This window comes from Flavobacterium aquidurense (genome assembly GCF_031458035.1).
Lineage (GTDB): Bacteria > Bacteroidota > Bacteroidia > Flavobacteriales > Flavobacteriaceae > Flavobacterium > Flavobacterium aquidurense_C.
In genome coordinates, this window is sequence record NZ_JAVDXR010000003.1 from 57,672 (window position 1) to 115,342 (window position 57,671).

Here is a 57,671-nt window from a genome sequence, read left to right on the forward strand (position 1 = left end):
CGGACTTTGGGTTGATTATGAATTGATGACCACAATTCCGGGATTATTTGCCCTTGGAGAAGCTAATTTTGCAGATCATGGAGCCAACAGACTCGGAGCAAATTCACTGCTTCAGGCTTGCGTTGACGGTTATTTTATTGCACCATATACGATTCCGAATTATCTTTCCGGAGAATTAAATGCTCCAAAAACAGATACTTCGCACCCTGCATTTGAAGAAGCTGAAAAATCGGTACAATCTCAACTAGATAAATTCTTAAATAGTAAAGGAACCCTTTCAACAGATTATTTTCATAAAAAAATAGGACGATTATTATATGAAAAATGCGGTCTTTCACGCAGTAAAGAAAAACTCGAGCAAGCACTTGTAGAAATCAAAGCTTTAAAAGATTCTTTTGAAAAAGACTTATTAATTACCGGAGATGATAAACTCAACAGCGAACTGGAAAAAGCAGGACGCATCGCCGATTATATTGAATTAGCCGAATTAATGTGTCATGATGCCCTGCAGAGAGAAGAATCCTGTGGTGCTCATTTTAGAGAAGAATATCAGACTCCTGATGGCGAAGCAGTTCGCAATGATGCCGATTTCTGTTATGTTTCTGCCTGGGAATGGAAAGGGAAAGAAGAACTTCCTGAACTTCATAAAGAACCTCTTGTATTTGAATCAGTACAACTTGCAGTTAGAAGCTATAAATAATGGTTAATTGTTAATTTTAAATTAATTAATTTACAATCCATAAAACTCACTTTTATAACATATAAGTAATTCATAATTAACAATTTATAATTAATAATTAATAATTAGCTATGAAACTATATTTAAAAATATGGCGTCAATTGGATGCTTCTTCTAAAGGAGAAATGGTAGATTATGAAGTTGATGAGGTTTCTGAACATATGTCTTTCCTTGAAATGCTCGATCTTTTGAATGAATCTCTAATTCATAAAAAGGAACGCGTTATTGAATTTGATCATGACTGCAGAGAGGGAATTTGCGGGCAATGTGGCGTTATGATTAACGGACGAGCGCATGGACCTTTGAAAAATACCACAACTTGTCAGCTTCATATGAGAAGTTTTAAAGATGGGGATACTATTTATATTGAACCCTTTCGTGCAAAAGCTTTTCCGGTGCTGCGAGACTTAAAAATTGACAGAGGTGCATTTGATACCATTATTACTGCAGGAGGTTTTATTGGTGCTTCAACAGGTCAGGCACCGGAAGCCAATAGTATTCCGATTTCTTATGAAACTGCCGAAGCCTCTTTTGACGCCGCTGCCTGCATTGGATGCGGAGCCTGTGTTGCGACTTGTATAAATGCGAGTGCAGCTTTGTTTGTCGGGGCTAAAATCACACATTTGGCTTTGCTTCCACAAGGGAAAATTGAAGCTTCAAAAAGAGTATTAACCATGGTACAGCAAATGGATGCTGAGGGTTTTGGCAATTGCTCTGACACCAGAGCCTGCGAAGTAGAATGTCCGCAGAGTATTTCGGTGCTTTCAATTGCAAAAATGAATGCAGAATATACTAAAGCAGTAATTTTTAAGAAATAAAAGAAACTTTGCTTTGAAAGATTAATTCTTAGTATTTATTCTTCTCCGAAAATCGCACGCAATCCCGAAGCTTCGGGATTGCGATATTATTTCTTCAACTCAACGCATCATTTTCTTAAAGACTGTTGTTTTTATACTATGTTACAGTTGGTCATAATAAATTAAAACTTCATTTTCTGAATTCTGACCGCATTCAAAATCGCCAACAAAGCCACACCAACATCAGCAAAAACGGCTTCCCACATGGTTGCGAGTCCGCCAGCACCAAGAATCAGCACAAAAGCTTTCACAACAAAAGCCAGCGTAATATTTTGCCAGACGATTTTTTTGGTTTGCTTTCCGATGTTAATTGCCATCGGAATTTTGCTTGGCTTATCATCCTGAATAACAATATCGGCGGTTTCAATTGTGGCATCGCTTCCTAAACCTCCCATCGCAATCCCGACCGTACTCAAAGCAATTACAGGAGCGTCATTGACACCATCGCCAACAAAAGCTACGGTTTCATTTTTAGCTTTGATTTCATTCAGCTTATTGACTTTATCTTCCGGAAGCAAATCTCCAAAAGCATTTTTTATTCCGAGTTTATCCGCAACAAATTGTACTACATTCGTTTTATCTCCACTCAGCATTGTTGCTTTAACGCCCAATGCTTTAAGTTTATTAACTGCTTCCTGTGCGTCTTCTTTAATTTCATCTGCAATAGTCAAATAACCTGCAAATTTGCTATCATAAGCAATTGCAATTATTGTGTAAACAACTGAATTTGGGTCAATATTATACGAAATATTGAATTTATCCATCAATTTGAAATTCCCAACGTGAAGTTCTTTTCCGTTTATTTCTGCCTTTAAACCATGACCTGAGATTTCTTCTACGTTTTTCAATTCAACTGAAGTATCAATCATGCCCACATGATTATGAATCGCCGTCGCTACCGGGTGCGTACTCTGACTTTCCAAAACATTGACCAGTTTTAGAATTTCTTCTTTATCAAAACCATCCTGAATAATGACTTCCTGTACTTTAAAAACACCTTTGGTCATTGTGCCGGTTTTATCCATAACAACATTTTGAATCGTTGCAATACTATCCAGAAAATTGCTACCTTTAAATAGGATTCCGTTTTTACTTGCAGCGCCAATTCCACCAAAATAACCTAGCGGAATACTAATCACTAAAGCACATGGACAGGAAATCACCAGAAAAACCAAAGCGCGATAAAGCCAATCCCTGAAAACATAATCTTCTACAAAAAGCATTGGCAGTAAACAAATTGCAATTGCCAGGTACACCACAATTGGTGTATAGATTTTAGCAAACTTTCGAATAAATAATTCTGCGGGCGCTTTTTTGGTTACCGCATCCTGAACCATTTCCAGAATTTTAGAAAGTTTACTATCTTTATAAGCCGCAGTTACTTTTACTAGCGCAACAGTATTGCCATTAATCATTCCCGCCAAAACAGTTTCTCCCTTATTTTTTGTTGCAGGCTTGCTTTCGCCCGTTAGCGCAGCTGTATTGAATGATGCAGTATCAGACAATAATTCACCATCCAATCCTAATTTTTCCCCTGCTTTAAGTTGAATAATTGCACCTATTTTTGCTTCGGAAGCTTTGATTTTTGTGGCAACATTATCTTCTAAAATAGTTACTTCATCTGGTCTTTGGTCTAATAAACTTTTAATATTTGATTTTGCTTTACTGACCGCCAATCCCTGAAAATTTTCTCCAATGGTATAAAACAACATCACCGCAACACCTTCAGGAAATTCACCAATGGCAAACGCCCCGATTGTTGCAATACACATCAGGAAGAACTCCGAAAAAATATCACCTTTCATAATACTTTCGTAGGCTTCCTTCAAAACCGGCAAACCCACTGGCAAATAAGCAATTACATACCACGCAATTCTAACATAACCCGAAAACCAGCTTTGCGGAAAATAATTGTCAAACGCAATTCCAATCAACAATAAAATAAATGAAATTATTGCCGGAAGAAACATCTGAAACAAACTTCCATCTGCTGCATGTTCGTGGTCATGATCGTGTCCGTCATGATCGTCGTGTTTATGTTCTTCATGCGCCGAACAGCATCCGGATTGGTTGACTTTCTTTTTTATTATTTTTTTTTCTATATGTTGATGTTCCATAATTTTTATGTTTCAGGTTTTCCTTTTTCAAGTTTTTATTTTTGGAAAAACACTTTCTAAAGTTACATATTTTATAACAATTGTTTTTATTTTAATCTCGCAGACTCGATCCCGAAGCTTCGGGAGCAAAGTTTTTGTTTGAATTGTCTCCAGCTTTAGCTGGAGGTGATTCAAAGTCAATTAAAGGGCTTTAGCCAAAATATCTGTTTCGGCTAAAGCCTTTTCTATTCTTACTAATTACCTCCAGCTAAAGCTGGAGGTAATTCAATGAAATTATCAATATAACAAGTAAAACCTTGATTATGAGAGACGCACTGCTGTGCGCCTCTACGGTAAAACCTCCAAACCTTTAAATACCTAAGACGCACTGCTGTGCGACTCTACCGTAAAACCTTTGCCCCTTTGCTCCTCTGAACCTCTGCACCTCTACCTAATGTTCATGTTCTCCTCCGCCCTTCATCGCCGAAAGCAAATAAAAAGCACCTGTTGTAACCACTTTAGCATTCGCCAAAATTTCATCTACAAATTTCACTTCAGTAAACCCTAAATCTGTGGTCCCCGGAATTACTTCTATGGCTTTAAAATGAACTTCTTTTTCAGGAGTTTCTTTATTTTCAGATTGATCCTGATGTTTATCTTCTTCCACAAACACAAAATATTTGTCGGCATTACGTACGACAGCATCTTTTGGCAACGCCGGAACTGTGGCATTTGTAATGTTGATATTTGCCGAAACATACATTCCGGGAATCAGTCCTTTCGCATCAGCCGATTCGATTTTGGCATGAACAGCAACCGTTTTACTTTCATTTGAAAATGATTTATTGATTCCGAAAATCTTTCCTTTAATGGATTTATTCGACTGATTTGTCAGCACAAAATCAATTACCTGACCCACCGAAATCGATCCTAAATCCTTCTCATAAACATTCAGGTCCAAATGCATCTGGCTGTTGTCAACCACTTCAAAAAGTGAAACTCCGGTTTGGGCGTATGCTCCTTTTGCAATACTGATTTTTCCAACATATCCGCTGATTGGTGCCAAAATTGGAACTTCCGAAGTACTTCCTTTTGTACTGATATGTAAAGCTTCCAGTTTATTCTTCGCTGCCTGAGCACGTGCTCTTTCGGCGGCTAATTTTGCTTTTACTTCCTGGAAAGTTTTCCTCGGATTTACGTTTTCTTCACTTAAAGTCTTTTGACGATTATATTCTAATTGCAAGTATTCGATATTGGCCGTAGCCGAATGATAATCTTCCTGCATTTCAATTACTTCCAGATTCTGAATTGTCGCCAAAACTTTTCCTTTAGTAACAAAAGTGCCTTCGAGAACAAAAATATCCTTTACAGTTCCGCCAATTAAAGTCGAAACTTCTGCAGAATTTTGAGGTGGCACCGTCGTATATCCATTGGCTTTAATGACTTTGTTGAGGTTACGGTTTTCAACAAGTCCGGTTTCTATTCCCACAGTTTTATATTGAGATTCTGTTAAAGCAACTTCTGTCTGCGATTTTTCTTCTTCCGGCTTTTCTTCGGTTTTTTTCTCGCCGCAGCTAATTAAAATGCTATAGGCAATAAGCAATAAGCAATAGGCTGCTATCCTTTGCGGACTTTGCGTCAAAATCCTTGCGAGCTTTGCGGTTAAATCTGTGGTTAAATATATTTTCATTTTTAATTATTTTTGATGGATGGAAATTGAAATTCTATAGCACTTTGATTAAAGCTGTGCACGGCCTCTGTGTATTGCTTTTTGATGTCAATCGCCTGGTTTAAAAAACTGATATACGACCAGTAACTCATATCGCCGTTGGCATAACTTTTCTGTGCTGTATTGATAATCTGATCAGCGTATTGCATTCCTTCATTCTGAAAATAATCGAGTGCTTTTTGCTGTTTTTGAAAGTTATTCTGCAATTCCTGCTTTTGCAGATTCAATGTTAATTTGCTTTTATCCAAAGCCAGTTGCGATTGCAAAATACTAATTGCCGAAGCTTGTGCTTTTGCAGTATTCACGCCTCCAAACAACGGAATTTGCAATCCTGCAGTAAAACCCTGAAATAACGATTCGGTGTTGATGGTTTGAGCAAAATAGCCCAAGCCTAATTTTGGAGTTCGCATTGCTTTATACGTATTGCTTTCTTTCTCGTAAACTGAAATCTGCTGTTGATAATACGCCGTCACTAAATCTTCAACTTTAAAATTCTGCTCGTCTTTTATGGTTTTATATTGCAAATCTGTTTTTTCGTCCGGAACTATATTTTCATCTGTCTGAATAAAAAATTGCAGTTGTTTTTGATACATCGCTAAATCGTAATCTAATTGTTCCTTTTGCGTTTCAATCTCTTTCACTTTCGCTTTAGCGCTAATCACTTCGATGTTTCCGCTTTCACCCGTCTGAAAACGCAATTCCGCATTCTTTAAAAATTTGGTGTAAATCTCATTTAATTCCGAGTTTAATTTCAGAATCGAAACGCCGTATAAATACTGATAATACGACAGTGTTACGGCCTTTTCGATTTCATAAGACGATAAGGCTTTTCGTTTTTCAGCCAATTTCACCAATTCTTCCTGCAACTGTCGATTCGCTTTAGTAATCTTCCCGATTGGGAAATATTGCTGAATCGAAACATTATGGTCAAAATCGGCACTATTAAACTGCCCGCCCTGATATTGCACCTGAAGCGGTTCTGCCTGAAAAGCGGTCTTTTTGAGAACGGTTTGTTTTTCAATTTCTTTATCGGCAATTTTTAAGTCGATGTTATTTGTTTTGGCAAGTTCTATGGCTTTTTCTAAAGAAATTTTGGCTTGCGCCGAACATAAACTGCTTACAAATAAGAGCACAATTAACCACAGCGAATTTAACCACAAAGAACTCAATGGAGCTTCCACAGAGCTCACAGAGGGATTTGGGTTTATTTTATATAGTGTTTTCATATATTATATTTTTATTTCACGCAGATTTAAAAAGATTTAGGCAGATATACGCAGATTATTATTTTAGTATTTCAAAAATTAAATCCGCAAAATCTGCTATAATCTGCAAAATCTGCGTGAAAAATCATTTTTTACTTTTCATTTAAGCATTAGTCAATTTGATATTTTCCATAAAGTGGTAATTTTCTAATTATCACATTTTCTAATTTTCTAATTAACTTCTTTTCGGTTAAATCGTTCTAATAATAAATACAAAATCGGCAAAACGATCAATGTCAGTAACGTTGCTGAAACTAATCCGCCAATCACCACGGTTGCTAACGGTTTTTGAACTTCTGCCCCTCCGCTTGTCGACAACGCCATTGGCAAAAATCCTAAAGAAGCCACTGCTGCGGTCATTAAAACCGGACGCAATCTTGTTTTTGTTCCGATTAAAACGCGTTGCAGCGGATCTAAAATGCCTTCTGATTTTAATTGGTTGAAATACGAAATCAGAACTATTCCGTTTAAAACTGCAATTCCGAACAAAGCAATAAAACCGATTCCGGCTGAAATACTAAAAGGCATTCCGCGCAGCGATAACGCAAAGACACCTCCGATTGCAGAAAGCGGAATTGCGGTAAAAATCAGTCCTGCCTGTTTAAAACTGTTGAAAGTCAAGTACAGCAAAACCAAGATTAATCCTAAAGCGATTGGAAGCGCCACCGAAAGTCGTTTTGTGGCTTCGATTAAATTCTCAAACTGTCCGCCATACGTGACATAGTAGCCTGCAGGAAGTTTAAAATCTTTGTCTAATTTTTGCTGAATTTCCTCCACCACACTTTTTATATCACGACCACGGACATTTAAACCTACAGAAATTCTGCGTTTTCCATCTTCGCGCGTTACCTGCACCGGGCCTTGTTCGTAATCAACCGAGGCTACCTGAGAAAGTGGCACCTGCTGCCCGTTTGGAAGCGGAATAAACAAATTGCTGACATCCGTAATATCGGCACGATTGTCCTGATTCATTCGGACTACGACGTCAAATCGTTTGCTTTCTTCGTAGATTTTTCCGGCGCTTTCTCCAGCAAATGACGAACGTATAATTTGGTTGATATCTGAAATATTCAGTCCGTACAACGCTATTTTATTGTAATCGTATTTGATGGTAATTTGAGGTAAACCGGTTACTTTATCGGCTTTTAAATCACCAATTCCTTCGATACTTTTAATTTTTGAAATTAATTCTGCAGCCTTTGAATCCAGAATTTCTAAATCATCACCAAAAATCTTGATAGCGATATCGCTTCGGCTTCCGGTCATCAATTCGTTAAAACGCATCTGAATAGGCTGTGAAATCTCAATATTCGCACCCGGAATTATTTCCATTTCTTCCTTCATGGCGTTGGCTAAATCTTCCCAATTATGGTATTTTCCTTTCCATTCTTTCTTGTCTTTCAAAACAATAATCAAATCGCCACTTTCAATCGGCATTGGGTCTGTCGGAATTTCACCACTGCCAATTTTGGTAACAATTGTTTTAATTTCGGGAAATTTAGCTTTCAGAATTTGTTCAAATTTTGTGGTCGTTTCCACCATCTGCGTAAGCGAACTTCCGGTCATAATTGTAGCGTTTATAGCCAAATCACCTTCTTCAATCGTCGGGATAAATTCTCCTCCCATATTATTAAAAATAATCAGCGCAAAGGCAAATAAACCTAAAGCAACTCCTAAAACTATCTTTTTGAATTGTAAGGCTTTTTCTAAAAATGATGTGTACAAATTCTCCAGCCAAACCATCATTCGATCACTGAAATTTTCTCTGTGTTCTGTGTTTTTTGATAAGAATAAAGCGCTCATCATTGGCACATACGTCAGCGAAAGCACAAATGCGCCGATAACGGCAAAACCAACGGTCATCGCCATGGGTTTGAACATTTTTCCTTCAGTTCCGATCAAGGCTAAAATGGGTAAATAGACAATCAAAATAATGATTTCTCCAAAGGCTGCACTATTTCTGATTTTTGAAGCTGAGTTGTAAACTTCAATATCCATTTCGCTTTGCGTTAATTCTTTTTTTCTTTTGAGTTTTTGCAGATGATGCATCGTGGCTTCGACAATAATAACGGCTCCATCGACTATAATTCCGAAGTCAATTGCGCCTAAACTCATTAAATTGCCGCTTACGCCGAAGGCATTCATCAAAATCACAGCGAAAAGCATCGCGAGCGGAATTACAGATGCGACAATTAATCCGGCACGTAAGTTCCCAAGAAATAAAATCAGTACAAAAATTACAATCAGTGCACCTTCGAGTAAGTTTTTTGTCACTGTTCCGATGGCGTTATCGACTAATTTTCCGCGGTCAATAAAAGCTTCGGCAACGACACCTTCAGGCAAACTTTTGTTAATCTGAATCATTTTTTCATGAATTCTGTTGACAACTGCGCTGGAATTTTCGCCTTTTAGCATCAAAACTAAACCCGAAACGATTTCGCCTTTTCCGTCTTTGGTTGAAGCTCCGTAACGCAGGGCAACGCCTTCGCGGACTTCGGCTACATCCCGAACTAAAACGGGCGAACCATTGCGGTTTTTCACCACCACATTTCCTAAATCGTTCACCCCTTTCGCCATTCCGACACCACGAATAAAATACGCATATTGATCTTTTTCAATATAAGCACCGCCGGTATTTTGATTGTTTTTTTCTAAGGCATCAAAAATCTCTGTAATCGTAACTCCCAGACTGTTTAGTGTATTTGGGTTAACGGCAATTTCGTATTGTTTTAACTTCCCGCCCCATGCACTGACATCTGCAACACCTTTAATTCCTTGTAGTTGCGGAATAATAATCCAATCCTGAATGGTTCTAAGTTGTACGGCATCGTATTTATTTTCATAGCCTTTTTTGGCGTAAACATCATATTGATAAATTTCTCCCAAACCCGTTGTAATGGGCGCTAATTCGGGTGAGCCGGCATACGACGGAATGTTTTCTTCGGCTTGCTTTAAACGCTGAAAAATTTGTTCCCGAGCCCAATAAATATCAACATTGTCTTCGAAAACTACGGTTACAACAGATAATCCGAAGCGGGAAATACTGCGGAGTTCGATAATATCCGGAACCGTTTTTACAGCCTGTTCCAGCGGATACGTAATTAATTGTTCGACTTCCTGACTGGCTAAAGTGGGCGCTGTGGTAATAATCTGAACCTGATTATTGGTGACATCCGGCAAGGCATCTAACGGTAAATTTTTAAGCGAATAACTTCCCCAAGCTATTAATACAAGGGTAAATAACAGTATAAAGAACTTATTCTTTATACTGAACTGTATAATTTTATCTAACATTTGAATATATAATGACGTGAGAAATCAGACAAGGTTTTGTCTATTTTATGGTGTGGAAAATCCACAATTCTCTAACCCATCACGATAACTATCGGGCAATGTCATTAAGTTAAGAGATTTTAGATTGAGGATTAACAATTAACAATTTTTGATTTATTGTTACTAAATATTTGATTGTCTATTTTACAAGGACTGGTAAATCTGAAATCAAAAATCGTTAGTCAAAAATCAGCAATCAGCATATCATTTAATCCTTAACTTAATGACATTGAGCTATCGGGAGGGAATCATTACGATATTTGAGGGGGCTGCCAAATACTTCCGTAGAAATTAGAAGCAAAAACTGAGGTGTAATTTGGTAATTGTTTTGTGATAACGGAGTAATCTGCAGGAAAATCAAAAAGCGGAACAGATTCATAACTCAAAACCTGAGCTCCACAACAATTACAAGCGCAAAATGGCGAGCATAAATCGTTGCTTTTGTCATGTGAATGATTGGCTTCCGATGAAAATTGAGCAGTTTTATGCGCAGCACTACCTACTTCCATATCTGCGCAAGGCATATTTGAAAGTGCAATTAAGTAAATTGACAATATGATAGCTAACCATTTCATACTTGTAAAAATAATATTTAATTTTTGAAAAATCTAATCATTTAAGAAATGGCTTTCAGAAAGATTTTTTCAAAACAATAAAGGGTTTAAAAATTAAGCATTAGATTCTTAAAAAAAATTATACGCGGTAAGAAAATTTATTTAACTTTAACAATAATTAACATATTATTCAAATTCACATTTTACAAACGTTTAAAGTTCATCCTATTATAAAACATAAATAAAACCTTTTCAGAATACAATTTAGTACCTATTTATTTTTCGCAGTTCAATTAATTAACATTTAATACTTAAATCAATGAAATTTAATACGCTAATATCCGCCTCCTTGTTATTCTTTAGCATCCAAATGTTTGGACAAGTTTACACCGACAAAATAGTTGGTAAAAAAAATGAGCAGCTTAAAGACAGTTTAGCCACTGAAAAATACCCCTATATTTTACCTATCTGGGGAGAAAAAGTTGCTCAAAAAGGATATAAACTACCCTATTCTGCTGGTGTTTCGGTTAATTATTTTTGGCAGGAATCTGAAATTGTAATTAGTAATCTGGAAGTTGGTTTTAACCATGGCCCCCTACATAATTTAGATGAGATTATACGTTTTGATAAATCTACAGTAGAAGCCGGTGCCTTAACAATCAGACCTGATATTTGGCTGCTTCCTTTCTTAAACATTTATGGGATTTTTGGAAAAGCTAAAACAGCCACTAAAATTAATGCCGGAGTCTGGATTCCGGATGCCGATAATAACTGGTCACAAATTACGAGTTTTAGCACCAAAGCTAATTTTGATGCAACTACTTTTGGTATTGGTATGACGCCAACAATTGGTATTGGAGGAGGTTGGTTAGCCCTTGATATGAATATGGCCTGGACTGATATTAGTTCTCTTGACAAACCCGCTTTCTCTTATGTTTTTGGACCAAGATTAGGAAAAACCTTTAAATTACCTAAACCCGACACAAATGTTGCTGTATGGGTGGGTGCTTTTAGAGTGCATATAAATGGTGATACTAATGGAGATTTGCCTCTGTCTGATTTTATAGATTTAACAAATGCTCAGGCAAAAGTAGACAGTGGTTTTGCCAAAATCCAAGAAAACCAAACTAAAGTTGATAATTGGTGGAATAGCTTACCGCCGGCTCAACAAGCCAATCCGGTAAATATTGCCAAACATAATACTGCTGACAGAGCACTTACAAAAGCAAGTGAAATTTTGACTTCTTTGGATGGGGCACTTAGTACAGCCGAATCTTCATCTGTGCAATATTCACTGCAAAAAAGACCAAAAGACATGTGGAATTTTATTATTGGATCTCAATATCAATTTAGCAGACACGTAATGTTTCGCGCTGAAGTTGGTTTCCTGGGCACTCGTACTCAAGCCTTAGGCAGTCTTCAGTATCGTTTTGGACTTTAATTCGTCAATTATGAAAAAAGGGTTATTATTACTTATCACTTTCTTTTGTATTACATCAGCACAATCACAAGTTTTAATTTCCTTGCTTTTTGGTGACAAATTAAATTCTCCATTTTTAGAATTTGGTTTAGATGGCGGTATCAATTTTTCGACGATTTCTAATATGGAAACCTCTGCTCCGGAAGTAGGTTTTAACCTTGGTTTTTATTTCGATATAAGATCTAAAAAAAATCCGGCATGGATGATCAATACCGGTGTTATCGTAAAATCGCCAATGGGTGCGCACGGCATGCCTGTATATTCTTTAGGTGATGCCAATCTGGACAATACTTTTGCCGGAGGACGTGTCGATCGCGAAATACGCTATTTTAATGTCCCGATTTTAATTAAATACCAATTCAAAAATAATATATATCTAAAGACTGGCCCGCAATTTGGTTTGCTGGCCAAGGCTTTTGATAAATTTCGAAAAGACTATGGTGGAGATGAAGTTGAATATAAACATAATATCAGGGATCAGATTCATGTGATTGATGCCGGAATTGCTCTTGGTGCCGGATATCATATGAATGTTGGAAATGGTTTGAATATGACCGTGCAATATTATTACGGATTAGTAACCGTAATGAAAGGAGACGGTCCGGAGCAATACAACAGAGTTTTGTATGTTACGGCAGGACTGCCAATTGGTCGTGGAAAAGCAGCCAAAAAGAAAGCAGAAAAAGAAGCAGAATTAAATAAGGTAATTCTTCCTGCAGACGAAATGCCGAAACCAGAAAAGTAAATCCTTAGCTATTTATGAAAACGATTAACTGCAAAATTTGCTGCATATCTAAAATAAAATCAGGGTCTGCATATAAAATTGCATTATTGGGCATAAAAGGCATGTCTGCTGAAAGCGGATTTTGAACAACAATTGTTCCGCCAGCATTGCGAATGGCTTTTAAACCTTGCGTTCCGTCAGAATTTGAGCCAGATAATAAAATTCCGACTAAGGAAGATCCGTAAATTTCTGCCGCCGATTCAAAAGAAACATCAATACTTGGCCGGCTGTAGTTTATTTTTTCAGAAGTGTCTAAAGCCAAATGATCGTCTTTTTCAAACAATAAATGATAATTAGACGGTGCAACATAAATAAAACCGGGCAAAAGTGCTGTTTTATCTTCTACAGACCTTACTTCAATACGAGATTTTAATCGGATTAACTCTTCTAAAGTCTGATCGTCTGTTCTTTTGCGATGCAATACAATCACAATTGCAAAATCATTTAATTTTGGAAGTTCCGGCAAAACCTGCATTAAGGCATTTAAGCTCCCTGCAGATCCTCCAATAATAACGACTTTACAGTTTGATATTATTTTACTTTCCTCCATATTTTTTCTTTATCCAACTGTTTGTATTTGTTTGGACCTATAGAATATTTTATAGTTTCTTTAGTTCCTAAGGCTAAAAAACCTAATGTTGCCAAACTTTCATCAAATAAATTAATGACGCGCTTCTGCAAATTATTATCAAAATAAATCAAAACGTTTCGGCATAAAATAAAATCAAATTCATTAAATGAAGTATCTGAAACTAAATTATGCTGTGAAAAAACCATCTTCTCAGCTAATTCCTCATTAAACTTGGCGATTCCATAATTCGCTATATAATAATTTGAAAAATCTTCCTGACCACCGGCATCCCGATAATTCTCTGAATATTCTTTCATCATGCGTAAAGGAAAAATTCCTTTTTTCGCAGTTTCCAAAACGGTCGCATTGATGTCTGTTGCATAAATTAAGGATTTATGCAGCAAACCGGCTTCTTTCAGCATTATCGCCATCGAATATACTTCTTCGCCAGTCGAACAGCCGGCGTGCCATAATCGTATAAAAGGTTTGGTTCCCAATAATGGCAAAATCTCATTTCTGACCACACGGTAAAACGCGGGGTCACGAAACATCTCTGTAACATTTACCGTAATTTCGTCGACCATTCTTTTATAATATTCCGGATCGTATCGAACTTTTGAAAGAAATTCATGAAAATGGGTAAACCCATCTAAATGATATATTCTGTTAACACGCCTTTTTAACGAAGCCCTGGAATAGCTCCCAAAGTCAAAACCGTAATATTCATAAACATCATTAATAAGCGTTTCTAATTCGATATCCTCAATCATATTCCATTTAAATTTTGCTCAAGACAAGCAGTAATTTATCCACATCAATCGGTTTTGAGATGTAATCATCTGCACCAGCCTCCAAACATTTTTCCTTATCCCCTGTCATAGCCTGCGCCGTGACGGCAATAATATACGTTGATTCTCTTGACGGAATCTTTTTTATTAACGGAATGGCATCATAACCATCCATTTCAGGCATCATCATGTCGATTAAAACGGCATCGATGCGCTCATCTGATTCTAATAACTTCAAAGCTTCTTCTGCACTCAGGCAAGACAAACAATCGAATGATCTGGCACGTAAAGTATTTTCTAAAGCAAAAATATTTCTAGAATCATCATCAATAATTAAGAGTCTTTTTTTAGCCATATTGGTCCACTTTTTAAATTAAGTTTATTTGTTTTTTGCCACAGATTTCACAGATTCAAAAGAATTTTCAATGTATTAACCTGTGAAATCTGTGGCTTATATTTTTTTAGTATTTATATTTTATCATAAAGCCAAACTCGCAATAACGAAAGCAGCTGGTCAATATCTACTGGTTTTGTAATATAATCTGATGCTCCGGCTTTGATACATTTTTCCCTGTCACCTGTCATGGCTTTTGCCGTCACGGCAATCAATGGTAAATTCAGGAATTTAGGATTTGCACGTATTTTTTCAGCCGTTTCATAACCATCCATATTCGGCATCATCATATCTAATAAAACAATATCAGTATCTGTATGCTCATTTAAAATTTTGATAGCCTCCTTACCATCAAAAGCAGTGATTACATTCATTTTAAAAACTTCTAAAGCCTTCGTCAGCGAATAGATATTTCGAACGTCATCATCTACAATCAATACCTTTTTTTCGAAAAGGATATTGTTCAGTAAATTTAGCTTTTTATGGCTTTCTTTTTTATCTTTTCCTTCTTTTTTATCTTCCACCAAATGAAGAAATAATGATACTTCATCAAGCATTCTTTGATAGGAATGTGCTGTTTTCACAATAATAGAATCGGCGTATTTTTTAATTTTAACTTCTTCTTTGATCGATAAACTTTTTCCTGTAAAAACAATTACCGGCAGATTTTCCAATCCTGGATTTTTCTTGACACCATCCAAAATCTGATAGGCATGTTTGTCCGGAATTCCCATATCTAAAATAACACAGTCTATTTCTGATTTTGTAAGCACTTGCAACCCTTCAGAAACGTCACTTTTTATTTCAGAATTGATATTATAAGTCTCCAGGAAAAATGCCAATGCTTTTGCGTGCTTCGGATTGTCTTCAATAATTAAAACTTTTTGAGCTTCTTTATTAATGATATGTTCGATTCGTAAAAACACATCCGGAATTTTATCGAAAGCAACTGGTTTATCCAGGAAATCTACCGCTCCTTTTAATAAACTTTCCTGTTTCAATTTATGAGAAGACATAATATGAACCGGAATATGTTTAGTGGCCGAATGATTTTTTAGTTCTTCTAAAACTTCCCAACCGCTTTTAATTGGAAGTTCGATATCCAATAAAACACCAACCGGATTATAAAGCAAGGCAAAGTTCAAGGCGTAATCCCCTCTTACAGAAACAATTCCCTTATATCCTTTATTTCTGGTAAACGCCAAAAGTGATTTTGCAAAATTAATATCGTCTTCTACGATCAAAATCACTTTGTCTCCTTCATTAATTAAATCTCTGTCATCATCAATTTCATCAGGAATAATCGTGCTCAGGTATTTATTTTTCACCGGAAGCTTTTCATCTTCAATCACTTCTGTAAATTCGGTAGGTGGTATTTTTTCTACATTAGCTTTCTGGATTCCAGATCCAAAAACCGGAAGGCATAAAGTAAACGTACTTCCCTCCTTTTCTTTACTGTTCAGAATAATTTCTCCGCGAAGCAATTTTGCCAATTCTCTACTGATTGACAATCCTAAACCTGTTCCTCCGTATTTTCGTTTTGTTGAGCCATCGGCTTGCTGGAAAGCTTCAAAAATAAGCGGTTGTTTTTCTAACGGAATTCCGATTCCGGTATCTTTTACAATAAAGCAAATGATTTTATCGTCGTCAGTATTGATTTTAATTTCAAGGGTAACTTTTCCTTTTTCTGTGAATTTAATAGCGTTCGAAATAAGGTTTTTCAGAATTTGTTCCAAACGCATTTTGTCTGTTTTGATGACAATTGGCGCCTCTTTAGAAAGGATTTCAAAAGTGATTCCTTTTTCTTTCGCTACCATATTGAAGAGATTCCACAAATTATCCGTGATTTCTTTGGTCGAAACATCTAAAAACTCCAATTCCATTTTTCCGGCTTCGATTTTAGATAAATCCAAAATTTCATCAATCAAACCTAATAAACTATTACCAGAACTCTGAATTACTTTTGCAAATTCTATTTCCTCGGCAACCATACTATTATTATTGTTTTCAGATAATAATCGGCTTAAAAGCAAAATAGAGTTCAGCGGCGTTCTTAATTCGTGCGACATATTAGCCAGAAATTCAGACTTATAGCGCGTGGTTAATTCTAAAGCCTCTGATTTTTTCTGGATTTCATTGTTTTTTTCTTCCAATAAAACACTTCTTTCAGAAAGCTCCTCATTGGTTTGTTCCAATTCTTCCTGTTGTACACGCAATTCTTCTTCTGATGCCTGTAATTTTTCTGTTTGCGCTTCTAATTCGGCATTTATAGCTTCTAATTCACTGTGCTGTACCTGTAGTTCTTCTGATTGTGATTTGGTTTCTTCCAGCAATTCCATCACTCTTTTTCTGTTTTGAGTCGACTTAATTGCAATACCAATATTATTTGCCACGGTTCTCAAAAATTCTAAATGAAGGTCCGAGAATCCGTACGTACTTGCTAATTCTACAGCACCTTCAGTTCGGGTGTCCATCAAAGGAACAGCCACAATATGAGTAGGTTTGATTTGCCCCAACGCATAATTAATATGAATATCATCCGGCGATAGGGTTTTTAATTCTAATAATTTTCCAGAAACAATAGCCTGGCCAATTAATCCTTCTCCTTTTTGAATACGCTCTCTATTTTTACTTGGAATGTAGCTGTATCCTCCTGCAACATAAAGTTCACTATCTTCGAGAACATACAAAACTCCCGCGCTGCTGTTGGTATAATTGCATAAGAATTCTATAACATCTTTTGCTAATTTCTGCAGTGTTTTATCACCTAACATAACGTTATTAAGACTGGCAACACCTGTTTGCATCCATTCTTTTTGAGATAACAATTCGAAAGAATTTTTCAGGGCAACTCCCATATTATTTAATGATTCACCTACATTTCCAAGAGCATCAGACTTAATATTATCTACACGAATGTCATAGTTTCCGCTTGAAATATTACTTGCAATCATACTGATCGCCTCGATTCTCTCCGCCGTTTCCCTATCTTTCTTTTCTAATTCTTTTTGAAGCTCTAAACGCTCACTATAATCTTTTAGAATTCTCAATAAAAAGACAATTGAAATAACAAATGCAATTATGAAAGCTACAATAATTAGAATAGTACTGTAATTACCATATTGCTCAGAATTTTCTCTGCGCTCTTTTAAAAGATATTGTTCTGCATTTTCAATTTTTTTAACACGCACACGTAGTTCATTCATCATTAATCGGCCTTCATTCAGGTCGAAAACCACTATATTTTTTCCTAGTCGTTTTTTTACAATCTGATTGTTCAGATATTTAAAAAAATTCGCTCTAAGAACTTTTAACTGCTTCAATTGCTTTTGCTGCAGTGGATTATCAACAGTAAGATCTTCTAATTTTTCAAAATATTCATTAGACTTTTTTTCAGAATCGCTATATCGTTCAACAAATTGTTCATCTCCGGTAATCAAATAACCACGCATGCTGGTTTGTGCTTCGGTAAGTAAAGCTGAACCTTCATTCAGATTATAAATTACTTCCTGCGTATGATTTACCCAAAAATTACTATTTAGCAGACTTTTTATACTAAAAAAAGACGCGATCGAACTGATCATTAATACCAACAAGGAAACTAATGAACTGATTAATAAATTCCGTTTAAAGTTGTTCTTCATTTTTAAAATTTAAAATTATATTATACTTCATTAAGCGAATATTTTTTTCTGCCACAGATTAAAAGATTTAAAATGATTATTAATCTTTAATCAGTGAAAATCTTTTAATCTGTGGCATATCTTTTTTTATCAAGTTTCTTATTCATATTGTAGAGGAAGGATTATGATAAAACTCGCGCCCTCTCCTACTTTACTTCTGGCTGTTATCAAGCCGTTGTGTTTTTCGATAATTTTTTTGGCAATTGCGAGTCCGATTCCGGTTCCTTCATATTTCTGTCGGTCATTTAAACTCTGGAAAATGATAAATATTCGGTCCAGATAAATTTCGTCAAAACCAATTCCGTTATCTTTTACGATGATTCTGCAGAATTTGCCCTCGGGAGCAGCCGGGCTGTCAAAGGATTTGTCGGCAATAATTTCAGAAGTAATTTCAATTACCGGATTATCAGTGTTTTGAGAGAATTTAAGTGCGTTTCCGATCAAATTCTGAAAAACCTGACGTAACTGACTCGGTATACTATCAATTGTTGGAAGTTCGGTAGTTTTAATGGTAGCATTTTTTCTTTCGATTAAATAATCAAAATCCGAAAGCACTTCTTGTAAAACCACATTTAAGTCAGTAGTTTCAGGCTTTACCTGGGAGGACAATCTTGAATAGGCCAGCAAATCTGTAATTAACGTCTGCATTCTTTCTGCCGATTTAATCGTACGATCTACATAATCGATAGCTTTTTCATCAGATGTCAAATAAAGCTCTTTGATAATTTTTATAAAGATTTGGATTTTTCGGATGGGTTCATTCAAATCATGAGAAACTACCCATGAAAATTGCTGCAATTCGTGGTTTCTAAGTTCCAGTTCTTCATTTTTTAAAACCAATTCTTTGGTTCTTTCTGCAATTTTAATTTCAAGGTTATCCTGAGCCTCTTTCCTGATTTTTATTTCTTTGGAAAGAAGATCTTTCATTCCCTTCAATTCATTTTGCTGTTCGTAAATTTTAATGAATGTCTTTACTTTCAGAATCAGTAAATCAGAATCAACAGGTTTTGTAATATATTCGACAGCACCAGTTTCGTAACCTTTAAAAATGTATTTCTTTTCGATATTTAAAGCTGAAAGAAATATAACCGGAATGTCTTTAGTGCGCTTGTTTCCTGAAAGAATTTTGACAACTTCAAAACCGTCGAGTCCGGGCATCTGAACATCCATAATAATAAGACAATAGTTGGTCTTGAGGATTTTTTTCAGGGCTTCCTCACCGGATTCAGCAGTGTCAACATCGATATCGTGCAACTCTAATGTCTTTTTTAAGGCAATTATGTTTGCTCTTATATCGTCTACAATTAATACCATGCTGTTTTGGGTAAAGCGTTATGAATTGGAATGTTAGTTTAAAATTCGATTCAGATAAATATTTGTTGTTTTTGAAAGCACCAAACGTTGATTGACTCGTTTCAGTGCAACTCCCAAATTTATAAAAAATTGAAAGGAAGCCATTTTATTGAAGAGGAAATTAGTTACATAATTCCCATGTTGAATTTGTGAACTGAAATGAAAATTTTATAAAATATTTTTTTTGAGATAATCTTAAATTCTATTCAGTCAATACCTTATCATTAAAACTGATACTTTAGAGTCAGAATAATGGCTCAAAATTACAAGTTATGAAAAAGATAAAAACCTTTCCCGAACAAAAACAAAACCTTCCAGGTAACGAACATTTAATGCATCCGGAACCGGAAATTATTAGGGAAAATTACGTTGGAAGCGGTAAATTACTTGGTAAAGTTGCTTTTATAACCGGCGGCGACAGCGGTATTGGCCGAAGTGTAGCCGTACATTTTGCCCGAGAAGGCGCCAATATTGCAATTGTTTATCTTAAAGAAGATAAAGATGCGCTTGAAACAAAAGCACTAATCGAAAAAGAAGGTCAGCAATGTTTGCTGATTAGCGGGGATTTAAAAGAGGAGAAGTTTTGCAAAAGTGCTGTAAAAAAATGCCATGCGACATTTAAGAAAATCAATATTGTAGTGAATAATGCCGCTACACAATTTCCTCAAAATGAATTAGAAAAAATAACCGCAACACAGTTGCATAAAACTTTCGAAACTAATATTTATCCGTACTTCTACATTACTAAAGAGGCAATACCTTTTTTAAAAGAAGGCGATACGATTATCAATACCAGCTCGGTTACAGCCTATCGTGGCAGCGAACATCTGGCTGATTATGCGAGTACTAAAGGTGCGATAGTAAGTTTTACGAGGTCGTTATCGACGATGCTGGCGAAAAAGAAAATACGCGTCAACGGAGTTGCTCCCGGACCGATCTGGACACCTTTAATCGTAGCGAGCTTCGATAAATTATCCGATTTTGGAAAAGACAATCCAATGGAAAGAGCCGGACAACCCTCAGAAGTGGCGCCTGCTTATGTGTTCCTGGCCTGTGAAGACAGCAGTTACATTACCGGGCAATTTATACATATTAATGGAGGGGAACAGGTTGGTTCTTAGTAAAAGGTGCAAAGGTTCAAAGGCTTTTAAATTACTGGGGAGCCTCACGCTAAGTCGCAAAGTCGCAAAATTTTAGAACCTATAGTCCTTTATTTGTTATTCTTATTAGAAAAAACTTTACGCTTCTGCTCCCGAGGCTTTGGGATTGCGTGATTAAAAAAATTAAGCCATGGATTTTACAAACCTTATCGGTCTTTTCGCAGGAACTTGTGTTACTATTTCTGTAATTCCGCAGATTCTGAAAGTTTACAAAACCAAGAAAGTTAAGGCGATCTCGCTTAAAACTTTCAGTATTCTAACCTTCGGTATTTTGGTGTGGATTATCTACGGCATTCTCAAAAATGATTTACCCATTATCATAACCAATAGCATCTCTTTATGCCTGAATCTGGTGATGGTTTATTTTATCATTTATTATGAGAAAGAGTCTTAAAAAATAGGTACTGAGGTACTGAGGTTCTAAGGCACTAAGGTTCTAAGTTTTTTTTACCATTTTGCAAACCCGGCAATCCTGAGACTTCGGGATAAAACCTATCGGGATTTCTAAGCTGTCCTCTACATAAAATCTCAGTGCCTTAGCACCTTAGTACCGCAGCACCTTAGATAGTACCTCAAAATAAAAAAACAGCTTTTACAAAAGCTGTTTTTTTCGTAAGATCGAATGTATCGACAATATATAATGCTTATCAGCTAGCTAATTTTTGATTGTATGGCTTGTATGTTAAGTGGTATTTCTCTTTGAAAATACGTGGCAGATAGTTTCGGCTTGCTAATCCTGCAGCAATAATGACATCTGCGATATTGATATTCGAAATTCTCTTTATTTCTGTGGCCAAATTTAATATTGGCTCAAAAGTTTTCATATAATTGTAACTATGTTGAGCTACCTCCATCTCTATAATACTGTTTAAAATACTTTTTTGAAGCAAACTTTTAACGATTCCTTTTTGCGGGATTCTTTTAAGTTCAGTCAACTTTTCAGTTATTTTTTGATTCTTAGATCCGATGTATAAATACTGCCCGGACTCTGTTGTGAACCTTTTTTTAATTTGAGAAACCAATTCCAGATTATCTTCATTAACAGAAACAGCTGTTGGCATTCCGATTAATGAAAACTGAATTTGTTTATGACTCTCAAAAAACAATACCGTATTAATTACAGAAGTATTATGAAGAATAGCTGTCTGCTGTTCTTTAACGTGTTTTCTTTCTCCATTTGCTCCAAAACTATGCGTTAGCGTTCCTCTTTCGCAATAAGCAAAGAACACAGGCGAAGTTTGAAGCGATTCTATACTTAAAGTGACCTCAGAATTAAATACAAGATTAAAATTTAAATAGGACATTTCTTTTTCAAAACGTACAGCAGTAATGGTACCCTTTGCCCATTTTGATTTTACATGTAATCTGTATTCGTTATTATTTATTTCTAATTCACCATCAAAACTATCTTTAAGGTCATTAAAAATAGCATTAAATCCTCCTGTATTTAAGTATAGTTTTTTCATTTTTGGTTTTCGTTAAATAAACTGGTTAGTACTTATTTACGTACAAATTCCATTTAAGGTTTTTATCCCGTATTTTGATATTTCAAATTTCGTACATATTGCCAATCAATTTATTATACAATTTCGGAGAGAATTTTCATAATTACTAGAAGAGAGGTGCAAAGGCTCAGAGGTGCAAAGGTGCAAAGGTTTATTTGCTTTGGAAAAAAGGTTTAAAAAGTCAAAGTGCAAAGCTCAGAGTTTTTTCTAGTTGTCTATAGATGCAGAATAAGAGTTTTTAAAGTCTATAAAAAACAAACGGCAAATTCAACACAATCCTATAAAACCTTTGCACCTTTGTGCCTCTGCCCCTTTGAACCTATAAAAAAAACAGCTGCCAACGGAAAAAATCCGAAGACAGCTGCTTCTCAGCAAAATAAAAATACCTACTAAAATTATCTTACGTAAGTTTATGAATGTCTGCATTAGTAGAATAATTCTCTTCCGGAATGTCCTTGAAGAATTCGGCCTCTTCTAAATCCGCTGTGGGGCCATATCCTAACAAATGAGTTCCTTTCTTTTTATCAGCAGTTTCTATTATGTATAAAATAGACATATCATCAGGATCGCTCATTCCTTCGTAACGATGATGTGCCACAATAAATATTTCCTCTGGTGTATAAGCATATTTTGTCTCTGAATCTAACAGGGCACCTCCGTCAAACAAAAAATTTGCGGTATAACCTTCTTCCTGATATTTTCTGATATAATCGGTTTCGTGTTTTTGTTCTTTTTTCATGGCTTGAATTTTAAGCAGATTGATTGTAATCTATATTTAATCAAATTTCATAATTGATATCAAATAAAATTAACTCAATAGATTTTAATCTTACCTCAATTAATAAAAGGGAATCAAATCAATAATTATTTTCTTAATTTTAGCTGTTCTATAAATTATTTTAGAGAACGTTTATCTAAATTATATAATTCTTTACAAGTTAAACCAACATTTTAATGACCAAGGCAACTCAGGATTTTCTGGCGAACGGTGGCGAAATGGGCGCGCTTACACGCGCCAAAGACTGGAGTAAAACTTCAGTTGGTGCCGTAGAATCGTGGCCACAGAGCCTACGTACCACTTTAGGAATTCTTTTAAACTCAAAATTCCCAATGTTTTTATTTTGGGGACCGGAACATATTTGCTTTTATAATGATGCATATCGTCCAAGCCTCGGAATGAACGGAAAACATCCTTTCATCTTAGGCGAAAAAGCTGCCGATTACTGGCCGGAAATCTGGGATTTTATAAAACCTTTAATCGATCAGGTACTTACCGAAGGCGAAGCAACCTGGCACGAAGACCAATTTCTCCCAATATACCGCAACGGAAAGATGGAAGATGTTTACTGGACATTTAGTTATAGTCCGGTAAACGATGAAACCGGAAATACTGCAGGCGTTTTAGTTATTTGTAATGAAACGACCGAGAAAGTAAAAATGGTAAAAAAATTGGAAGAAAGCAATACCCGTTATCTTAACAACATTTTACAGACACCTAGTGCTATGTGTGTTTTCAGAGGACCGGAATTTGTGGTTGAAATTGCCAATGACCTAATGCTCGAACTATGGGGGCGAAAAAATATTGAAGTTCATAATAAGCCCATTTTTGAAGCCTTGCCAGAGATTAAAGGTCAAGGCTTAGAAATTGTTCTTGACAATGTTTATCAAACTGGCGAAAAATTTGAAGCGCATGAAAGACTTGTAAAATTACCACGTGATGGTAAGATTGAAGATGTTTATGTGAATTTCTTTTACGAAGCTTTAAAAGAACCTGACGGTACAATTTCTGGTATCGTAGCTGTTGCCAATAATGTTACGGCACAGGTAATTGCAAGAAATACCATTGAAGAAAGTGAAAAACGATTCCGAAATATAGTAAAACAGGCTCCCGTGGGCATCGCAATTTTAAAAGGTGAAGATCTGATTATAGAAATGGCGAACCCCACTTATTTGCAAATAACGGATAAACAGGAAAATGACATTTTAGGACATCCTATGTTTAAGTCATTGCCGGAAGCCAAAGACACTATGTACCCTTTACTTTCAAAAGTTTATGAAACCGGAAAGCCTTATTATACAGATGAACTTTCGGTAACACTGAACCGTTACGGAAAGGAAGAGTTATGTTATTTTAATTTTGTTTTTCATCCGCTGCGAGATGAAAACAATACGTTATCGGGAATTATTATCGTTTCTTATGAGGTTACAGAGGCTGTAACAGCCAGACATCTTCTTGCTGAAAGTGAGAAAGCTTTCCGTCAGATTGTAGTTGAATCTCCTATTGCCATGGCTATTTTTAGAGGAAAAAATCAAACTATCGAAATGTCAAATAATGCCATGAAAAATATATGGCAAAAAACAGATCAGGAAACTATTGGAAAACCTATTATTGAAGTTTTTCCTGAATTACGAGAACAAAAATATCCTGAACTACTTGATGATGTTGTGACAAATGGCAAAATTATTCGTGAAAATGAAGCAGTAGCTTATGTTGATATTGAAGGTGAACTTAAAAAGTTTTATTTGGACTATCAATATACACCTCTTTTTGAAAAAGATGGAAAAGCCGCCGGTGTCATGGTTACCGTAAATGATGTTACCTCTAAAGTTGCCGCTCGTAAAAAACTGGAAGATGCCGAACAAAGAGCTCGTTTGGCTGCTGAAATTGCCGAAATTGTGACATGGGAATTAGACGTTGCAACTCAGGATTTAATTTATTCTGAGAATCTTCCGGAGCTTTTTGGTCATAAAAAAAATAAAAAACTAAAAAGAACAGATATTGTACAGCAGATTCATCCTGATGATTTATCTATCTTAGAAAAAGCTTATAAAACTGCTCTGAAAACAAGTATTTATAAATATGAAGCCCGAATCATTAAACCCGATACTTCTATTGCATGGATAAAGGCACACGGGAAAATTTTTTTTGATGAAAACGATGATCCAATACAAATGATTGGTACGATCATGGATATTACAGACGAAAAAAACAGCCAGCAGATCCTGATGAAAAGCGAGGAAAAATTCAGACTCCTCGCCGACTCTATGCCGCAACACATCTGGACGGGTGATGCATTAGGAAATCTTAATTATTTCAATAAATCTGTCTACACCTATTCGGGGATAAACAAAGAAAACCTTAACAAAGAAGGCTGGTTACAAATCGTGCATCCTGACGATCGCGAGGCAAATATAAAATCCTGGACGGAAGCTGTTAAAAGCGGTAATGACTTTTTGCTCGAACACCGTTTTCGTCGTTACGATGGTGAATACAGATGGCAGTTAAGCCGTGCAATTGCCCAAAAAGATGAAGAAGGAAATATACAAATGTGGGTAGGAACCAGCACTGATATTCACGATCAGAAAAATTTTACTGACAAACTTGAAAAAGAAGTTTATGAGCGAACAGCACAACTTGAACTCAAAAACAAGGATTTAATAAATATGAATATTGAGCTTCAGTCCTTTGCTTATATTTCAAGCCATGACTTGCAGGAACCACTTAGAAAAATTCAGACTTTTGCGAGCCGTTTGGCCGATTTGGATGAGCAAAATATTTCGGCGAAAGCCAAAACCTATTTAAACAGAATTGAAGTTTCAGCAAAAAGAATGCAGACTTTGATTCAGGATTTACTTACCTACTCCAGAACCAATTCTGCTGACCGAGTATTTGTAAAATCAAATCTCGATGAAATTGCCGAAGAAGTAAAAAGCGATTTTTCTGAACGAATTGAGGAAACAAATGCGGTTATAGACTTTGAACCACTGGGAGAAGCAACTATTATTCCGTTTCAGTTTAGGCAGTTACTTCATAATTTAATTGGAAATTCACTGAAGTTCTACAAAAAAGATGAAGCTCCGTACATTAAAGTACAAGCTAACAGAATCAAAGGAAAAGATATGAAAAATCCGGTAGATTTTCCGGAGAAAATATACTATCACATGACCATTTCGGACAACGGAATTGGTTTTGAAGATGAATATAAAGAACGAATTTTTGAAGTTTTTCAACGCTTAAATACTGAAAGTGAATTTTCAGGCACCGGAATAGGACTGGCAATCGTAAAGAAAATTGTAGAAAACCATAAAGGTATGATTACGGCACACAGCGAAAAAGGAAAAGGTGCAACATTTGAAGTTTATTTACCTGAACTATAATAAACCGCTGGGTGCAATTATTTAACACATAGAAACATAGCTTCTGTAAGCGATAAAGGAGGCGTTTCACTTATTTAAAAACAGATAGCTATGTGGAAGAAATATTTCTTTTTTAGCATTCTTTTTTTGATAAAATCTATGTCTCTATGTGTTAATTTTTTTATTTCCTATCAGCAAATAACGCATTCATAAAGCAAAAAAAAACAGATAAGCCTTACGCGACTTATCTGTTTTTATATGATTATTTAAATCCTCTATATTCAGTACTTGTACACAAAATTTTTAGTATCAGGAACAAATTTTTTCCAATCGATACTTAACGCGTGTTCAATAGATTTAACAATATCACTCATCAAAACTGGTTTGGTGATGAAATAATTAGCTCCCAACGTACGGCATCTTTCAATTATTCCCGGCTCATTTGAAGTTGAAAAAATGACAATTGGAATGTCTTTTTTTTCTGAACTTCTAAGTTCTGCCAAAACATCAAAACCATTTTTACCCGGCATGTTCAAATCTAAAAAAATCAGATGTGGTATTGGTGGCGGGTTATAAATTGCCGTTAGCAATTTATCTCCACCATTATAAGTTTTAAGTTGTATTTTTTCTGGTAATGATTCTACAGCATCGGCAAAAATGCTCAAATCGTCATCATCATCATCCGTATAAAATATCGTTAAATCTGTCATGGTATTTGGTGCAATAAAATAATTTTCATCAAAGATAATTAAATTTACTGATTTAACTATTTGATTACAAATTCTGATTAATTTTTACCCGGATTGAAATATCATAATTTTAAGATTGAATTGTGTAAGCTAATGTTGCTGTAAAAAAACCAACTTTATGCAGATAAACAATTACATCAAAAACAATCATATAATTTTCTTCTAATGAGAATATTATGTCTTGTTTTTCAATTATAAACTTAAAAATATAAAGTCATGGGAGATCATAAAGACCTTACAGATAATCTGGCAGCCGATAAAATAAAATCGCTTGCTGAGGAGATAAAAACATGTATGTTTTGCACATATAAAGAAGACAGACTGCAATCGCGCCCAATGTCTGTTCAAAAAATTGATGAATTAGGACAGCTTTGGTTCTTATCTGATACCAATAGCAGTCAGAACGCAGAAATTATCCTGAACCCAACGGTTGAAATTTTCTTTGCGACACCACACGATAAATTCCTGACCTTACACGGAAAAGCTCGTGTTTTATACGATCAGGAAATCATTAAAGAATTATATGATCCGATTGTAAAAGTATGGATGCCGGGCGGTGTAGATGATCCGAATTTGAGTGTGATCCAAGTAATACCTGAAGAAGGTTATTATTGGAACAACAAACACGGAAAAATGATTGCTATTGCAAAAATGGCGACTGCCTTCGTAACCGGCAAAACTATGGACGATGGAATTGAAGGAACTTTGACGTTGTAGAATCTAACCGCAAAGCTCGCAAAGATTTTCCGCCAGGTTCGCAAAGATTAATTTTTCTTTGTGTTCTTTGCGTAAAATCTTTGCGAGCTTTGCGGTTAAACTAATTTAGCCTATTAAACTCAAGAGCATTCAAAATTCCCGCTTCGCTTGCGGTATTATTAAAATACACAAATCCTGATTTTGAATTAATTGCAGCTTTTATATCAAGTAATTGTTCAGTACTGTAACCTGAATAAAACAACTTCGGAATTCCGTGAAATCTAATATAAACAAATGGGGAATTTGTCAAAATTGTTTGTGGTAATTGCGGATGACTCACACTGCAAAAAGTTATATTATTTGCTGAAAGGGCATTCCAAACTTCCGGAATCCACCAGCTTTCATGTCTGAACTCAATTACATTTTTGAAATCCGGATTTAAACTTTGAATAATCAAATCCAGGTTTTCAGGGCTATACTTATAACTCGGTGGAAACTGGAATAGAATTGCTCCCAGCTTATCTTTAAAGCCCAATTTGCAAATCTCATAAAAGGCTGAAATTAAATCTTCGCAATTTAAAAATTTCCTGATATGTGTAATTTCTTTTGGTGCTTTTACCGAAAAAATAAAATCTTCAGGCGATTTATTATACCAATTTTCAAATACTTTAACGGTCGGAAACCTATAAAAGCTTCCATTGAACTCATACGTGCTAAAGTGCTGGCAATAAAACTCAAACCACTTACTAGCAGACAAATTGTCAGGGTAGAAAATTCCATTCCAAAACCTGTTATTAAAACTTGAGCATCCTATTTGAATATCATTTTTCATAAATGTAATTTTTGACAATTAGTACAAAAAAAACTTCTTCGATTTCTGCGTCCTGTGTGCTTTCTTATCATCGGTAAATTGCAACGCAGACATTCTTTTTTGGTATATGCTTCCCAATGTTTTTTTAATTCATACTTTTTCTTCCAGTATAAAAATTCGAAACTATAAATCGAACATTCCGTTATAATTGCATTTAAATCTTCAAACGGAATTTTACCTACCAGAGATTCAGGGTGAATCCGGCATCGATACAAAACTTCATTTTTAATAATATTCCCTACTCCGGCGAATATATTTTGATCTAAAATGGCATCGCAAATCATTTCATTCGGAATTTCATTTAGGCTTCGATTGGCGTTTAAAGGATTCCAATTTACGTTCATAACATCCTGACTCCAATTGTAATATGTATTGATATCACCTTCTAAAATTTTTATAGAGCAAGTATAAAAATTAATTTCCCCGTCAGAAAAAACCATACTTAGTCTGGGCTTAGTTTCCTTTCGCTCATTAACGCGATAGGTTCCGAACATCAGCATGTGAATCTTTACAGTAAAGTCATCAAAACATATTAAAAAGTGTTTCCCCCAGGTTTTAAATTCCCGAATCGTTTTATCTTTAAGTCGTTGAATATCAATAGAGCTATTTCCAGAAACTTCCACTATTTTTTTTCCGGTAAATTGCTGCACTTCTTCTTTTAATATCACTATAGAGGGACCTTCAGGCATAATATGGCTTTTAAATTATAAACTAAAAAGTGCAGTTTTACAACTGCACTTTAGATCTTATTTTTCAGTTCTCTTTAGTCTGCCTCGGCAGCTTCAAGATTTACGGCGTTTACAGCAACAATGGTCAATGCTACATCAGCACCTTTTTCTTCTTCCAGTGTTTGTTCCAATAGACTGGCTGCTTCAGACATACCTAATGTTTCGGCAAATTGTCTTAGGGTTCCGTAAGTGGCGATTTCATAGTGCTCAATTTTCTGGCATGCCGCGATAATTCCGGCATCACGAACAACGCCAATTTCAGTTTCTTCCAGAATGCCGTCTCCTTCTTCAATTAAGCCCGCCATTGCATCGCATTTTTTTGCTGTTGCTTTTTGTCCTGCAAGCTCAAAAACTTGCTCTAAACGGCTTATTTGACCCTCTGTTTCAGTCAAATGCTTGTTTAACGCCTCTACAAGTTCTTTAGAGGTCGCATTTATAGCCATTTTAGGTAGTGCTTTTGTCAGCGCTTTTTCAGCCCAATAAATGTCTTTAAGTCCGTCTTCGAACAATTCAGTTAATCCTGATGCTGCATCAGACTTTGGCTTTGTAACTCCTGCTTTTACTCCCGTTTTAGAAGTAGTTTCTTTTTTACTATCTGTAGTTTTCATGGTACTATTTTTTAGTGATTAATATTTTTTAAAATTACTCAGCATACCGACCGCTTTAGTTATATGATTGTTGGTTTAATTTCTATTCTAAACACCTGCTAATTATACAATTAGACATTATAATCATATAAGAATTTCTTTGGTGTTCATGGCTAGATTTGTCTTATACTAATCTTATAAAATTATACATCATGAATACTACAGCACAAAAAAACAGCATATTTAATGATAGCGATCTTAGAAATCAGCATCAAGGTCTTGCCGATAGAAAAGATGATCTTATGAATGAAGATTTATATGATATCGACGACATGAAAGAGTCTGATAATGACAATAGAGAGATTGCGGAACGCGGTTATACCATCAGAAATGGTTACGATCCAAATAAAGTCAACCCGGATGACAATCAAATTGTTGACGAAGACGATAGTGAGCTTGACGATTTAGATGATGATTTCCACTCAGAAAAAGACTTGAAACATAACAGCGATGATTTATATGATGACGCTGTAGATGCAGATCTTGAAGTTCCGAACGACGAACTTGATAATCCATCAGATGTTTTAGCAATCGAAGACGACTTTAATGAAGTTGACGATTTAGAAGATATTGATCCGGATGACGAGGAAGAAATTGATGAAGACGAAGACGAAGACGAAGACGAGGATGACTTTAATGAAGATGAAGTTGAAGAAGAAGATTCTGAAGAAGATTATCCTGCAACAGATCCCAGAAAATTTTAAAACTGATTGATTTTAGAATAAAAAAACCGTTAAGCAACTTAACGGTTTTTTTGTGTTTGATATTGATGTAAGTTACTACAAACAGGGCGATGAGCATTCAGTCGAAATTGACAAAAAAAATTAATCCCCAATTTTTTCTAAAGGCGGAATATCATCCATTTTTTCAAGACGTTGCGCTAGTCCGGCTCTTGCTTCTTGTAATTCAAGTTCGGCTTTGCCTAATTCTTTATACCATTCTTCTTTTCCTTGGGATGATGATTCAATTTTTCGCAGAATCTCATAAATTTCACCTTCCGCTTCCATCACTTTTAGTCTTTTATAGTAGGTTAGACTTTCGGTCATGTGTGCTAAGGCGATCATCGCAGTCAAAAATGGATGATTATTAGTTACATTCACATCTTTTATTTTTCCGTGTTCGAGTTCGACTTTCAAAGCAAAAGCAAATTCTTCCATATTGAATGACTCGTGTTTACTTGCAGGATTCAAATACGCTTTAATTGCTTCTACATTATTCATTGTCGAAAGATCAACATCTGTTTCTTTATTCATTAAATCATTATAAACCACATTGCCAATGGCTCTCGCCTCTTCTGTTGTCGGATCATTTTCAGGATTTTCGAAATCACGAACCGACCAGTCCCAATTTTCAGGATGAACAGGTTTTATATATTTTTCACAAAAATCTGTTACATCATTTTTCAAACTTACCATTTCATTGTCTCTTTTGATATAAACATCCTGATAAGCACCGCTTTGTGTTCCCATACTATTTATTTTATTTTTAAAGTATAAACGACACACTTACCTAAATAAATGTGTCGTTTTAAATTCGTTATTTAATTTACTGAGCTATAAAAACATAGACTAAATACTTCTACGTCCGCTAATAAGCGAAAGGATAAATAGTACTATGAATATAAAGAATAAGACTTTAGCTATTCCTGCTGCTCCGGCGGCTATACCACCAAAACCAAATATTCCGGCCACTATGGCTAGAATAATAAAAATGACTGTCCAACGTAACATAAGCTTGATTTTTTAGTTAATTATATATTGTTTGTTACTCAAATTTCATGCTTTTAAAAGAGATGCATTAACTCAAAACATTTTATTTATAATGCTATCAAATCTGATTTACAATAAATTGATTTGATAATTCTGAATTAATTCTGAAAAAGCAATTTCGCTTCGTGAAAAATACTGCTGATTGCTTCGGCTTTTCTTAACTCTGTCAAAATAGTGCTGAATCGAACCGTCTTCATACGTAGAAACCAATAAGGGATGCACATAATAATTCTTGCAAACATTTCTGGTATTTCCTAATGCTTCGGCGGTTATATCATAGGCGGATAAAATATTTTTCTTGATTTCTTTTTCGTCAGATGTAATTCCGAATTCCATTAAACTTTCAAAAAATATAATCGAGGCTGCCCATGTTCTGAAATCTTTGGCACTAAAATATTCGCCAGAAATAGTATGTAAATATTCGTTGACCATATGACTGTCTAAAACCTTTCTCTCACCGTTTTTATCATAATATTTAAAAACTTCCCAGCCCGGAATTTCTTCACAGCGGCTGACTAATTTTACCAATTGTTTATTTCTGGTTGTTATGGTATGCTGTTTTCCTTTTTTTCCGATGAATTCAAATCGGAGGGAATTTTTATTGATGTTGATGTGGCGTTTTCGCAAAGTTGAAAGTCCGTACGATTTATTGTCTTTCGCGTATTTTTCGTTTCCAATTCTAATATGAGTTTCTTCCATTAATCGAATAACCAATGCCACGACTTTTTCTCTTCCCCATTCTTTTCTTTCCAAATCCTTATCAACCTGTTTTCTAATTGCCGGTAATTTTGTACCGAATTCGGCTATTTTATAAAATTTAGTCTGATTTCTAATCAGATTCCATTTTGGATGATAGCGGTATTGTTTTCTGTTTTTATCATCTAAACCCACCGCCTGTAAATGTCCGTTTGGCAAATCTGAAATTTGAACATTTTGCCAGGCTGGCGGTAAAACCAAACTGCTAAAACGTTTCAATTCGCTTTTTTGTTTAATACAGCGTCCGTTCTTTTTATAAATAAAACCTTCTTCGCATTTACATCTTTCTATGGGCAGTTTCTGATTGTTTATGTAAACTAAATCTAATTTATCAATCACCAAATGAGGCGCTTTGATCAGCTGATTCATTAGTTTTTCGGTTTTGGCTGCTGCATTCATGGTTAATTAGGTTTATTGGCGTTTTATTCTTAGATAACAATTCAAATTTCTTAATAAACCTAATTTTTTATGTTATACAATTACTGGATATATTTTCATAATTAACTCTAAGTCTGGAGCATAAAAAAATCCCAGCTCTTTTTGGAGTTGGGATTTTAAATTTTTACAAGTAAATTATATTACTCTAAATGGCTTTTTATTTCGAACATTATTTCTTATAATTTTCAAAATCATCTGGCGAAATCACTAATTCTTTGCCATTTTGTAGTTTTAATATGGTTACCGTATAACCATCTGTTAAAGCTCCTGACTTTCTTCGCATCCTAATTTTTTGTTTTTTTAACCCAGTAATAATTCCAAATGGTATAAATTCTTTTTTTCCAGAAAGTAATACTGTTTTTTCAATTCCTTTGTCTGTAACATTTATTCTAAAGATTGAAAATAAGCCAATTGTCATATAAATTAGAAAGAAAAAAAACACTAAAGAAAAAATCAATACAGGATTTTTAATAATTGATGAACTATGCAAGATATACCTTATACACAAAAATAATCCGAGGATAAAAACAAAAAAACAAATGCCTATTCTAACCCAAAATAATTTTCTAAACTTTGAATTCACTTCCATTTTGAACCCTTATTTGTTTTCATTACTATCGTACTTTCCAATATCATCAATTGAATCAACTGGTAAAGGTTTTGGTTTTAGTAATTGAAATCCTTTTTTTCCGGTATAATAGACTAAAAACAATGCACCGACAAATACAATCATAGAACCAAAAAGATAGGCACCGCCTGCTGATGTCGATTTTGCAAGTTCATTACTGATTTGTGGTAATGATTTAATAAAACCCGCTATGGTTGCCAGGAATAATACAAAGGCAAAAATCAGTAAAGCAATGCCTGCGACTATTTTTAATATTTTCATAAAGTTGAATTAAAGTCCGCCCAAGATAGTAACTATAGTTGATATCAACCATATAACAACATTAATCATTTCGATTTAAATTAAGTTAAATTATGTTTTTCAAAGTTCACTCTATAAATTATAATTTCCTTACGGAAAACCGCAATTTGGTAAGATTTTAAAAAACAGTTTTTCTTCGGAATAACAAGAATAAAACACGTATTAGTACTCGCTGTTTAATTGTAAAAAACCAGCATCTTTAAATCCTGTAACATTATTTAAAAATGCTGTAATATACTCTGCAGTCATCTAAATAATTTTACATCATAACATTTAAAACTAAACAAATCATGAAAAAGTTACTATTAGCAGGAAAGGTTATTTTAGGTGCGGGACTAATTATTATATTTTTGAATTCTTGCAAAAATGAACCAAAACAAGAAGATCCAAAAGAAGTAGCAGAGGATGCTAATGAAGCAAAATTTGACTCTATAGACGATAAAAAAGATGATTCTGAATTCTTAGTTGATCAAGCCGAAATCAATTTGGCAGAAATCGAAATCGGAAAATTGGCACAAACAAAAAGTACCAATCCAGAAGTGAAAAAATTTGGTAAAATGCTTGTTGATGAGCATACTAAAGCAGCTTCTGAAGTAAGTGCTTTAGCGAAAGCAAAAAACTTTACATTACCAACTTCTCTTACTGAAGACGGACAAGAAGAATACAATAAACTAAACGAAAAATCAGGACTTGATTTTGATAAAAAATTCGCAGATTTAATGATCGACGGTCACGAAAAAGCCATCGATAAATTAAAAAAAGCTGCTGATGACGCGAAGGATGAAGACGTTAGACTTTGGGCTTCTAATAATATTGCCGGATTGACCGCGCATTTAGAACACGCCAAATTACTAAAGCATAATCTGGACAAAAAATAAATAAATTTAATTGGTTATTATTTATTTTAAAAACCCCTCAAGAGTTGAATTGCTTGAGGGGTTTCTTTTTGAGGTACAAAGTTGCAAAGGTGCAAAGGTTCAGAGGTTTTATTCTTTTGTAAACTCTTTTTAAAGTTCAAAAAACCTTTGTCCCTTTGAACCTCTGAGCCTGTGGACCTATTTCAAAGACTCCATATCAATCACAAAACGATACTTGATATCTCCTTTTAGTAATCTTTCGTAGGCGTCATTTACTTCGTTTACGCCAATTACTTCAATATCTGCAGTGATATTATGTTCTGCGCAAAAATCAAGCATTTCCTGAGTTTCTGCAATTCCACCGATGGCAGATCCTGCAAAACTTCTTCTTCCTAAAATCAAACTGAAAGACGTTACCGGAAGCGGATCCATTGGAGCGCCAACCAACACAAGATTTCCGTCTACTTTAAGTAAATTTAAATACGAATCAATGCTGTGTTCTGCCGATACGCAATCTAAAATAAAATGCAGACTTCTGGCATGTTTTGCCATTTGATTCGGATCTGTAGATAAAACAACTTCATCGGCACCTAAACGTTTTGCATCTTCGGTTTTAGATAATGAAGTAGTAAAAACAACTACATGAGCGCCCATTGCTTTTGCCAATTTGATTCCCATATGTCCTAAACCTCCAATGCCGACAATACCAACTCTTTGACCAGGTCCCACTTTCCAATGTCTTAACGGAGAATATGTTGTAATACCAGCACAAAGTAAAGGTGCTACTCCGGCAAGGTCTAATTTGTCCGAAATATGCAGCACATAATTCTCATCTACAACAATACTTTGAGAATAACCTCCAAAAGTATGTCCGCCTAAATGCTTATCCGGCGAATTGAAAGTCAAGATACTTCCGTCATCGCAGAATTGCTCTAAATCGCTTTTGCAATGTTCACATTCGCGACAAGAATCAACCATACAGCCTACTCCTGCCAACTCGCCTACTTTAAAATTCTTAACATGATCGCCCACTTTGACCACGCGCCCAACAATTTCATGTCCCGGAACGATAGGATACATTGTTCCGTGCCATTCATTTCTGGCCGAATGCAAATCGGAGTGACAGATTCCACAATACAAAATCTCAATTTCGACATCGTGCGCCTGAACGGCTCTACGTTTGATGTCTAGCGGTTTTAACGGCGCTTCGGCAGCTTCTGTACCAAATGCTTTTACGTTTTTTGTTTCCATAATATTTTATCGTTTTTTTTAGTTTTGTTTTTGTTTCAGGTTTTCCTTGTTTCAGGTTTCAAGTTTGCCAGGATCGGTATAACAAGATTGTAGTCATGTAAGTTCAGAATTATCTAATTATCTAATTATCTAATTATCTAATTATCTAATTATCTAATTATCTAATTATCTTATTATCTTATTGACAAATTATCTAATTCCTTTAACTCCCAAAACTGTGATATTCCTCATCCGTAACACTGTCAAGCCATACGCCATGACCCTTGTCAATCTCAGTAATAATAGCTACATAGGAAAATTTTCTAAAAGGCGTTGCGCCATACCAATGTTCAATTCCAGGTAAAATTGTAATCACTTCGTCTTTATGAATCAGACGAACTGCGCTTCCTTTTTCCTGATAATAACCTACGCCTTCTTTTGCAATAAGCAACTGAAGGCTTGCGTTAATGTGCCAATTGCTTCTTGCATAAGGCTCAAAAACAACTTCTTTAATAACAGTATTTTCGGGATGAATATTACTGGTTTGTTTTTTATAAGAAACGTCGCCTGTCATATATGTACTAGGGACTTTTCCTTCTTCGATAACTGTTGCATAATTTGTCGACATAATTACTTATTTTTTGAGTTTGGTTTATTTAAAGCTATTGTATTGCTCATCGGTTACAGGTTCAAGCCAATCAACTATACCTTTGTTTGTATTGGTACTGATGGCAATATGAGTGAATTCGCTGTTGGGAGAAGCTCCGTGCCAATGTTTAAGGTCAGGCGGAATATTAACAACATCTCCAACTTGAAGCAGCTGAATTGGTTTTCCAATTTCCTGATAATAACCAGTTCCATGAGTTACAATTAAAATTTGTCCGCCGGGATGTGTGTGCCAATTATTTCTAGCGCCGGGTTCGAAAATCACATTACCAACCGCAGTATTAAGAACCGGATCATTCGGAACGAGCATTTTAACCCACGCTTTTCCAGTAAAGTAATCGGTTGAAGCCAAATCACCTTTCGGAAAAATTTTGTTGAATTGATTTTCTGAAGTTTCCATAATTATTTGTTTTAGATCGGCTTTAAAACTAAATCAGGAAGCTAGAATGCGCTTTTAGAAGTGATATTTAGTTTGTAAAAAACCAATAAATGATTAATACTAATTATTTTCAGTGCAAATTTACTTTGTAAAAACGAACACAGATAACGATAATCAAACAAAAAATTAAGAAAATGAAACAATTTACATTCTTAACGATTTCGGAATTGTTCCGGTGAGTCTTTTAAAGTAATTATTAAAATAGCTTGGATATTCAAATCCGAGCGAATATCCAATATCGGCAATACTCCAATCTGTATGTTGCAATAACGCTTTGGCTTCGCTGATAATTCTCTCTGTTATATGTGCTGTGGTAGATTTTCCTGTAACTTCTTTTACAGAACGATTGAGGTGATTGACGTGTACGGCAAGGGTTTGCGCGTAATCTTGCGGGGTTTTCAAGGCGAGAGGCTGATCTTTTGTTTCTACCGGAAATTGTCTTTCCAGAAGTTCCAAAAACAAAGAGGTAATTCTCGATGAAGCATTTTTATGTTTAAAGAAATTTTCTGAAGGCTGCATTTTCATCGATTCATGCAAAATCAGGTTGATGTAATTGCGCATCAAATCATCTTTAAACACATAATCTGTTTCCTGCTCTTCAATCATTTTTTTGAAAAGCGAATCTATAAATACTTTTTGTTCAGGTGATAACGAAAAAATTGGGGTTCCGCCTATTTTAAATAAAGGAGATTCATGAAGACTTTCAGAACGGTCATTTACTTTCAGAAAATCTTCGGTAAAAACACAGGCATAACCTTCATAAGAAGGCGAAATAATATCCCATGAATATGGAATATGTGGATTTCCAAAAAACAAAATGGTTCCGTCGACTTCAATACCGCGATCTGCGTAGTGTATGAGACTTTGGCTTGTATTGATGCAAATCTTGTAAAAATCCCTGCGATTATACGTCGGAATTTTACTTACGTCACCATTTACTTCGTAAACTTTAAAGCCTTTTAACTTTAAATCGTTTATACCAAGTTCTGAAGCCTGAAAATCTAATTGCTCTTTCATTTTGCAAAGTTATGAAATTCAAACAGAAAATATTTGTTTCAGGTTTTTTTGTTTCAAGTTTCAGGTTTCACTTTTTTTACCACAAAGAACAGTAAGTTATTGTTTATTGAGTGTATTTAGAAAACACAAAGTTCACAAAGCTTTGAGTTAATCCAGCTTTGCGAACTTTGTGTTTTTTAAACCTTCAAAATATAAAAATCTTTGTGTCCTTTGTGGTTAAATTTTTCTTATTCCAACCTGCAAACCTGAAAACCAAAACTATTTTACAACTAGTGTTCCCGTGCGTAATCCTTTCGCTGAAGCGGATAAAACAATTTCTTTTACACCTTCTTCCTTTTGGATAATGATTTGAGCATAGCCATTAAAAAGCTGTCTCTTCCATGATTCTGCTGGGGTAACAAACTGAATAACACCTGGATTAGTATTCATTACGTCCCAGTCTTTTTCTTTTTGCAATGGTGTTGCAATAATGTGAATTGTGTTTTTTCCCTGCTTCAAAATAGTTGAATTCAGAACGTATTTTAAAGGATCTTCGGTACTTGGAGTAACTTTATTTCCATTGATAAAAACCACAGCATCAATACCTATTTTTTTATAAAAGAAATTAACCGAATTGCTTGCATTATTACTTTTCAAATCAAATTCGCCACGATAAACGTACGACGGTGCCTGATTTTTATAATCTCTGTCTTTAAAAGCTTCTTTCCACTCTGTGTCAGAAAACATTGGCAATTCCTGAGGCAAATTGGCTGTAATTAACTTTTGTTCTTCAAATTTATTGATAGCAACAAGATCAATTACGTCAATAAATTTGTCATTTTCCAATGAAGTCGGATTTCCGTTTCCAACTCCAAGGATTTTTCCCCCTTTAATGGTGAACATTATTTCGTTGTCAGCGGTTGGGATGTGCAAACCGTTTTTATCCATTACTTCAGCTGTTACCACCACTACATTTGCATTCGAAGGATTTTCTTTGTCAAGTGAAAGTTTTACTGATTCGGGTTTTCCGGTTGTTTTTTGAACCTCGGTCAGCATCTTTTTTCCGTTTTTATAGCCAATCGCTTCCAAAGTGCCTGGTTCGTATTTTACTTTCCATTCCAAATGACCGTTTTGCGCCATTTTCTTTTTTCCGAGACTCTTTTTATTCAGAAATAGTTCGACTTCATCGCAATTCGAATACGCCCAAACATCAATTTCCTTATCTTCCATCCCACTCCAGTTCCAATGCGGCAATAGATGTAAAACGGGCTCAGTTCCCCACCACGATTTTAAATAAAATACATTGTCTTTCGGGAAACCGCAAACATCCATCATTCCAAAATAAGACGTCACCGATGGCCAGCCGTACGGTGTTGGTTCTCCGCGATAATCAAAACCTGTCCAGAAAAATACTCCCGCCAAATACGGTCTATCAGCATAAAATTTCCAGCCTTCTTCGATACTATAAAAAGTCGGACGCGGTTTTTTGTCGTAAGCACTTTGATAATGTTTGACATCATCTGTAAAATAAACACCTCGCGTTGCAAAAGTTGAACCTTCCTCCGTTCCCATTCCGGGCTGTTGTTTGAACTGATTTCTATGCGCGTCGATATCACCGTTTCCTAAATAATTATACCCCATAATTTCGACAACGGACGAGATTCCGCTTCTAAAACCACTGCTAATTCCCACCGTTACAGGTCTTGTAGCGTCAATGCTTTTTGTAAAGTCCTGCATGACATTGGTAACACGTTCACCCACAATATTGCCTTCAATATTCCATTCTTCATTTCCAACCGACCAGCAAAAAATACTCGGATGATTGCGATCGCGTTCGATCATTTGTTTTAAATCATTCAAATGATAATTGTTAATTCCCATCAATCGGGTTTCATCAATGACTAACATTCCCAACTCATCACAAGCTTTCAATAATTCTGGAGTTGGCGGATGGTGTGAGCAACGATACGCATTCGAGCCCATTTCCTTCAATTTTCTGATTCTATAATACTGCAATTCATCCGGCAAAGCGGTTCCGATTCCCGCGTGATCCTGATGATTATTGGTTCCTTTGAGTTTTACTGATTTTCCATTCAGAAAAAAGCCTTTCTCAGCATCAAACTTAATAGTTCTGATTCCGAAAGCAGTTTCATAACTATCTATTACTTTTCCTTCCTGCTTAATTTGAGTCACTAAACGATATAAATTAGGTGATTCAATATCCCATAATAATGGATTTTTCACATTTAATTTTAAAGTATGAACAGCAGTCTTATAAAATTCCGGCGCTGTTGTGTTTTCGGAAATAGTCGCGACTTGTTTTCCGCTGGTATCAATAATAGTCTGAATAATTTCAACTGAACCTTTATAATTTCCTTTGTTTTCGATAGTAATTTCGGCTTTTATTTCAGCATTATTATCTTTAATTTCAGATGTTACATAAGTTCCGTTTTCGGCAACATGAATCGGACTTGTTTTCTGCAAATAAACGTGTCTATAAATTCCGGCACCTTCGTAAAACCAACCTTCTTCCATTGACGCATCAACACGAACGACAATCGTATTTTCTCCACCATAATTCACATAAGCCGAAACATCATATTCAAAACCATTATAACCGCTTTCTTCTGTTCCAAGGAAATAGCCGTTGAAAAATACTTTAGAATTTCTAAAAACTCCATCAAATTTTAAGGAAATAATTCGGCCTTTATCACTTTCAGGAATGTTGATTTTTTTTCGATACCAGCCAATACTTTTTTCAGGAAAACCTTTTCCGGCAGTTTTAAATCCGTGACTATAACTTGCTTTTTCGCTAAACGATTGTTCAACAGCCCAATCATGCGGGAGATCTAATTTTCTCCAGGCGCGGTCATCAAAACCTGCGGCCGCCGGACCATCTCCAAAACCAGTTTTTGTTAAATACGAAAAATACCCTTCAGCATGACCAAAATCTTTTTGAGTATCATAAAGATGTCCGAATGAAAATCGCCATTCTTTATCAATTAAAGTCAAATCTCTTTCTGATTTATTTTGTGCCGAAGTACAAATTGATGTCAGAAGAATAAAATAAAACAGAATCTTTTTCGGAAAAATAGTTTTCATATCTAAAGCGGTTAACAAAAATTGTTTGCAAATAGCGATAAAATTATTGCTTTTAAACCGATTAAAATAATAGTATTTTATCAAAATCTGATCTTTATCTAAGACAATAATACCTGAAAATTAGACGTTAAAAATTTAGAATCATTCTATCAGTGGTTCTTAGCCAATTCTTATTGTTTTGGTGTAATTTTATCTTAAAATGAACAATAAACTAAATATAATTATGAGTGTTATTAAAGATGAAAATACGCTTCTTAACACCCTCAAGCGTATAGATAATGAAATGGACAAGTTAAATGATCAAAAAATAATTGCCTTTTTTGATCATCTTGGATTAACAGAAAGACCCGATATACCAAAAGATTTCCTGAAATGGGAAACCATATTGGTTGTCGTGCCAAACCGACATGTATCTCACGAACTAAAATCATATAAATATTCTATTTCAAGACTTTCTTTTGTTACGAATCCGTATGCGCAAAATGTGCATATTTATGATTTTAAAGAATGGAATGCAATCACACGTAATAAAACGCAATTTCAGGTTAGGGAATTATTAAAAACAAGCTTTGGAGGTGTTAGAAACATCATTGAGGGAATGAATTAATATAATTATCGGAACTAATACCAAACTCAAAAAAAGCCACAGATTCCACAGATTTCTTTAATAGTTGGAGCGATTGTGGTAATCTGTGGAATCTGTGAAATCTGTGGCCAAAAAAAATATAAGGCTTTTTGCAGACTGTCATGTAAATTAATTTAAAAAAACGACCCATAAATGAAGTGGATTACACGGGAAAGACCAAAAATTGACAGAATTGCATGCCCATGGCTGATCAGGAAATTTGTCGATCCCGAAGCCGAATTTATTTATGTTCCTTTTAATGAAGTTCTGGCTAAAGCCGAGGAATTAAAAGCGATCCCGTTTGATATTCCGAATGTAGAATATACACATTATAATGAGGAATGTACTTTTGACTTCATCGTAAAAAAGCACAAAATTACTGATCCTGCTATTTTAATTCTTGCAAAAATCGTTCGTGGCGCCGATACCGACCAGCATGAACTTGCAAAAGAATCGGCCGGACTTTGGGCTATTTCTGCGGGACTTTCGCATAATATCACCAATGATGTAGAACTTTTGGCAAGTGGAATGATAATTTATGATGCGCTATACAGTTGGGCTACCCATTTGTACAAACAAAATCATTTGCAAAACAGTCCTTTTGAAAGCTTGCTTCATGAAGTTTACAACAAGTTTTTATCCGATAAAAAATCAAATAAAAAAACGCCTGCCTGGGTAACGGATTTAAAAGAAATGATTCAGGATCAGATTGATACTCAGTTTGCTTTCGATCTGAAGAAAATTTCAAATGATTTGGAAATCAATCCTTCCTATTTATCGCGAGAATTTTCAAAATATTTTGAAGATCTTAATTTTGGTGACTATGTTCGGAAATTACGAATCGAAAAAGCGATTAATCTTATTCAGACTTCCACCTATACCCTTACCGAAATTGCATACATGACGGGTTTTTCAGACCAAAGTCATTTTACCAGAATCTTCAAATCGCATACCGGGAAAAATCCTTCATCATATCGAAAAAATGCAATAAAAAGTAAACCAGATACAAAAGGTAAATAGCGTTCTATTTATTTCTACCAAGTCTATATAGTTTTGTATGACTAACAAAAACTATTATGATTCCTTTTAGACACATTATTTTAACTACTGTATTTTTTACCAGCATTGCAGCATTTTCACAAACGACAACTTATCCTAAAATAACAGGGTATTTTGGTATTCTTCACCCAATTGTAACGGTAAGCAATGAGCAAACCAATTTGAACTTCAGAGATTATTATGCAATTGGCTTTCCTACCGGAATTAACATCTGGAAAAGCGCCAAAATAGGTTTTTCTTTCGAAATCGTTCCCAATATAAAAGCAGAAGACGGACACGATAAAGTCACCAATTTATTATTTCATCCCGGCGTTTTAGTCGCCTTAGGAAAAGGCTACACTTTTGCCGGAAGAGCCGCTTTTGAAAGCAGCGGGCGTTATGGCTTTACTCCTGTTCTTAATAAAACCATCATAAAAAGTGAGAACTGCAGTTATTTTGTTGCGGTGCCGCTTCCCGTCAGATTTGGCAATGATCATCCTGCAACATTTACGGTAGGATTTCAATTTGGAATCGCTTTTTAAAACTTTCTGCTATGGCAACTCCAAAATATTCATTAAAAGACATAACACTCTATTTTTTAAAATTAGGCACTATTGGTTTTGGCGGTCCCGTTGCACTTGTCGGTTATATGCATAAAGATCTGGTCGAAAATCGAAATTGGATAACCGAAGAAGAGTACAGACAAGGTCTCGCTTTAGCCCAATTAGCTCCTGGACCATTGGCAGCTCAACTCGGAATTTATTTTGGTTTCGTCCATTACCGAATTTTAGGGGCAACATTAGCAGGCTTTGCCTTTGTATTACCCTCTTTTATAATGGTTGTCATTTTAGGAATCATCTATAAATTGTATGGCGGTTTATCTTGGATTCAGGCTGTCTTTTATGGCGTGGGTGCTGCCGTTATTGGCATTATTGTCATAAGTTCTTATAAACTTACAGTAAAATCTATTGGTAAATTCAATTTGCAATCTTTCACAGCAAATTGGTTATTATGGTTATTTTTCATTCTTACCCTGAGCATCACTTTTGTAACACAGCAAGAGCCGGTTTTACTATTTATTGCCATTGGATTTTTGTATATGTTTATAAAAGCCCCGCCTAAATGGTGGAATGCAAAAGCCGTTAATTCAATATTGCTTTTACAAATTCCGTTTTGGAGTTACGAAAGTACAACCCTGACAAAAATTGCTATTTTCTTTGCCGAAGCCGGAACTTTTGTATTTGGCAGCGGACTTGCAATTGTACCTTTTTTACATTCAGGAGTTGTAATAGAAAATCAATGGCTAACCGAACAGCAATTTCTGGATTCTGTTGCTGTAGCTATGATTACACCCGGGCCTGTTGTCATTACCGTGGGTTTTATTGGTTATTTGGTGAGTGGCTTTTTAGGTGCTCTTGTTGCTGCTCTGGCTACTTTTTTGCCTTGCTATTTATTTACAATTGCACTCGCACCATCTTTTCACAAAATCGCCGAAAACAAATCGGTTAAAGCATTTGTTGACGGTATTACAGCTGCTGTAATTGGCGCTTTAGTGGGTTCCGTTTTTGTAATTGCTTCCCGAACAATCATAGACCTTCCGACGGTATTTATAGCTATCGCCACCATTTTTGCTTTAATCTATTTAAAAAAAATTCAGGAGCCCTATATTATACTTATTGGTGCCGTTTTAGGGATAATTATAAAACTGATTTAATTTATAAGAAGCTATTCCTGCTATCCGCTTGTATCTTTTCCTGGCTAAAGAAGCCAGAAAAAGGATACCGCTTCTATCAGGGCTAGGGTACTCGTTTTCAAAAGAAGATTATTCAACAATCTCAAAAATTTCAATAAACTTTTTCTCTATATTTTTTCTTTTATGATTGGTATGCCACCTTGAATAAAAAATCATAAATACAATAAATACATTAACCACTATAAATACTCCCATCGGTGCATTCTCAGAAAAAATCAATAATAAATTCATTACAATTCCACCAAAAATAGGAACCGATTTTATCCATGCCAAAAAAAACTTTGGACTCGGTTCAATATTATAATTGATAATAAGTCTTCTATTTGTGATTTTGTATTTTCCTTTGATGATGAAAAATGTGGGCGACATAGTGGAATTCATTGTCAAACGAAAACTTTTGTCATCAAAAAGTCCATAAAAAAGTTTTGAAGTGCCATCAAAAATGCTAAAAAAAGCACCAAATGGACTCAATCTTAGTTTTGGTGAACCTATTTGAGTGTTATTATTTAATCTGGTTCTAAATTCAGATAAACTGAGTTTTGACTCCATAAAAATTATTTTGTTTTTTATTGAACCAGCAAACTCTTCAGCATATCCTCCAGAGCACTTCCATGAATATTTTTAGCAAGGATAACTCCATTTTTATCTATCAAAAAATTTAAAGGAACAGATTGAAGCATATAATCGCCTACCACAGGAGAATTCCAATATTTCAAATCACTTACCTGCGTCCATGGTAATTTTTGCTTTGCGATTGCGGCTAACCAAAGTGTTTTTTTCGTATCCATCGAAACACTATAAATTGAGAATTTCCCAGTATAAGTGCTATATAATTTTAGCAATCCCGGCTGTTCTTTAATGCAAGGGCCGCACCACGAAGCCCAAAAATCAACTAACACTAAATCTCCTCTTAAAGAAGAAAGTGCAACATTATTTCCTTTTGTATCCGGAAGATCGATTTCGGGAGCAATGTCTCCCACTTCTACTCCAACAACTTGGGCATTTGAGTTTAAAGCACAGCAAAAGAATGCTACAATGAGTAAAGTTTTTTTCATAATGGTTAAGATTTAGTGGCTTTTGTAATCTCTCGCAAAGTCGCAGAGTCGCAAAGTTTAACTTTTTAAGTTTTATATTATTCCTTTGCGTCTTCGCGACTTTGCGAGATTATAAGATAAGCAAATATAAATACTTCTGTCTATGTTTTCATATTCAATTGCAATTTTTCAAAATGAAACACCATCCTCCCCATCATAAAATTATCCTAAATATTTTTCTTCAAATTGATATATCGGGAAAAGTCGATATATTTGCACCATGGAACATATAGAAATTTTTAAGGCCTTGTCTAACAAATCCAGACTGCAAATGCTGGAATGGTTAAAAGAACCCGAAATCAATTTCCCGGAACAACTTCAGCACGCAGGATTTGAACACGGAGTTTGTGTTGGGCAAATTCAAGCCAAGGCAGGCTTAACACAATCGACAGTTTCGGAATACCTGTCGATTTTACAACGTGCCGGTTTTATAGAATCCAAACGCGTTGGACAATGGACATACTACAAACGCAATGAAGGTGCCTTTGAAGCACTCAGTAAATTAATTCAAACTAATTTGTAATTACTATGAGTACAAACAACCTGTTTTCGCCATTTAACGTAAAATCGTTAAATCTTAAAAACCGAATCGTAATGGCGCCCATGACGCGCTCATTCTCTCCAAACGGAATTCCGACTAACGAAGTAGCATCTTACTATCAAAAAAGAGCTGAAGGTGAAGTTGGTCTAATATTATCTGAAGGAACTGTAATCGACAGACCTTCATCATCAAACGATGCTAATGTTCCTCATTTTTATGGAGATACAGCACTAAAAGGTTGGAAAAATGTTATCGATGAAGTTCACGCTGCCGGCGGTCAAATGGGACCACAAATCTGGCATATGGGAATTATGGATAATCATCATTCAGGATGGGTACCACCAGTTCCTTTTGAGGGTCCGTCCGGATTAAACCGACCTGATTTTAATAACGGAAATACAATGTCTGAAAAAGATATTGAAGCTACGATTCTTGCTTTTGGAAAGGCTGCCGCCGATGCTAAAAGGTTAGGCTTTGATACTATCGAAATTCACGGAGCGCACGGTTATTTAATCGACCAGTTCTTTAGAGCTGAAACTAATTTACGTACTGATATTTATGGCGGAAAAACATTGCCGGAACGTAATCGTTTTGCCATTGAAGTCGTAAAAGAAGTTCGAAAACAAGTGGGTAATGATTTTGCTGTCATCATGCGTTTTTCTCAATTTAAACCTTCAGATTACAATTATAAACTGGCAAAAAATCCGCAAGAACTAGAAGCCTGGCTTTCCCCGCTAGTTGATGCCGGAGTTGATATTTTACATTGTTCACAACGTCGTTTCTGGGAACCTGAATTCGAAGATTCTGATTTGAATTTCGCCGGTTGGGCTAAAAAAGTAACCGGAGCACCAACAATTACTGTAGGTTCTGTGGGACTTTCCGGAGATTTCTTCGGGGCTTTTGCTGGAGAAAGTTCAGAACCTACTTCTTTGGAAGAATTAAACAGACGTTTCGACAGAGGTGATTTTGATTTGGTTGCCGTTGGAAGACCTCTTCTTTCTGATCCAAATTGGGTTGCCAAAATCAAAGCAGGAAAAACAGATCAATTGAAAGGTTTCAGTAAAGAAGCTTTGGGACAATTGATTTTGGAATAAATTTTTTCAAGGTTCAGAGGTACAGAGGTTCATAGGTGCAAAGGTTTTTCGGCCTTTGAACCTTTAAATCTATGAACCTTTGATCCTGTTTTATATTGTAGAGGCGCACAGCAGTGCGTCTCTTTTTTTTGCCACAGATTTGAATGATTAAAAATGATTTTGTATTGCTTTTAAAATATTGTGTTAGACGCACTGCTGTGCGCCTCTACGGAAAATCTTTGCGTAAAAATACAAAGGGGATGAAAAAATTAAATTCATTTTTTTTCATTGTATTAGCCTCTGAACCTTTGCGCCTCTGAACCTCTGTACCTTTGAACCTTTTTCTAAAAAATAAAGGGATGAAAACATTTAAGTTTCATCCCCTTTTTGAATATCTATAACTAACAAAATTTAGAAATTCAATATCTTTAAAAAGGTGCAAAGTTGCAGAGGTGCAAAGGGACAAAGGTTTTTACTTTGAGTTAACCTTTGAACCTATGTTCCTTTCTAAGCAATTTTTCGTTTTTCAAATTTATTTTGCAACCAATTTCTAACAGGCTCGTCGTATAATTTCAAACATAAATAGGCAATGGTAATACTCGATATTAAAACTCCGATTCCAATTACATATCCATCTCTTAGTTCCACTTTATTATCGACAACCCAAGCAGTATACCAATAAATTAGCGGGTAATGTGTAATATAAATTGGATAGGATATATCTCCCAGAAGTTTACAAACTTTAGTCGAAAAAGCACTTTTAATCTCTCCTCCTGCACCAATGGCAACAATAAGAGGGAATACTAAAATGATACAGATTGATTCGTATAAACCGTTCATCCATAAAGTGTTTTCATCGCCAATTCTCGGCATAATAAGAACTGCTGCAATCATTAAACTACAAACCCAGAAAGCACCTTTGATGTGGATTAATTTTCCTAAACGAGACAATAAAACTCCCGCAAAAAACGGATATAACAAACGGGTAAAACCAATATTCATTTGTTCCAGGTTCAACGACCATCCGCCGATAACGTCACCTTTTGGTCCGAAAACAGTATAGTTAATTAGCATTGCTGCGAATATCAAAACAAAAATCCCCATTACTTTATTCGAGAATTTACGGAAGATTACAGCATATAGAATATTGGCAATATATTCGAAGAAAAGCGACCACGCAGGTCCGTCAAGCGGATGCATTTCGCCCCATCCCCTGATTTCCATTGAGGGTGGAATTGGCAATAATGTAAATCCGATCACCATCGTTAAAATCACTTTCCATACTTCCATTCCGGCAATCATTGGAAACAAAATATCCGAAGCCTGAAAATAGTAGAATATGGCGCCAATAATCATTCCCATAATCACCATGGGCTGCAAGCGTATTAAACGTCGTTTGTAAAATTCCCATTGCGTCATTTTTTCCCAGCGATCATCATACGCATAAGCGACAACAAATCCGGATAAAAGGAAAAAGAAATCGACCGCTAAATAGCCGTGATTGATAATTTGCTTAAAACGATTTCCGCCGGCAAAAGCTTCAAAAATGTGAAAAGCAACCACTAAAATGGCAGCGACTCCCCGCAATCCGTCTAAAATTTCGTAATGTTTCTTTGGTTTAATGTCAATCATGTTTTTTGGTTGATAGTTGATGGTTGATAGTTGATAGTTAATGGTTAATGGTTGATAGTTGATAGTTAATGGTTGATTGTTAATTGTTAATTGTTAGTTGTTAGTTGTGAAATGTAAAATGTAAAAACTTGAAACCTGAAACGCTAACATATTTCATCTAACATTTTACAACTAACATTTTACTTCTTTAAAAAGCAAAGCCGCAATTTTTTACATTGCAGCTTTACAACCAACCAATTTAGAAAATTAATGAAAACTATTTAAGTGAAAAACTCACTTTAGATTTTATATCTGTTGAAGAAGCCCCAATTAACGCTTCAAAAGCTCCCGGTTCAGCAACCCAGTCGTGTTTTTTGTCATCAAAAAAGCTCAATGCCGTTTTATCTACTGTAAACGTTACTGTTTTTTCTTCTCCCGCTTTAAGCGAAATTTTATCGAAACCTTTCAATTCTTTTACCGGACGTGGCAATGAAGATTTTAAATCACTGATATAAAGCTGAACAACTTCTGAACCTTCCCTGTTTCCTGTATTTTTTACTTTTACTGAAAATGTAATTTGGTCTCCAGCCGACATTTGTTTCTTATCTGCAGTCGCTTTTCCGTATTCGAAAGTCGTATAACTCAAACCATGTCCAAAAGCAAATAATGGTTTTATTTTTTGTTTGTCAGCCCAACGATAACCTACAAAAATTCCTTCTTTGTACGTTACTTCATCGCCACCCGGGAATTCTCCTAAGGCGTGCGCTCCATTATCCGTTAATTTTACCGGGAAAGTAAATGTCAATTTCCCTGATGGATTAACATCTCCAACTAAAACTGCTGCCAGTGCATTTCCGGCTTCTGTGCCTAAAAACCAACCTTGTACAATTCCAGGAACTTCTTTTACCCATGGCATGGCTACAGCATTTCCTGAGATATTTACAAAAACTATATTTTTATTTACTTTAACCAATTCAGAAATTAATTTATCCTGACCATAAGAAAGTTCTAATCCTTTACGATCGTGTCCCTCATCATCCTGATTTGGACTTTTGTTCAAACCTCCTATAAAAAGAACAATATCAGCATCTTTTGCTACTTTTAAAGCTTCAGCAGTCAATTCAGCCGGAGAACGTTTTTCTTCTAAACTTACTTTTGCCACAACTCCGTTATAATTACTTGTCGGATCTCCAACATAACCGCGGGCGTACACGATTTCGGCCTGATTGCCAATTCTTTTCTTCAATCCTTCAAGCGGTGTGATTTCGTATCTTGCTTTTAATGAAGAACTTCCTCCACCAACGGTCATCATTTTAATGGCATTTTCTCCAATAACAGCAATCTTCTTGGTTTTAGAAAGATTGATTGGCAAAATGTTATTGTTGTTTTGAAGCAATACGATTCCTTCTTCAGCAATTTTCAAACCTGCATCAGCGTGCTCTTTTGTTCCGAAAGATCCAAAAGGTCTGTTTTTATCCATTGTGGTTAAGAAAGATAAACGTAAAACGCGACGAACTTTTTCATCTAATTCCTTTGTTCCAATTTCTCCTTTAGCAATCATCGTTGAATATGGTTTTGCCAAATAATAGTTGTCATAAGCATTGCTTGTTCCCCATGAAAGTCCGTTGGTCCAGGAGCCAAATTCCATATCCAAACCATTAAGAATTGCTTGTTTCGTATCGTGAACACCACCCCAATCTGAGATTACAACACCTTTAAAACCCCATTCTCCTCGAAGAATATCGTTTAGCAAGAACTCGTTATGACAACATTGCTGTCCTTTGTACTTGTTGTAAGATCCCATAATTGCCCACGCATCACCTTCCTGAACTGCTGCTTTAAAAGCCGGAAGGTAAATTTCGTACAATGCACGATCATCAACAATTACGTTTACAGTATTACGATTCGTTTCCTGATTGTTTAAAGCAAAATGTTTTACACAGGCAGCAACTCCATTTGACTGAACTCCTTTAATATAAGGAACAACGATTTTTGAAGTCAGAAAAGGATCTTCTCCCATATATTCAAAATTACGACCGTTTAATGGCGTTCTATAGATATTAACTCCGGGGCCTAACAATACATTTTTGTTACGATAACGCGCTTCTTCCCCAATTGATTTTCCGTATAAAGAAGCCATTTCTTTGTTCCATGTCGCTGCAAGTGCCGTTAAAGCCGGAAAAGCAATACAAGAATCGTTTGTCCATCCTGCCTGATCCCATTCGTCCCATTTTACTTCGGTACGAATTCCGTGTGGTCCGTCAGTCATCCAGTTTTCAGGAATTCCCAAACGTTTTACTCCTGGCGAACTAAATTTAGACTGCGCATGAATTATGGCAATTTTCTCGTCGGTGGTCATCCGCGAAAGCGCATCTTCTACACGTTCATTAATGGGCTTTTTATCATCAAGATAAACCGGGAATTTGTTTTGGGCATTGATTCCAAACGAACTCAATACAAGTAAAACCAGAAGTGTTTTTACGTTTTTAAACATAACTATTAATTGTTAAAGCATTAATTTACAAGCCAAAATACTTTTAGTCAAAAGTATCTTATAATAATATTGTAAAGCTAAAACGTTATAGTTCGTGTTAGAATTTTAAACCAAAAAAAGTAGTGAATTAAAAAATTAAAATATTGATTATCATGTATTTAATAAATTAAATACATCAAAAAAAGTAGTGCTTTTAAAATAAATCGCTATACTTTCAATGAAATTAAACCGATTTTCATGACCATTTCTTCAAAATCATTTCGCGAAACTGCCGCTTTATTTCGAGCTCTTGTACGATAGTTATAAATGGTGCTCAAGGAGTAACGAAGAAAAGCTGCAATTTTTACACTGTCGGTAATTCCAAGTCGGATCAATGCAAAAATGCGAAGTTCCGTATTAAGCAATTCCCCTTGTTTTAAAACTATCTGTTCGTCTTTGATGAGTAAATCATTAAAATCTTTTACAAAGGTTGGATATAAATTCAGAAAGATAATGTCAAAATTCTTATATAATTCTTCGAGTTCGTTATCAACTAAAGTGGTTGATTTCAGCATTTTATAAATTTCATCAAATTGCTTTGCTGTCGCTTTTTTATTTAAGATAATGCGATAGTTTTCTAATTTATTGATATAAGTTGAGCAAAGATTGAAGAAATGAGCAATATATTCTTCTTTAATATGATTGGATTCAGATAATTGAGCGTTTCGTTCCTGCAGCTGGTTGTTGGTTTCGGTAATGTCTTTATTTAATTCGGCTAATTTTTGACTGGTTTCATAAAGTTCTCCACGAATTCTCGACACTTTTTTCATTTGTTTGTAAACGTAAATAATCGCCACCAACAAAAACGCCGATAACAGACTAATGCACAACAAATACAATTGAAGTTCGGTTTTTCGTTTTGCTTCTTTCTCTAAATAAACGGTGTTGATGATCGAATAAACCTGTGACATTAAAAGGGTTCGGAACTGAACATTGCAATAAAGCGCATCTTCAATCGCCGATTGTGTCAATTTATACGCCATATCTACATCACCCATTTCATAAAAAGCCTGTGCCAATTCCTGAAGTGAAGCATTGTCTTTATTGGCGTTTCGTAAATCGGCTGTGGCGGAAAGTGCGTAGTATCTTTTTCGCAGTTCCATTTGATGCGTTTTCTCGTAAATGCTCCCCAAAAGATAGGTAACCATGGCGTATTGCGGATTATCTTCTTTAATGCTTTCAAGTAAAATTTTTAGCTGTTTTTCGGCTGTACCGGTTTTACGATATATTCCCTGCTGAATCTTATTGATTTTATAGTTTAAAGTACTCGGATCTAAAACCATCAATAAAGAATCGCGGTATTTTTGAATCTGTTTTAAATATTCAATACTGTAACTATTGGCGGCATAATGCTCAAAAAACTCCCGATACGCAGTATAATAATTTGGAAGAAGTGTTTTTGACAATGTATTCTTGTCAATGCTTTTTACAAGCGCTTCAGATTCGCGGTATTTTCCCGAAGAAGAATAAAGCGTAACCAATTGAATTTTGGCAAGATCTGATAAATCTTTATTTTTAAGTTCTTCGGCAATTTTGAGGTTCTTTTTTACGTAAAGAATAGCCGAATCTGAGTTAAACTTTAGATATTCGGTATATAAATTTTTATTGTAATTGTACTCCTGCTCTTTCGTTAAATTGTCCGATTTAATTTTTTTGAAGTTCAAAATACGTTCTTCTTTCAGCTCAACATAACGCTGTTTGTTTTTTAAAGCATCGTTCAGCTTGTCCAAAATAGTATCTGTGCTATCTGACGCATGAACAGGGTTACTTAAAAGAACCAATAAAAAAAACAGCCAATAATTTTTCAAATTAAATAAAGATAAGGATTCCCACAAATATAATAAAGTGATGCAATTAATTGGAATTATTTCTAAGGACATACTTTTGAATTTTTAACTTTCATGACAAAAAAATCAATTTCAGAAAAAACCCGATAATGTTTTTATAATTTTGTTAGAACAGAATTTTTACTCATCTAAAAAACAACAATATGCCACATTTTGTAATTGAGTGCTCCGAAAACGTAATCCGATTAAGATCTGCAGAAGAAATTATGCAGACAGTTTTCAATGCTGCGCTATCAACCGATCTTTTTATAGCTTCTGAAATTAAGGTTCGTATTAATCCTTTTTCATATTACAATAACGGAGATACTTTAGATGATTTTCTTCATGTATTCGGGTACATTATGGAAGGCCGAAACACAGATCAAAAAGCTCATTTATCTAAGGTTATAGTGACTAAACTCAATAAAATTCTTCCGGAAGTTCCGGTTATTTCGATTAATATCAAAGATTTTGAAAAGGCGAGTTATTTTAATAAAACAATGGCTTAAAGGGTTATATGTAATAAAAATAATTATATCAATTGACTATTTGTTATAAAAAAAATAGCCACGAATTCACGAATGATTATCAAAAAAAATTCGTGAATTCGTCGCTTTTAGCTTTGTCAAAGTTTGAAACTTTGACAAAGCTTTTGCGAAAAATATGTACAGTAAAAACACAATCTTGTCATTCAGGAATGACATACTTTATGGTTACTTTTTTTACAGTAATCTTGCTTCTTGCATCTATCCTCTTTCTTCTATTTTCTATATTCTCAATTAACAGCAATTGGCGCCGCCAAACAACTCTCCGGAATGTCAAAAGCATTGACAAGCGCTACTGCATCCGGACGAATATCCCAACAAAGCTGGTTGACCATTTTACGGATTGCTTTGGTTTTAACTGCCTCCATATACCCATCTTCAAGATACCAGCCTTTGTTTTTCTCCAGCTGAGAAAGCGCGTATAACTGATTTAATTTTGTTAATATTTCTTTTGAGTTTTGATCTTCAACTGATTTTATTGCCAATTGAAATTGCTCTAAAACCACTCTTTCCAAATATGCCTGAGCAACATCGATCATTTGGTGTTGAACCACATTAAAAGCATCATACGGTTCTAAACCGCCGTCAACTAATTTCTTAATACGTTGTGCAGCCGACGCCAGAATCGTTTTTTCTCTGTGGATAAAAGCCTGTAAATGAAACTGATCATCGAGTAAATGTTCATCATCCGTTCTTCTTGTTGCTATAGGATTTTTTTCTGTAATCGCTACTTTTGCATTTTCAAACACATAATTAATGATGCCCAGAGAGCCCATTTCTCCAAATGCTTTTCTGAATTCTGATAAACGGTTTTTGGCTACCAATTGCATCAAAACGGTATTATCGCCTTCAAAAGTGGTGTAAATTTCAGTGTCATTTTTTAAAGCATCAATTCGGTTTTCAGATAGATATCCTTTTCCACCACAAGCTTCGCGGCATTCCTGCAAAATATCTCTGGTGCTCCAGGTGGAGTATGATTTCATCCCGGCCGCCAAAGCTTCGATTTCCTGCATTTCATCTTCTGTTCTATTCAAAAATCTATTGGTCAGATATTGTAAAGCAAAATGAACCGCATATGTTTTGGCCAATGGCGGAATCAGTCTTCGCTGATGCATTCTGTAATTTAAAATTGGGACTTCTGAACCGCCTTCGGGGCCGAATTGTCTGCGCTGATCGCTGTATCGAATGGCAATTGTCAGTCCAGATTTGGCTGCAGCCAAAGCCGAGCGCGGAATTCCAATTCTTCCTCCTACCAAAGTTCCTAACATCGTAAAAAAGCGTCGGTTGTCACTCGGAATCGGACTTTCGAATTCTCCTTTATCATTCACAGAAGCAAAACGATCGAGCATATTTTCTTTCGGAATCACGACATTATTGAAAGAAATCGTTCCGTTATCAACTCCGTTTAAACCCATTTTATGACCGCAATCGCCAATTGTAACGCCATTTAAAGTATTTCCGTTTGTATCGCGAAGCGGAACTACAAAAGCATTCACGCCATAATCGTGATCGTCAATAATTAATTTGGCGAAAACGGTTGCCATTTGTCCGTGAACCGCAGCGTTTCCAATATATTCTTTTTGCGCATTTTTATTGGGCGTATGAATTGTAAAAGTCTGATCCCTATGATTGTACGTAGCTGTAGTTTCCAAACCTTTTACGTTAGATCCGTGATGTGTTTCGGTCATGGCAAAACAACCCGGAATTTTCAGCGAGCCAATATCTTTTAAATATTTAGCATAATGCTTCTCAGTTCCGAGGGATTGAACGCTCATTCCCCAAAGCCCAAACTGAACACCAAATTTAATCACTAAACTCAAATCGTGGTAACTCAAAGTTTCCATTATCGCAAAATAATCGGCAATGTTTTCTCCTCCACCATATTGTTTTGGATACGCCATATTTCCGAGATTTTCTTCGGCTAAAATTTTACACCAATTGTAAACTGTCTGACGATATACGTTGATATCATTTGAAGTTTCATAAGCAAATTCAGGTCGTGAAATAATCGATTTGACCTTTTTGATAATCGCAGCTTCTTTGCCATCTAGAAGTTCCGTTATTTTCTGAATATCAAGATTCGAAGTCGTTTGGGAATTGGCAGTAAAAGAACCTGCTTTAGTTTTGAAATTCTGAATTGCTTCTTCACCTAAAATTCCAAGATCATTTTCAAGCTTTATAAACTGGGGATGTAAAGCTGAAATATCAACATCTTTTTCAGAAAGTGCGATGGCAATATCGAAAACAGATTTTATCGAAGATTTATCCTGAATACTTTTCTCAATATCCAATTTCCATTGTGTGAGTTCATTTCGCGAAGGCGGATTTGAAATATCTACTTTTGAAAGGAGCTGTTGTTTTTCTTCGGGCGAAAGCGAGGTTAAATCATTAATAAATTGCTGTATCGTTGCAAACTCTTTTTGAGTCAGCAAATCATCAGACCACACTAAATATAACAACGGGATAAAGGCTTGGAGTTTTGTATTTTTCATAGAAATATTTGAATCAGTTTTGGAATAATTAAAAAATGTTGCCACGAATTTCACGAATTTGCACGAACTAATTTCAATTTCAAAATTTTACAATTAGTGGAAATTCGTGAAATTCGTGGCAAAAAAACTTTTAAATCTTTGCAATCTGTGGCATTCTAAATTTTGCTCAATAAAAAAGCAGGAATGAAAATACTCATTCCTGCTTGAAAATCCTGTTAAGATTCTGGTAATTTATTTTTAAACCAATAAAAAGTATGCAAATTACATTTAAATAGAACCTTTAGACGACAGGATATATTTTTGTTTTAATGCAAAAATATGATGTGAATTAAAAACTATAACCGCTATAAAAATTATGCTATAAGCCGTGATTTGCAATGAACTAATTTCTTCATGATAAACAAAATTCGCAAGTCCGAAAGCGATCATAGGATTGATATTCAAAAGCATTCCTACCGTAGATGAATTAATTCCAGACAAAGCATATAAATTCAAAAACAACGGGAAAATTGTGAATAATACCGCGATGGTTTCAATACAGAAATAAAACTTAAATTCCGTTGGAACCGGACCGCTGTACGCCGGATAAAAAGGCAATAAAAACAATGCTGCCAATGTAATGTGAAACGTCAAAATGATAAATTTATCAAAACCTTTATTGATACGCTGACTTACCAAATAGCACGCATACGTCAGACCAATAATGATGCTGAAAAACATATCCATAATCGCTGCGTACGACAACAATAAACAACCGGAAATACTTAATCCCACAGAAATCCATTGTGTTTTGCTTAGTTTTTCCTTTAGAATAAAATAAGCCAGCAAAGTTGTCAAAATTGGGCAAACCAAATACGCCAATGATGTGGCTTTTACACTAACATGATTCATTACATAAATAAATGTAAACCAGTTTAACATCAAAAAAACACTTCCTCCTATATTCAATAAAATCGCTTTTCTTTTTTCAGAAATAGATAGTGCCTTAAAAATTTGAACAGTTTCTTTGACTTTTCTTCTTTTGAAAGCAAACGTAATCAGCAACATTAAAATACTGCAGCTAAAAACGCGGTAAAATAAAATATCTAGTGACGGATATTCATGAATGGGTTTTAAGGCCAAACTGAAAAAGCCCCAGATTATAAAACAAGTTATGGCTGCTATATAATATTTTGTTGTTTTCATGGCGTATTGTTCTTGGTTGATTTTCTGACTAAACAAATTTCTTAAAAATAAAATA

At 35.3% G+C, this 57,671-nt stretch carries 50 protein-coding genes (1 of these 50 only partly in view); 17 read left to right on the plus strand and 33 right to left on the minus strand.

Translation table 11 applies throughout. The features are described 5' to 3' along the window. Both J2X17_RS05690 and J2X17_RS05695 read left to right on the plus strand, forming a co-directional pair. Positions 1-700, plus strand: the end of a protein-coding gene (locus J2X17_RS05690) for a fumarate reductase/succinate dehydrogenase flavoprotein subunit (protein ID WP_310295518.1). It extends 1,211 nt beyond the left edge of the window; the window shows 700 of its 1,911 coding nt (coding positions 1,212-1,911); its start codon lies beyond the left edge, outside the window; the stop codon is at positions 698-700. A gap of 110 nt (positions 701-810) precedes the next feature. After that, positions 811-1,557 (plus strand): succinate dehydrogenase/fumarate reductase iron-sulfur subunit, encoded by a 747-nt coding sequence (locus J2X17_RS05695; RefSeq protein ID WP_310295520.1) that lies wholly within the window; start codon positions 811-813, stop codon positions 1,555-1,557. Positions 1,558-1,718: 161 nt separating this feature from the next. On the opposite strand, the gene J2X17_RS05700 is transcribed toward J2X17_RS05695, so the two are convergent. The 5 genes from J2X17_RS05700 to J2X17_RS05720 all read right to left on the minus strand — a co-directional run bounded on the left by J2X17_RS05700 (position 1,719) and on the right by J2X17_RS05720 (position 10,594). Then, positions 1,719-3,713, minus strand: coding sequence for a heavy metal translocating P-type ATPase (locus J2X17_RS05700; RefSeq protein WP_310295522.1), 1,995 nt, complete (start codon positions 3,711-3,713; stop codon positions 1,719-1,721). Positions 3,714-4,143: 430 nt separating this feature from the next. Then, positions 4,144-5,382, minus strand: coding sequence for an efflux RND transporter periplasmic adaptor subunit (locus J2X17_RS05705; RefSeq protein WP_310295524.1), 1,239 nt, complete (start codon positions 5,380-5,382; stop codon positions 4,144-4,146). Positions 5,383-5,384: 2 nt separating this feature from the next. Next, positions 5,385-6,647: a TolC family protein gene (locus tag J2X17_RS05710; protein ID WP_310295526.1), complete on the minus strand. Its 1,263-nt coding sequence runs from the start codon at positions 6,645-6,647 to the stop codon at positions 5,385-5,387. A 210-nt stretch (positions 6,648-6,857) separates the two neighbouring features. Further along, positions 6,858-9,980 carry an efflux RND transporter permease subunit gene (locus J2X17_RS05715; RefSeq protein WP_310295529.1) on the minus strand — a complete coding sequence of 1,041 codons (3,123 nt, stop codon included), beginning with the start codon at positions 9,978-9,980 and terminating at the stop codon, positions 6,858-6,860. 290 nt (positions 9,981-10,270) lie between these two features. Further along, positions 10,271-10,594 carry a DUF6660 family protein gene (locus J2X17_RS05720; protein ID WP_310295531.1) on the minus strand — a complete coding sequence of 108 codons (324 nt, stop codon included), beginning with the start codon at positions 10,592-10,594 and terminating at the stop codon, positions 10,271-10,273. Positions 10,595-10,892: 298 nt separating this feature from the next. Here J2X17_RS05720 and J2X17_RS05725 point away from each other — a divergent pair, with 298 nt between their 5' ends. Next, the gene (locus J2X17_RS05725; RefSeq protein WP_310295533.1) at positions 10,893-12,014 is read left to right on the plus strand and encodes a hypothetical protein; all 1,122 of its coding nucleotides are present in this window, start codon (positions 10,893-10,895) and stop codon (positions 12,012-12,014) included. 10 nt (positions 12,015-12,024) lie between these two features. Continuing rightward, positions 12,025-12,798 carry a porin family protein gene (locus J2X17_RS05730; RefSeq protein WP_310295535.1) on the plus strand — a complete coding sequence of 258 codons (774 nt, stop codon included), beginning with the start codon at positions 12,025-12,027 and terminating at the stop codon, positions 12,796-12,798. Between the two features lie 4 nt (positions 12,799-12,802). Here the strand turns inward: J2X17_RS05730 and J2X17_RS05735 are convergent, their stop codons facing one another. The 5 genes from J2X17_RS05735 to J2X17_RS05755 form a co-directional block, all read right to left on the minus strand. Continuing rightward, on the minus strand, positions 12,803-13,387 hold the full coding sequence (locus J2X17_RS05735) for a chemotaxis protein CheB (RefSeq protein WP_310295537.1): 585 nt from the start codon (positions 13,385-13,387) through the stop codon (positions 12,803-12,805). Then, on the minus strand, positions 13,369-14,178 hold the full coding sequence (locus J2X17_RS05740; RefSeq protein WP_310295539.1) for a CheR family methyltransferase: 810 nt from the start codon (positions 14,176-14,178) through the stop codon (positions 13,369-13,371). The genes J2X17_RS05735 and J2X17_RS05740 overlap by 19 nt, the downstream gene beginning before the upstream one ends. Positions 14,179-14,185: 7 nt before the next feature. Then, a complete protein-coding gene (locus tag J2X17_RS05745) occupies positions 14,186-14,551 on the minus strand; it encodes a response regulator (RefSeq protein WP_310295541.1) in 366 nt (121 codons plus the stop codon). Positions 14,552-14,664: 113 nt separating this feature from the next. Then, complete coding sequence (locus J2X17_RS05750) at positions 14,665-18,234, minus strand: response regulator (RefSeq protein ID WP_310295543.1); 3,570 nt, start codon at positions 18,232-18,234, stop codon at positions 14,665-14,667. Between the two features lie 138 nt (positions 18,235-18,372). Beyond that, positions 18,373-19,587, minus strand: coding sequence for a hybrid sensor histidine kinase/response regulator (locus J2X17_RS05755; protein ID WP_310295545.1), 1,215 nt, complete (start codon positions 19,585-19,587; stop codon positions 18,373-18,375). Between the two features lie 311 nt (positions 19,588-19,898). Here J2X17_RS05755 and J2X17_RS05760 point away from each other — a divergent pair, with 311 nt between their 5' ends. Then, positions 19,899-20,747 carry an SDR family oxidoreductase gene (locus J2X17_RS05760; RefSeq protein ID WP_310295547.1) on the plus strand — a complete coding sequence of 283 codons (849 nt, stop codon included), beginning with the start codon at positions 19,899-19,901 and terminating at the stop codon, positions 20,745-20,747. A 169-nt stretch (positions 20,748-20,916) separates the two neighbouring features. After that, complete coding sequence (locus J2X17_RS05765; RefSeq protein WP_310295549.1) at positions 20,917-21,180, plus strand: SemiSWEET family sugar transporter; 264 nt, start codon at positions 20,917-20,919, stop codon at positions 21,178-21,180. A gap of 253 nt (positions 21,181-21,433) precedes the next feature. Here the strand turns inward: J2X17_RS05765 and J2X17_RS05770 are convergent, their stop codons facing one another. Beyond that, a complete protein-coding gene (locus J2X17_RS05770) occupies positions 21,434-22,252 on the minus strand; it encodes a hypothetical protein (RefSeq protein WP_310295551.1) in 819 nt (272 codons plus the stop codon). Positions 22,253-22,691: 439 nt separating this feature from the next. Further along, positions 22,692-23,030: a hypothetical protein gene (locus J2X17_RS05775; protein ID WP_310295553.1), complete on the minus strand. Its 339-nt coding sequence runs from the start codon at positions 23,028-23,030 to the stop codon at positions 22,692-22,694. Between the two features lie 215 nt (positions 23,031-23,245). Between J2X17_RS05775 and J2X17_RS05780 the strand changes: the two genes are divergently transcribed. Further along, the gene (locus tag J2X17_RS05780; RefSeq protein WP_310295555.1) at positions 23,246-26,449 is read left to right on the plus strand and encodes a PAS domain S-box protein; all 3,204 of its coding nucleotides are present in this window, start codon (positions 23,246-23,248) and stop codon (positions 26,447-26,449) included. Between the two features lie 260 nt (positions 26,450-26,709). Here the strand turns inward: J2X17_RS05780 and J2X17_RS05785 are convergent, their stop codons facing one another. Further along, positions 26,710-27,138, minus strand: coding sequence for a response regulator (locus tag J2X17_RS05785; protein WP_310295557.1), 429 nt, complete (start codon positions 27,136-27,138; stop codon positions 26,710-26,712). Positions 27,139-27,393: 255 nt separating this feature from the next. Here J2X17_RS05785 and J2X17_RS05790 point away from each other — a divergent pair, with 255 nt between their 5' ends. Further along, the gene (locus J2X17_RS05790; protein WP_310295559.1) at positions 27,394-27,894 is read left to right on the plus strand and encodes a pyridoxamine 5'-phosphate oxidase family protein; all 501 of its coding nucleotides are present in this window, start codon (positions 27,394-27,396) and stop codon (positions 27,892-27,894) included. A 100-nt stretch (positions 27,895-27,994) separates the two neighbouring features. Here J2X17_RS05790 and J2X17_RS05795 read toward each other — a convergent pair whose 3' ends face one another. The 3 genes from J2X17_RS05795 to J2X17_RS05805 all read right to left on the minus strand — a co-directional run bounded on the left by J2X17_RS05795 (position 27,995) and on the right by J2X17_RS05805 (position 30,080). Further along, a complete protein-coding gene (locus J2X17_RS05795; RefSeq protein ID WP_310295561.1) occupies positions 27,995-28,705 on the minus strand; it encodes a DUF72 domain-containing protein in 711 nt (236 codons plus the stop codon). Then, positions 28,702-29,433 carry a DNA-formamidopyrimidine glycosylase family protein gene (locus tag J2X17_RS05800; RefSeq protein WP_310295562.1) on the minus strand — a complete coding sequence of 244 codons (732 nt, stop codon included), beginning with the start codon at positions 29,431-29,433 and terminating at the stop codon, positions 28,702-28,704. Before J2X17_RS05800 ends, J2X17_RS05795 begins: the two co-directional genes overlap by 4 nt. 74 nt (positions 29,434-29,507) lie before the next feature. Beyond that, positions 29,508-30,080: a YciE/YciF ferroxidase family protein gene (locus J2X17_RS05805; protein ID WP_310295564.1), complete on the minus strand. Its 573-nt coding sequence runs from the start codon at positions 30,078-30,080 to the stop codon at positions 29,508-29,510. A gap of 191 nt (positions 30,081-30,271) precedes the next feature. Between J2X17_RS05805 and J2X17_RS05810 the strand changes: the two genes are divergently transcribed. Continuing rightward, positions 30,272-30,823: a hypothetical protein gene (locus J2X17_RS05810; protein ID WP_310295566.1), complete on the plus strand. Its 552-nt coding sequence runs from the start codon at positions 30,272-30,274 to the stop codon at positions 30,821-30,823. A 120-nt stretch (positions 30,824-30,943) separates the two neighbouring features. On the opposite strand, the gene J2X17_RS05815 is transcribed toward J2X17_RS05810, so the two are convergent. The 5 genes from J2X17_RS05815 to J2X17_RS05835 form a co-directional block, all read right to left on the minus strand. Then, the gene (locus tag J2X17_RS05815) at positions 30,944-31,588 is read right to left on the minus strand and encodes a DUF5661 family protein (RefSeq protein WP_310295569.1); all 645 of its coding nucleotides are present in this window, start codon (positions 31,586-31,588) and stop codon (positions 30,944-30,946) included. 99 nt (positions 31,589-31,687) lie between these two features. Continuing rightward, complete coding sequence (locus J2X17_RS05820) at positions 31,688-31,849, minus strand: DUF1328 family protein (protein WP_026985414.1); 162 nt, start codon at positions 31,847-31,849, stop codon at positions 31,688-31,690. A 108-nt stretch (positions 31,850-31,957) separates the two neighbouring features. Beyond that, positions 31,958-33,043: a DNA topoisomerase IB gene (locus tag J2X17_RS05825; protein WP_310295574.1), complete on the minus strand. Its 1,086-nt coding sequence runs from the start codon at positions 33,041-33,043 to the stop codon at positions 31,958-31,960. A gap of 208 nt (positions 33,044-33,251) precedes the next feature. Further along, positions 33,252-33,671: a hypothetical protein gene (locus J2X17_RS05830; protein WP_310295576.1), complete on the minus strand. Its 420-nt coding sequence runs from the start codon at positions 33,669-33,671 to the stop codon at positions 33,252-33,254. A 9-nt stretch (positions 33,672-33,680) separates the two neighbouring features. Next, positions 33,681-33,971: a hypothetical protein gene (locus tag J2X17_RS05835; protein WP_310295578.1), complete on the minus strand. Its 291-nt coding sequence runs from the start codon at positions 33,969-33,971 to the stop codon at positions 33,681-33,683. Positions 33,972-34,300: 329 nt separating this feature from the next. Between J2X17_RS05835 and J2X17_RS05840 the strand changes: the two genes are divergently transcribed. Next, positions 34,301-34,888, plus strand: coding sequence for a DUF4142 domain-containing protein (locus J2X17_RS05840; RefSeq protein WP_310295579.1), 588 nt, complete (start codon positions 34,301-34,303; stop codon positions 34,886-34,888). 177 nt (positions 34,889-35,065) lie between these two features. Here J2X17_RS05840 and J2X17_RS05845 read toward each other — a convergent pair whose 3' ends face one another. From J2X17_RS05845 to galA, 5 genes are all read right to left on the minus strand, one after another. Then, a complete protein-coding gene (locus J2X17_RS05845; protein ID WP_310295581.1) occupies positions 35,066-36,118 on the minus strand; it encodes an NAD(P)-dependent alcohol dehydrogenase in 1,053 nt (350 codons plus the stop codon). 202 nt (positions 36,119-36,320) lie between these two features. Next, positions 36,321-36,725: a cupin domain-containing protein gene (locus tag J2X17_RS05850; RefSeq protein WP_310295583.1), complete on the minus strand. Its 405-nt coding sequence runs from the start codon at positions 36,723-36,725 to the stop codon at positions 36,321-36,323. A 24-nt stretch (positions 36,726-36,749) separates the two neighbouring features. Then, positions 36,750-37,163 carry a (R)-mandelonitrile lyase gene (locus J2X17_RS05855; protein ID WP_310295585.1) on the minus strand — a complete coding sequence of 138 codons (414 nt, stop codon included), beginning with the start codon at positions 37,161-37,163 and terminating at the stop codon, positions 36,750-36,752. Between the two features lie 183 nt (positions 37,164-37,346). Beyond that, complete coding sequence (locus J2X17_RS05860) at positions 37,347-38,219, minus strand: helix-turn-helix domain-containing protein (protein WP_310295587.1); 873 nt, start codon at positions 38,217-38,219, stop codon at positions 37,347-37,349. 258 nt (positions 38,220-38,477) lie between these two features. Beyond that, positions 38,478-41,300 carry a beta-galactosidase GalA gene (gene galA / locus J2X17_RS05865; RefSeq protein ID WP_310295589.1) on the minus strand — a complete coding sequence of 941 codons (2,823 nt, stop codon included), beginning with the start codon at positions 41,298-41,300 and terminating at the stop codon, positions 38,478-38,480. A gap of 223 nt (positions 41,301-41,523) precedes the next feature. On the opposite strand from galA, the gene J2X17_RS05870 reads away from it, so the two are divergent. The 4 genes from J2X17_RS05870 to J2X17_RS05885 all read left to right on the plus strand — a co-directional run bounded on the left by J2X17_RS05870 (position 41,524) and on the right by J2X17_RS05885 (position 44,677). After that, on the plus strand, positions 41,524-41,907 hold the full coding sequence (locus J2X17_RS05870) for a hypothetical protein (protein WP_310295591.1): 384 nt from the start codon (positions 41,524-41,526) through the stop codon (positions 41,905-41,907). 171 nt (positions 41,908-42,078) lie between these two features. Beyond that, positions 42,079-42,945, plus strand: a complete 867-nt coding sequence (locus tag J2X17_RS05875) for a chromate resistance protein ChrB domain-containing protein (RefSeq protein ID WP_310295593.1) — start codon at positions 42,079-42,081, stop codon at positions 42,943-42,945. 56 nt (positions 42,946-43,001) lie between these two features. After that, positions 43,002-43,505, plus strand: coding sequence for a hypothetical protein (locus J2X17_RS05880; protein ID WP_310295595.1), 504 nt, complete (start codon positions 43,002-43,004; stop codon positions 43,503-43,505). Between the two features lie 11 nt (positions 43,506-43,516). After that, positions 43,517-44,677 carry a chromate transporter gene (locus J2X17_RS05885; RefSeq protein WP_310295596.1) on the plus strand — a complete coding sequence of 387 codons (1,161 nt, stop codon included), beginning with the start codon at positions 43,517-43,519 and terminating at the stop codon, positions 44,675-44,677. Positions 44,678-44,785: 108 nt separating this feature from the next. Here the strand turns inward: J2X17_RS05885 and J2X17_RS05890 are convergent, their stop codons facing one another. After that, positions 44,786-45,265, minus strand: coding sequence for a hypothetical protein (locus J2X17_RS05890; RefSeq protein ID WP_310295597.1), 480 nt, complete (start codon positions 45,263-45,265; stop codon positions 44,786-44,788). A 17-nt stretch (positions 45,266-45,282) separates the two neighbouring features. Next, complete coding sequence (locus J2X17_RS05895; protein WP_310295599.1) at positions 45,283-45,771, minus strand: TlpA family protein disulfide reductase; 489 nt, start codon at positions 45,769-45,771, stop codon at positions 45,283-45,285. A gap of 259 nt (positions 45,772-46,030) precedes the next feature. On the opposite strand from J2X17_RS05895, the gene J2X17_RS05900 reads away from it, so the two are divergent. Both J2X17_RS05900 and J2X17_RS05905 read left to right on the plus strand, forming a co-directional pair. After that, positions 46,031-46,333 (plus strand): ArsR/SmtB family transcription factor, encoded by a 303-nt coding sequence (locus J2X17_RS05900; RefSeq protein ID WP_310295601.1) that lies wholly within the window; start codon positions 46,031-46,033, stop codon positions 46,331-46,333. 5 nt (positions 46,334-46,338) lie between these two features. Beyond that, positions 46,339-47,445, plus strand: coding sequence for an NADH:flavin oxidoreductase (locus J2X17_RS05905; protein WP_310295603.1), 1,107 nt, complete (start codon positions 46,339-46,341; stop codon positions 47,443-47,445). A gap of 486 nt (positions 47,446-47,931) precedes the next feature. Here the strand turns inward: J2X17_RS05905 and J2X17_RS05910 are convergent, their stop codons facing one another. From J2X17_RS05910 to J2X17_RS05920, 3 genes are all read right to left on the minus strand, one after another. Beyond that, the gene (locus tag J2X17_RS05910; RefSeq protein WP_310295605.1) at positions 47,932-49,056 is read right to left on the minus strand and encodes an acyltransferase family protein; all 1,125 of its coding nucleotides are present in this window, start codon (positions 49,054-49,056) and stop codon (positions 47,932-47,934) included. A gap of 256 nt (positions 49,057-49,312) precedes the next feature. Then, complete coding sequence (locus J2X17_RS05915) at positions 49,313-51,529, minus strand: glycoside hydrolase family 3 C-terminal domain-containing protein (protein ID WP_310295606.1); 2,217 nt, start codon at positions 51,527-51,529, stop codon at positions 49,313-49,315. Positions 51,530-51,735: 206 nt separating this feature from the next. Then, positions 51,736-53,448, minus strand: coding sequence for a DUF6377 domain-containing protein (locus J2X17_RS05920; RefSeq protein WP_310295607.1), 1,713 nt, complete (start codon positions 53,446-53,448; stop codon positions 51,736-51,738). A 110-nt stretch (positions 53,449-53,558) separates the two neighbouring features. Between J2X17_RS05920 and J2X17_RS05925 the strand changes: the two genes are divergently transcribed. Continuing rightward, positions 53,559-53,903 (plus strand): 5-carboxymethyl-2-hydroxymuconate Delta-isomerase, encoded by a 345-nt coding sequence (locus tag J2X17_RS05925; RefSeq protein ID WP_310295609.1) that lies wholly within the window; start codon positions 53,559-53,561, stop codon positions 53,901-53,903. A gap of 266 nt (positions 53,904-54,169) precedes the next feature. Here J2X17_RS05925 and J2X17_RS05930 read toward each other — a convergent pair whose 3' ends face one another. Together J2X17_RS05930 and J2X17_RS05935 are read right to left on the minus strand one after the other, a co-directional pair. Then, entirely contained in the window at positions 54,170-56,431 is a 2,262-nt protein-coding gene (locus tag J2X17_RS05930; RefSeq protein WP_310295610.1) for an acyl-CoA dehydrogenase family protein, read from the minus strand. Between the two features lie 267 nt (positions 56,432-56,698). Further along, a complete protein-coding gene (locus J2X17_RS05935; protein WP_310295611.1) occupies positions 56,699-57,616 on the minus strand; it encodes an EamA family transporter in 918 nt (305 codons plus the stop codon). Between the last annotated feature and the right edge of the window lie 55 nt (positions 57,617-57,671).

Bases quoted from the DNA above. Each gene is read 5' to 3' on its own strand.
- J2X17_RS05695 (WP_310295520.1), top strand. From the start codon at position 811: ATGAAACTATATTTAAAAATATGGCGTCAATTGGATGCTTCTTCTAAA.
- J2X17_RS05700 (WP_310295522.1), bottom strand. From the start codon at position 3,713: ATGGAACATCAACATATAGAAAAAAAAATAATAAAAAAGAAAGTCAAC.
- J2X17_RS05705 (WP_310295524.1), bottom strand. From the start codon at position 5,382: ATGAAAATATATTTAACCACAGATTTAACCGCAAAGCTCGCAAGGATT.
- J2X17_RS05710 (WP_310295526.1), bottom strand. From the start codon at position 6,647: ATGAAAACACTATATAAAATAAACCCAAATCCCTCTGTGAGCTCTGTG.
- J2X17_RS05715 (WP_310295529.1), bottom strand. From the start codon at position 9,980: ATGTTAGATAAAATTATACAGTTCAGTATAAAGAATAAGTTCTTTATA.
- J2X17_RS05720 (WP_310295531.1), bottom strand. From the start codon at position 10,594: ATGAAATGGTTAGCTATCATATTGTCAATTTACTTAATTGCACTTTCA.
- J2X17_RS05725 (WP_310295533.1), top strand. From the start codon at position 10,893: ATGAAATTTAATACGCTAATATCCGCCTCCTTGTTATTCTTTAGCATC.
- J2X17_RS05730 (WP_310295535.1), top strand. From the start codon at position 12,025: ATGAAAAAAGGGTTATTATTACTTATCACTTTCTTTTGTATTACATCA.
- J2X17_RS05735 (WP_310295537.1), bottom strand. From the start codon at position 13,387: ATGGAGGAAAGTAAAATAATATCAAACTGTAAAGTCGTTATTATTGGA.
- J2X17_RS05740 (WP_310295539.1), bottom strand. From the start codon at position 14,178: ATGATTGAGGATATCGAATTAGAAACGCTTATTAATGATGTTTATGAA.
- J2X17_RS05745 (WP_310295541.1), bottom strand. From the start codon at position 14,551: ATGGCTAAAAAAAGACTCTTAATTATTGATGATGATTCTAGAAATATT.
- J2X17_RS05750 (WP_310295543.1), bottom strand. From the start codon at position 18,234: ATGAAGAACAACTTTAAACGGAATTTATTAATCAGTTCATTAGTTTCC.
- J2X17_RS05755 (WP_310295545.1), bottom strand. From the start codon at position 19,587: ATGGTATTAATTGTAGACGATATAAGAGCAAACATAATTGCCTTAAAA.
- J2X17_RS05760 (WP_310295547.1), top strand. From the start codon at position 19,899: ATGAAAAAGATAAAAACCTTTCCCGAACAAAAACAAAACCTTCCAGGT.
- J2X17_RS05765 (WP_310295549.1), top strand. From the start codon at position 20,917: ATGGATTTTACAAACCTTATCGGTCTTTTCGCAGGAACTTGTGTTACT.
- J2X17_RS05770 (WP_310295551.1), bottom strand. From the start codon at position 22,252: ATGAAAAAACTATACTTAAATACAGGAGGATTTAATGCTATTTTTAAT.
- J2X17_RS05775 (WP_310295553.1), bottom strand. From the start codon at position 23,030: ATGAAAAAAGAACAAAAACACGAAACCGATTATATCAGAAAATATCAG.
- J2X17_RS05780 (WP_310295555.1), top strand. From the start codon at position 23,246: ATGACCAAGGCAACTCAGGATTTTCTGGCGAACGGTGGCGAAATGGGC.
- J2X17_RS05785 (WP_310295557.1), bottom strand. From the start codon at position 27,138: ATGACAGATTTAACGATATTTTATACGGATGATGATGATGACGATTTG.
- J2X17_RS05790 (WP_310295559.1), top strand. From the start codon at position 27,394: ATGGGAGATCATAAAGACCTTACAGATAATCTGGCAGCCGATAAAATA.
- J2X17_RS05795 (WP_310295561.1), bottom strand. From the start codon at position 28,705: ATGAAAAATGATATTCAAATAGGATGCTCAAGTTTTAATAACAGGTTT.
- J2X17_RS05800 (WP_310295562.1), bottom strand. From the start codon at position 29,433: ATGCCTGAAGGTCCCTCTATAGTGATATTAAAAGAAGAAGTGCAGCAA.
- J2X17_RS05805 (WP_310295564.1), bottom strand. From the start codon at position 30,080: ATGAAAACTACAGATAGTAAAAAAGAAACTACTTCTAAAACGGGAGTA.
- J2X17_RS05810 (WP_310295566.1), top strand. From the start codon at position 30,272: ATGAATACTACAGCACAAAAAAACAGCATATTTAATGATAGCGATCTT.
- J2X17_RS05815 (WP_310295569.1), bottom strand. From the start codon at position 31,588: ATGGGAACACAAAGCGGTGCTTATCAGGATGTTTATATCAAAAGAGAC.
- J2X17_RS05820 (WP_026985414.1), bottom strand. From the start codon at position 31,849: ATGTTACGTTGGACAGTCATTTTTATTATTCTAGCCATAGTGGCCGGA.
- J2X17_RS05825 (WP_310295574.1), bottom strand. From the start codon at position 33,043: ATGAATGCAGCAGCCAAAACCGAAAAACTAATGAATCAGCTGATCAAA.
- J2X17_RS05830 (WP_310295576.1), bottom strand. From the start codon at position 33,671: ATGGAAGTGAATTCAAAGTTTAGAAAATTATTTTGGGTTAGAATAGGC.
- J2X17_RS05835 (WP_310295578.1), bottom strand. From the start codon at position 33,971: ATGAAAATATTAAAAATAGTCGCAGGCATTGCTTTACTGATTTTTGCC.
- J2X17_RS05840 (WP_310295579.1), top strand. From the start codon at position 34,301: ATGAAAAAGTTACTATTAGCAGGAAAGGTTATTTTAGGTGCGGGACTA.
- J2X17_RS05845 (WP_310295581.1), bottom strand. From the start codon at position 36,118: ATGGAAACAAAAAACGTAAAAGCATTTGGTACAGAAGCTGCCGAAGCG.
- J2X17_RS05850 (WP_310295583.1), bottom strand. From the start codon at position 36,725: ATGTCGACAAATTATGCAACAGTTATCGAAGAAGGAAAAGTCCCTAGT.
- J2X17_RS05855 (WP_310295585.1), bottom strand. From the start codon at position 37,163: ATGGAAACTTCAGAAAATCAATTCAACAAAATTTTTCCGAAAGGTGAT.
- J2X17_RS05860 (WP_310295587.1), bottom strand. From the start codon at position 38,219: ATGAAAGAGCAATTAGATTTTCAGGCTTCAGAACTTGGTATAAACGAT.
- galA (WP_310295589.1), bottom strand. From the start codon at position 41,300: ATGAAAACTATTTTTCCGAAAAAGATTCTGTTTTATTTTATTCTTCTG.
- J2X17_RS05870 (WP_310295591.1), top strand. From the start codon at position 41,524: ATGAGTGTTATTAAAGATGAAAATACGCTTCTTAACACCCTCAAGCGT.
- J2X17_RS05875 (WP_310295593.1), top strand. From the start codon at position 42,079: ATGAAGTGGATTACACGGGAAAGACCAAAAATTGACAGAATTGCATGC.
- J2X17_RS05880 (WP_310295595.1), top strand. From the start codon at position 43,002: ATGATTCCTTTTAGACACATTATTTTAACTACTGTATTTTTTACCAGC.
- J2X17_RS05885 (WP_310295596.1), top strand. From the start codon at position 43,517: ATGGCAACTCCAAAATATTCATTAAAAGACATAACACTCTATTTTTTA.
- J2X17_RS05890 (WP_310295597.1), bottom strand. From the start codon at position 45,265: ATGGAGTCAAAACTCAGTTTATCTGAATTTAGAACCAGATTAAATAAT.
- J2X17_RS05895 (WP_310295599.1), bottom strand. From the start codon at position 45,771: ATGAAAAAAACTTTACTCATTGTAGCATTCTTTTGCTGTGCTTTAAAC.
- J2X17_RS05900 (WP_310295601.1), top strand. From the start codon at position 46,031: ATGGAACATATAGAAATTTTTAAGGCCTTGTCTAACAAATCCAGACTG.
- J2X17_RS05905 (WP_310295603.1), top strand. From the start codon at position 46,339: ATGAGTACAAACAACCTGTTTTCGCCATTTAACGTAAAATCGTTAAAT.
- J2X17_RS05910 (WP_310295605.1), bottom strand. From the start codon at position 49,056: ATGATTGACATTAAACCAAAGAAACATTACGAAATTTTAGACGGATTG.
- J2X17_RS05915 (WP_310295606.1), bottom strand. From the start codon at position 51,529: ATGTTTAAAAACGTAAAAACACTTCTGGTTTTACTTGTATTGAGTTCG.
- J2X17_RS05920 (WP_310295607.1), bottom strand. From the start codon at position 53,448: ATGTCCTTAGAAATAATTCCAATTAATTGCATCACTTTATTATATTTG.
- J2X17_RS05925 (WP_310295609.1), top strand. From the start codon at position 53,559: ATGCCACATTTTGTAATTGAGTGCTCCGAAAACGTAATCCGATTAAGA.
- J2X17_RS05930 (WP_310295610.1), bottom strand. From the start codon at position 56,431: ATGAAAAATACAAAACTCCAAGCCTTTATCCCGTTGTTATATTTAGTG.
- J2X17_RS05935 (WP_310295611.1), bottom strand. From the start codon at position 57,616: ATGAAAACAACAAAATATTATATAGCAGCCATAACTTGTTTTATAATC.